Origin of the sequence: Brevibacterium jeotgali, from assembly GCF_900169175.1 — a bacterium.
GTDB lineage: Bacteria > Actinomycetota > Actinomycetes > Actinomycetales > Brevibacteriaceae > Brevibacterium > Brevibacterium jeotgali.
The window spans coordinates 1-57,671 of the sequence record NZ_FXZM01000003.1 but is presented as its reverse complement, the minus strand read 5'-3'; the positions used below and the strand labels follow the sequence as shown (position 1 = coordinate 57,671).

Below are 57,671 nucleotides of genomic sequence, written 5' to 3'. Positions count from 1 at the left end.
ACATCGCAGGCGCGCGGGAGGCCGCCGATGCCGCCGGGGTCGACCTCGTCGTCAACGGCCGCACCGATGCGCTGATCCACGGCACCGCTCTGTTCGAGGATCCGCTGGCCGAGGCCGTCGCCCGCGTCGCGATGCTGGAGAAGGCGGGAGCCCGCAGCGTCTACCCCGTGGGCCTGCCGGACAGTGATGCGGCGAAGGCCGTCGTCGGTGCAGTGGGTGTTCCGGTCAATGTCACCGCCCACCCCGTGAACGGAGCGAAGGCCGGCAGCCTCGAGCAGCTGCGCGCGATCGGCGTGCGTCGGGTGTCGTTCGGCCCGCTGTGGCAGGCCGCCCTTGCGGAGGTCAGCACTCAGCAGCTCAGAGCGTGGAAGGACTGACACCCGGTCACGTGGACACCCGGCCACGCGGATCGGGGAGTCCAGTCTGCGAAACGGCGTGTGCCCCGGATCTGCGGATCCGGGGCACACGCCGTCTGCGAGGAATGGAGCGGACGACGGGGTTCGAACCCGCGACCTTCTGCTTGGGAAGCAGATGCTCTACCAGCTGAGCTACGTCCGCGAACGAGGATCACTATACCCGCTCCCCGCGGGGACGCGCGCCCCGGTCCCGTCGTGTCTGCGCGCGTCAGCTCTGCGGACCGCTCGCACCCGCCTCTCGCGCCTCGCGCGCTGAGGCGACGTCGTCGACCACACGGGCGACGTGGCGCAGGCTGGTGATGAGCGCGCCGTACAGGGGCCACGACTGCGTCGGAAGATCCGCATCGTCGGACAGATCGGCAGACAGCTGCACCAGCCGGGCGTCGATGGGTTCGACCTCGCGATCCGGGTCCGCGATCGCGTGACCGGTGTCCCGCATGATGGTCACCCATCGCTCGCGGAAGCGCGTATCCCACTCACCCGGCGCGTAGGCGGCCTCGCGCAGCGTGCGCACCAGGTGCCGCTGATGCGAGATCCCCTCATCCACGCGTTGGAGGATCTCGGCGTAGTCCGCCTGCTCCTCGGCCCGCTGCGCCCCCATCCTCCGCCGGCGCTGGCGCGGATTGGCGCGACGGCTCTCATGCGCCGTGCGCACAGACTGCCACGCTGAGCGCAGGTCCTCACCCATCGCTTCGATCTCGCGACTCCACTCGTCGACGTGGTCCGTGGTCCAGGACGATTCGAGCTCATCCGCCATGGTGACGAACACCGTGCCCATGCGCCGATTGATGTGGTCGACGTAGCGGGCCGCCTGCTGATCACGCAGGGGCGGGATCAGGATGAGGTTGACGATCAGGCCGACGGCCGCGCCGAGCGCCACCTCGGTGATGCGGTCGATCAGCACCGGCTGCTGCTCCGTGAACCCATCGCTCAGCACGAAGACCGCGGTCGTCGCGATCGCCACGCCCTCGTTCCGAATGCCGGGGATCCGCGAGGCGGCCATGCCGATGAGGATCGCCAGGGCGAAGGTCCACACGTCGACCCCCAGATACTGCCCGATCAGGAATGACACCCCCACACCCGCCCAGGACGCGACAGTCGTCTGCGCGCCGCGCAGCAGCGATTGGTAGACCGTGGGGTAGACGGTCAGCAGCGCGACCCACGGGGCGAGGAACGGCATGGACGTCCCCAGCACGGCCACCGCCAGCCACCAGGCAGCCGTTGCCGCGACAACGGTCTTGACGATCTGCAGCACGTCCGTCGTGAACTCGGGGCGTGCCACCGCGCGTCTGAGCCGCGCGCCGAACTGCCGCGTTCCACTGTCTGCCGTCTCGTCACGGGGTCGCGCGCTCACTCGCGGCTCCTCACCTGGTCACTGGGTCACCAACCTATCGCAAGGCTGCTTGATGAGTGTGCTCCGATCCACGGGCTCCCGCGCACGTGCTCCGGTACTGTGGTCACCGCCATCCGTGCAGCACCACCCCTACGCGCCCCGTGCAGGAGCCTCTCCATGAGCGACCATCGTCCGTCCGACGAGGAGACCGCCTCCGAAGCGGAGACTGCCTCTGAAGCGGAGACTGCCTCAGCTGAGACGTCCCCCTCCGAGGAGGAGAACCCCTGGGCCGCGATCACGCCGTGGGAGGGGAAGGCAGCGCGGCTGGACAAGATCCTCCTCGTGCTCATCATCGGCGTCCCCTTCATCTATCTGGGGCTCATGCCCTTCCGGCCGTGGATGCTCGTCAACGCTCCCGTGCTGCAGGAGTTCATCAACGGCGCGAAGACGGCGATCGTCGCGGGCGCCGCGTACGCGCGCGTGGGCGAGATCCCGCTGTGGCTGGTCGTCTTCGCAGGGTTCGTCGGCATGGCGAAGCTCGACTGGGCGTTCTGGCTGGCCGGCCGCCGGTGGGGTGACGGGATCCTGCGACTCTTCGCGCAGAACGAACGCCAGCGCAAACGCGTCGAGAAGCTCAAGCGGATCCCCGGCTGGGCACTCTTCCTCATGACCGTCATCGCCCGCTGTCCCGGCATTCCCGGCACACTCGTCTACCTGGTCGCCGGGTGGACCCGTATGCGCCTGGCGCCCTTCCTCATCGCAGACCTGCTGGGCTGTCTCCTCTTCACTCTCATCTGGACGGCGCTGGGCTACCAGCTGGGCGAGGCCGCCGTCGACGTGCTCGGAGTCATCGACAAGTACGCGCTCTGGCTGACGCTCGCGATCATCGTCGGCATCTTCGTGTGGACGTTCGCCAAGGAGTGGCGCAGGCAGCAGAAGGCGGGCTGAGAGCGGAAGGACGGGTGAGTTCAGAAGGACGGGTGACGGGTGAGCTCGCGTTCGGCAGAGACGTCACGTCCGGCAGACAGTCTGGGCCACTCGTCGCAGGGCCCCTCACTGACCGGTCGCGCGGGCACACCTGACGCCGGCACACCTGACGCCGGCACAACTGACCGGTCGCGCGGGCACACGAATCTTCGATTTTCTGTGCTCACGTGACCGGTCAGCTCTCGCTTCGGCTCAGCTCTCGCCTCGGGTCACCTCTCGCCCCGGGTGGACCCGTCGGATACCTGAACGGTGCCTGGCCGCCGATTCCCGGCCCCCAACCCCTGACTGCCGGAGGCGACCAGATGGTGGGGCACCGGCCCCCGGCGCCTCAGCGTCGGCGCAGCTTGGCCATCAGACGGCGAGCCTTCTCTTGATTCTGCGGCTTGGAGGCCTCGCGGCGGACGGCGCGTATAGCCGAACCAGCAACTCTGCCCCTGATGAGTCTGCCCAGGATTCCCATGTCCGACCTCATTCGTCGTGGCGTGCGATGTGCGATGTGCGATGTGCGATGCCACTATCGCAGACCGAGCCGAGAGTGAGCTGGATCCACGTCAACCCACCTTGCCTCGTTCTGCCCCGGGCCCTTGCTCCCTGAGAATTCGCCGGTAGCATCCTCCGTATGCACGGTACGGATGCACCCGCAGGACGCCTGTGCAGGACACGGGCACAGCTCCTCGGCAGACGTGCGTCCGCACTCAGCCGGCATTCCGCGATCATCGCGCCTCGCCCGTCCATCGGATACGCGAACGACTCCTGGACGACGGCCGCCATCGGCTGGTGCGGCAGCGAGCCCTGAGAGCTCGCCCGACTCCTCCGCATCCGCTCAGATCACCTCCCGCGCACAACCGACAGGAGCTGCATCAGCCATGGCTGACGATCAGCAGTCGACGAACGACGACACGTCCACCTCCCCCGCACGCAGCACCGCTCCCCGTCGCATCACGGACGATGCCAGGCGCGCCAGTCGTCGTGCGGGCGAACAGCTGGGACGCTTCGACTACCGGCGCCCCCGCTACCCGCACAACGACTATCCGCACGACATACATCCGGCGCTGGTCCCCGGGATCTCGATCGACGAGCAGCGCCGCACCTACACACTCGGCAAGACCGTCTTCGCGATCGCCGGCGCCCTCACCGTCGCGTTCGTCATCTGGGGAGTCACGGACCCTGAGAGCGTGGGCGTGGTGTCCGGCGCCGCCTATACGTGGGCGACGACGAACCTGGGCTGGCTGTTCAACCTCGTCGCGATCATCATCCTCGTCGCGATGATCGGCATCGCGCTGTCCCCGTACGGAAAGATCGTGCTGGGCACGGACGGCGAGAAGCCGGAGTTCTCCACGTTCGCCTGGGTCGCGATGCTCTTCGCCGCCGGAATCGGGATCGGCGTCCTGTTCTTCGGCCCCTCGGAGCCTCTCACGTACTTCGTCTCCCCTCCCCCGCTCACGAACGAGGCGGAGTCGACGCAGGCCCTCCACCACGCGATGGCACAGACGTACCTGCACTGGGGCTTCCACGCGTGGGCGATGTACGCGCTGGTGGGCGGCGCAGTCGCCTACGCCGCGTATCGCCGAGGCCGCGCCCTCCTCATGTCCTCCATCTTCCGCGCGCTGTTCGGCGACCGCCACACGGACGGGTTCGCCGGCAAGCTCGTCGACATCTTCGCGATCATCGCGACACTGTTCGGAACCGCCGCAGCGCTGGGCATCGCCGCGATGCAGATCGGCACCGGCGTGAGCCTGGTGTCCGGCGCCGGTCCGCTCACGAACAACATGACCGTCCTGCTCATCCTGGTCCTCACGATCGGCTTCGTCATCTCCGCGGTCTCCGGCGTCTCCCGCGGCATCCGATACCTCTCCAGCATCAATATCGTGCTGACCGTGGGCATCGTCGGCATCGTGCTGTTCGTCGGCCCCACGCTGTTCCTCCTCAACCTCCTGCCGTCGGGGATCATGGAGTACCTGGGGTCGATGTTCGACATGCTGGGCCGTTCCCTGTCGTGGGGCGAGGAGACCGTCGCCTTCCAGTCGGCCTGGACCGTCTACTACTGGGCGTGGTGGATCTCCTGGTCGCCGTTCGTGGGCATCTTCATCGCCCGCATCTCCCGCGGCCGCACGATCCGCCAGTTCCTGCTGGGCACGATCTTCATCCCGTCGACTCTGCTGTTCGTCGCCTACGGCATCATGGGCGGCACGTCGATCTGGATGTACACGAACGGCGCGGAGGGCTTCGGCAGCGAGATGGCGGCGCCCGAAGTCTTCTTCACCATGCTCGACAACCTCCCCAACATGGGCTGGCTGTCCGTGGTGAGCATCGCCGTGCTGTCGATCTTCTTCATCACGTCCGCGGACTCCGCGTCCGTCGTCATGGGCATGCTCACCTCCCGGGGCGACCAGGCGCCGCGTCGCTGGATCGTGGTCTTCTGGGGACTCGTGATGTCCGGCATCGCCGTCGTCATGCTGCTGCTGGGCGACGCGACCGCACTGCAGGGCCTGCAGCAGCTGGTCATCGTCACAGCGGTGCCCTTCGCGCTCATCATGCTGCTGGCGATCATCGCCTGGCTCCGCGACCTGCGCACGGACCCGCACACCCTCCGCCACACGTACGCGCAGACCGTCATGAGCAATGCGGTGGTCGACGGCGTGGACCGGTACGGCGACGACTTCGCCCTGCAGGTCATCGAGACCGAACCCGGCCTGGGCGCGGGTGCGGCCGTCGATTCGGAGAACGAGGACTACACCGGCTGGTACCAGCGCACCGATGAGGACGGCACGCCGGTCGGCTACGACTACACGACCGGCGAGTGGGCCGACGGCTGGACGCCGCCGGACGAGGGCGCATCGGCGACGAGCTCTTCGGACCCCGCCTCCTCGGACGACCCGGAACCCGCCGAGGACGCGGGGCGGTGAACCGGCGATGCGCGGTCCGCTGCTGCTCGGCTCAGCTCGTCGTCACCGCGAGCCGGAACCCCGTGTGCGCCAGCGAGCTGTCCGCGGTGACCGCGGTGCGGGCCGACGTCCGGTAGCGCCGGCAGTAGGACGCGTGGCACAGGAAGGACCCGCCGCGCACGACCGGCCGCGGGTCGTCCTCGCTGACGGTGCTCACCGTCCACTCCCACACGTTGCCCGTCGTGTTGTGGAGGCCGAAGCCGTTGGCCGCGAACGCGTCGGCAGCCACCGTTCCGACGTGCCCCGTGGGGCCGTCCGGGAACTGCCCCGGGAAGGTGTTCATGCGGATCTGCCCGCCGGGTTCGCGTTCCGCGCCCCACGGGTAGGGCTGCTGGTCGAGGCCGCCCCGGGCCGCGTACTCCCATTCGGTCTCCGTCGGCAGGCGGGCGCCCACCCACCCCGCGTAGGCGAGCGCGTCGCGCTGCGAGACGTGGGTGACAGGGTGGTCGGCACGGGCCGCGCCCGAGGCCCCGTGGGCGAGCACGCTCGAGCCGGGACCCTCCGGCTGGAACCAGGCCGCCCCGAGCACCTCCTGCCACCACGGGGTGGCGGCGACAGTGCGGGAGGCGGCCCGGACCTCGGCGGGCAGGAGGCCGGTGAAGACGAGCGAGGTGCCGTGGACCTCGGCGTCGGTGCGATGGCCGGTGTCCGCCACGAAGGCCGCGAACTGGGCGACGGTCACCGTCGTCGTCGCAAGCGCGAAGGGGGCGACGTGGGCGGTGCGGATCGGACCCTCGCCGTCCTCCGGGTAGGCGAGCGCGTCCTCGGCGCCCATGCGGAAGGCGCCACCGGGGAGTCCGGCGAACCGCAGCTCACTCCCCGCCTCCGCAGTCAGCCGGTCCAGCAGAGCGGCAGGCGGTCCGGCCGTCTCCCCCACAGCGGGCGCGCCGCCGGGCGCAGACCCCGACGCGCTTCGATCCGGCCCGCAGCACGCACCCACAGAACTCACCTCGTCTGTACTCTTCCGAAAGGACGTGACGCATCATGACGCCACCCAACATCGTAGTGATCCAGGCCGACCAGATGGCGGCGCAGGCGCTGGGAGCGTACGGCGATGCGGCCGCGCGCACTCCGCATATGGACGCGCTGGCGGCAGACGGTGCGGTGTTCGACCGTGCGTACTGCACCACTCCCCTGTGTGCGCCGTCGCGGGCATCGATGATGACGGGGAAGCTGCCGTCGGACCTGGGCTGCTTCGACAACGGCGATGACTTCGCGGCCTCGGAGCCGACCTTCGCACACAGGCTGCGGGCCCGGGGGTATCACACGGCGCTCGTGGGGCGGATGCACTTCATCGGGCCGGATCAGCACCACGGGTTCGAGCAGCGTCTCACGACGGACGTGTACCCGGCGGACATGGACATGGTGCCGGACTGGGAGCGGCCGCTGGAGGATCGTCTGCAGTGGTTCCACAACGCGGATCCCGTCTACGAGGCCGGAGTGTCGACGGCGAGCGTCCAGCAGGACTTCGACGACGAGGTGGGCTTCCACTCGCTGCGGCATCTGAACGATCGGGTGCGGGCGAACCAGGCGGCGGGTGAGGACCACCCCTTCCTCATGGTCACGTCGTTCATCCACCCGCATGACCCGTACGAGCCGCCGCGCGAGCACTGGGACCGGTTCTTCGACGGACAGATCCCAGACCCCGCGCATCCGCAGGTGCCGGCACCGGAGCAGGACCCGCACAGCCATCGTCTGCGGACGATGTGCGGGTTCGACGAGCGGGAGCCGACGATCGACGAGGTGCGCCGGGCACGGCACGCGTACTATGCGGCGGTCGCCTACATCGACGACCACGTGGGCCGGATCCGCCAGCGGCTGGAGGAGCTGGGACTCGCGGAGAACACCGTCGTGGTGGTGACCAGTGATCACGGGGACATGCTGGGCGAGAAGGGACTCTGGTACAAGATGTCGCCGTACGAGCAGTCGGCGCGGGTGCCGCTGATCATGTGGGGGCCGGAGGGGCTGGTGCCGCGCGGCCGGTTCGCGAATCCGGTCAGCCTGCTGGATCTGGGGGCGACGCTCGAGGAGCTGGCGGGTGGTGGTCCGGCTGGCAGCAGTCTGACGGGCGACGAACCTGCCCGCGGTTCGGCTCGCCATGGCCGGGCGCGTGACGAGGCCGCGACCGCGCGCGAGGCGGCTGTCGCCGAAGGACGGACCGGACTGTCGCTGTTCGAGTCGATGCGGCGAGAGTCCGCGGGCACGGCCGGGCCGGACGATCGTGACGTGGTCATCGAGTACCTGGCCGAGGGGACTCTCCGACCGCAGGTGACACTGGTGCGCGGCCAGCACAAGTTCGTCCTGTGCCCCGGTGACCCGGATCAGCTCTTCGACCTGGAGTCGGACCCGGACGAGCTGACGAACCGGGCCGCCGACCCGGAGTACGCCGAGGTGGCGGCCCGGATGCGCAGCCAGCTGCAGGGCCGCTACGACCTGGGCGCCCTCGAGTCGGTCGTCCTGGCGAGCCAGGACCGGCGCCGGCTGGTGGCCGAAGCGCTGCAAACCGGGGTGTCGCGACCGTGGGACTTCACGCCGGAGCCCCAGCAGCGCTACGTGCGCGGGGACTTCTGGGGCGCGCTCGAGTACGGGCAGATCAAGGACGGGTCGCGGTGACTGTCAGCTCTGACCGGTCGATGTCCGATTCCGTGCGAATCGCGCCGCTCGCTCCACATACCAGTCGAGGACTGCGGAGTCTTCGGCAGTCGTCCGATTCACACTGTGCGGATCAGCCCCCTGGAAGATCCGCTTGACCGGGACCTCCATGAGCTTTCCCGTCCGAGTGCGCGGGACACCGGGCGCTTCGATGATGTCATCCGGCACATAGCGGGGGGACACGCGCGATCGGATCCGCGCGACGATCGTCTCCTTCTGCTGCTCGGTCACGGCAGCCCCCGGATCCGGAACGACGAACAGCGGCATGTAGTAGTCGCCGCCCTCCAGCTCTGCCCCGATCACCATGGACGCGGCGACTCCCGGCACCGCGTCGACGACCTGGCAGATGTCGGCAGACCCCATGCGGATGCCACCGCGGTTGATGGTCGAATCCGACCTGCCGTGGATGACCCACCCGCCGTCGGTGATCCGGGTGGCCCAGTCCCCCTGCCGCCACAGTCCGTCGAAGGCAGCGAAGTACTCGCCCCGGTATCTGCTTCCGTCGGGGTCGTTCCAGAACTTCACCGGCATCGTGGGAAGCGGGGCGGCGATGACCAGTTCACCGACGTCGTCGCTGATTGCCACGCCCTCGGAATCGACAGTCCGTGCATCAACACCCAGGTACGGACTCTGCAGCTCGCCGCGGTATACGTCGGCCAGGGGATTCGCCCCCAGGATCCCGGAGGCGATGTCCGTCCCTCCTGAGTCGGAGGTCAGGCGCACGTCGGACTTCACCTGCTCGTACACCCAGTCCCAGCCAGAATCCGGCAGTGGCGACCCACTCGAGAAGATGGAGCGCAGGCAGCGCAGCGGGTAGTGCTCCTGCGGAGAGATCCCGGACTTCTCGATGAGTGTGAAGACTGCGGCTCCTGCCCCGAAGAACTCGACGTCCTCCGCGTCGCAGATCTCCAGCTGCCGGGCAGCGGTTCCGAAGACGGGAGAGCCGTCGTAGGTGATGATCGTGGCGCCGCGCATCATGGAATCAACCAGGAGATTCCACATCACCCACGTCGTGGAGGCGGCGAAGTACGTGCGTGTGCCGGGACGGATGTCGTAGTGGAAGGCATTCGCCTTGTTGGCCTCCAGCACGATGCCGCCGTGCGAGTGCACGATCCCCTTCGGCTTGCCGGTCGTCCCCGACGAGTACAGGACCCACAGGGGATGCGAGAACTCCACGGATTCGAAGACGGGTCGCCGCGGCTCGCTCACGATCCGTGAGTACCTCACGGTCGGCACGTCCACACCGGCGATCTCCGCGTCCGGAGCGATATGGGAGTCGATGAGGATGTGGTGTTCGACGGTGGGCAGAAGGTCGAGGAGCTCAGGCAGGCGCTCCAGCTGATCCCTGTACGTGCCGTTGAACTCGTACCCGTCGACCGTGAGCAGGACCGTGGGCTCGATCTGCGCGAAGCGATCCGCCACACCCTGTGGGCCGAAATCGGTGTTGACCACGGACCAGACGGCTCCGACTGAGGCCGTTGCCAGGAGAGCGACGACGGTTTCGGGGAGGCTCGGCAGCACTGCGCACACGGTGTCCCCGGGACGAACGCCCACGGCACGCAGGTGGTGGGCGAGCGCACCGACCCTGCCTTCGAGGTCCTGCCAGGTGACCGACGTGCGCGGTGAGGTCTCATGGAGACCGACGATGGCCTCGGCGTCCGCGAACTCGCCAGCCCAGCGCAGGATGTTCTCCGCGAAGTTCACCCGTGCCCCGGGGAACCAGGTGGTGGACGCGATGCCGTCGCCCTCGCGGACCGGCCCGTCTCCTCGCTCACCGACGATCTGGAAGTACTCCCAGACCGATTCCCAGAACGCGTCGATGTTCTCCACGCTCCAGGTGTGAAGCCCGCTGTACGTCTCAGGGGTGATGCCACGAGTGGCTTCGAGCCATCGCTGGTACCGGCGGAGCTCCGACTGGTCGATGCGGTCGGCGGACGGCTCCCAGAGCTTCACACGATCGGACATGGGCGGTTCCTTTCTTAGGGCTGCGGGGGCACGGTCACCAGCCGAGTACGGGGACGAGCAGGAAGATGGTTCCGCAGATGAGGAACAGCACCACCATGGCGGTCATGCAGTAGCCCCAGATGTCCTTGAGCCCCAGGCCGGACAGCCCCAGAGCCGGAAGGACGAAGAACGGCTGCAGGAGGTTCGTCGTCATGTCACCCACGGAGATCGCGTTGACCACGGTCGCCGGACTGATGTCCATGCCGCCGGTCGCCTCGAGCATCACCGGCCCCTGCACCTGCCACTGGCCGCCGGCGGACGGGACGAAGACATTCACGATCATGGCGGCGACGAAGGCGAAGAACGGGAACGTCGCCTCCGTGGCGAGCGAGCCGAACAGCTCGCCGATCATCACGATGAGACCGGCTCCTCCCATCATGCCGATGATTCCCGCGTAGAAAGGGAACTGCAGCACGATGCCCGACGCCGCGGGGATCCCGTCCGTGATGCACTTCGCATACTTCGCGGGGCTGCCGTGCAGTGCCATCCCGACGATCAGGAAGACGAAGTTGATGATGTTGAGCTCGAGGTTGAAGCCCTGAGCCGCGAAGTACAGGATGATGCCCACGAGACCGACGATCACGATCAGGTAATTGATGATCCGGCTGTTGTTGATCCGCTCGGAGACTGTCGTCTTCTCCGTCGCGACGGTGTTGCCGGTCTCTTCGGCCGCGAGGGCCAGCGAGGCGGGAGCCGGCTGTCCGACCGTCACATCGGAGGCTCGCGAATCGTCTGCATCCGACCCTGTGAAGGCCACGACGTCCTCCATCTTCGGAGCCATGAGGATGAAGGTGATGAGTACACCGAGGAATCCGAAGAGCGCAGCACTGATCATCGTGGGGCTGAAGAGGGTCTCCGTGACGGGGATGAGGCCTATCTGCTCCTCCAGCGAGTGGCCGGGGGTGTTCACCAGGAGTGGCGCGGTGAGTGCCAGGGAGACCGGCTGAGTGGCGATGACCGCGGCGTACGCGGCGGCGACGAGGAGCCTGAAGTCCGCTGCACGGACCCGCCGTGCGATCTCGATCGCCACGAGGGTGCCGCCTACGAATCCCAGACCCCAGCTGACGAAGCCCATGACGGCCGCCACGACCATGGTCATGACGAGTGCTGCCAGCTGGGTCTTCGGGATGCTCGCGAAGTGCGACAGGAGACGATTGACCAAGGGGGCCTTGGCCAAGGCGTAGCCGGTCACGAGGACGACGACCATCTGCATGCCGAACTCGAGGAACGCCCAGAACCCGCCGTACCAGTGGTTCGCCATGTCGGGCAGTGACTGTCCGCCCAGCATCATGCCGAGCGCGACGGTGATGAGGGTGAGGATGAGAGCGAAGAGGAATGCGTTCGGCAAGAACTTCTCAACGAAGATGTTGAGTGAGCGCGAGACTGCGCGCATGGGATTGCTCCTTTGCAAAGTGGAGACCACGGCGCGCCGCTTCGGATGCAGGCTGCGACCGCTCAGTCAGTACCCGGCCATTCTTCTGCATCCGCGCGCACAGGCCCTTGGGCTCGAGACAGAATCTGCCCGCGTGTCGTTTGTAGCCGAGTACAAAGACTACCGGTCGAGTCCTGCCGTCCCGTCCGCCGCAGCGGTGCCGTCGGACCTGGCACGTGCCTCGAACATCCACTCCAGAGACACCACCGTCTCCGTGTCATCGAGTCGCGCACCGGTGATCTCTTCGAAGCGTGCGATCCGGTACCGAAGGGTGTTCTGGTGGCAGTGCAGGGCAGCGGCGGCGGCACGGAAAGAGCGGTTGTGCAGCAGGACCTGCCGGACACTGGTGAGGATCATCGCGGCATTCACGGCAGACGCCTCCAGCGGCTCCACGAACCGCTTCTCGAAGTGCCGGGTGACCGGGCCTTCGGGCTCGACGGATACTCGCCACCCCGATTCGGCGATGTCATGGTTTCCCGATGCCAGCGCGACCGACGTCGCGGCCACCCGCTGGGCAGACGCGAACGAAGCGGAGATGTCCTCCAACGCCGATTCGTGGCCGTAGGAGATGGACAGCGCCGGAAGGACAGTGAACTCCTGTGCACAGACGCCGACGATCGTGCTGCCGCGGATCACGCCCAGCCCCTGGTGACCGATCAGCTGCGACTCCAGCATCACCATCAGCGCGTAGAGGTCGTGGTCCGCCTCCGCGGTGAGCCTCGCGATGAAGGCTCTGTAGGCGGTGCCTTCGCGCAGGTGGAAGCGCAGCCGTGCTTCCGTCAAGGCCGGTTCATCGATGGTCCCCGATCGCAGTCGCTCGATGAAATCCATCTTCAGTTCGTGATTGCGTGTGTCGAACTGGAGGCGATGCTGCCGATACACCTCGGCCAGCTGCGCGGTGTACACGTCCGTCACCGCCCAGATCCTCCGATATGCGTCGACCCCGCCCTGTGGAGAGCCCTGGTGCTCGGCGAGGAGGTCGGTGAGCTGGTCGGCGATGAGGCCGATGCTGAACCTGTAGGAACGGATCAGGTCGTCGATCGGCACCCCTGCCTCGAACCGTCGACGTGCGATCTGGGCGTAGGAGCGAAGCGGACCCTCTGCAGGATTCACCTCGCCCTGGACCGCAGTCACGCACATGTCGATGTTCTGGCGGAATGACCGTGCCAGCAGGTCGTCGGAGACGGATGCATACGTGGGGTACACGGCTCGCACGTGCTCGATGACGCGGGCGAGCAGATCGGGCTCGGCTTCGAACAGATCCCGCACCACGTCCGGCCACGGCTCTGCACTCGTCGCGTCGGTCTCACGTTTCCGCACCATCATGGGATTCTGCCATGAACCGCGGGGCGGTACCGGAAGGTACGTGACGAGCGCTTCGAACGCCTCGGCGGCTGCACGCTGACCCGAGCGGACCGACTCGTCCATGCACTGGGCACTGACTGCTCAACTCACTGACTGCTTCAACGGCCGCTTCTGCTCAACGACTGTTTCTGCCGACCTTCCTCATCGAAGTTCTCCGGCGCCAGCCACGCTTCGAACGCGTCCCGCATCCGCGGCCACTCACCGTCGATGATGGAGAACCACGCAGTGTCCCGACTGCGCCCCTTGTACACGACGGCCTGGCGGAACGTGCCCTCGTACGTGAAACCCAGGCGCCCTGCCGCCCTGCGTGACGGCTCATTGAGACTGTCGCACTTCCACTCATAGCGACGGCAGCCGAGCTCGTCGAAGACGTACTGCATCACGAGGTACTGCGCCTCTGTGGCAATCGGCGTCCGCTGTACCCTGCGCGAGTACATGATGTTGCCGATCTCGACGACGCCGTTCGCCGGGTCCTGCCGCATGAGCGACGCGGTCCCCAGCGCGTCGCCGGACTTACTGTCAATGACGACGTAGAAGCGCGGATCAGTGCTGGCCGCAGCGCCCTCCGCCCATTCCCGGTACGCCTCACGCGTGTCGAACGGACCCACCGACATATACGTCCAGTCACCCGGATCCGTCTTCGCGAACTCGGCGAACAGCTGGTCCGCATGACGTGTGGGATCGAGTGGCTCGATGCGGCAGTACCGCCCTTCCAGGGTCACAGGTCCGGGACGGCGCGCAGGCACCCACTCAGGCAGTGGGGGCCCGATGGGGCGTCCGTACTCGTCTGCGCGAGGCTCCGCTGCCGGCATGGTGCACTCCTTCCTTCGGGTATGCGATCCCGCATACTCCGCCCCCAAATATTCCACGAATCCACCGCGGCGAGGAGACCCGACTGCGCGCAGATCTCTCGCCACACGCACCCGTCATGTCGTCATATGACGTTTCGTGTTCATAGATTGCACGCTGTCGCGTGGGTCACGTTCGCATTCCCTAGCGTGCAGACAAGAGCCGACGTGGCACGATTCGAGACGATTGGACCCATCATGGCTGCAGCGCTGACGCAGACCGCACCGACCCACGGCACACTGACGGACCAGTTCGTCGCCGCCTTCCGAAATCACCCGGCGGGAGTCGCCCTGGTCACTGCCGATCCCGGCGACGGGCCTGTCGCGATGACGGCCACATCGGTGTGCTCAGTCGACGCGAACCCTCCCACCGTCGCGTTCTCCGCCTCCGGCCGCGCCTCGAGCACCCCTGCTCTGCTGCGCTCCTCCGCCGTGGTCGTCCACCTGCTGAGCGCCCATCAGGTCCACCTCGCGAAGCTCGGCGCCACCAGCGGGATCGACCGCTTCGCCGACACCAGCCTCTGGGACCGCCTGCCCACCGGCGAGGTCGTCTTCCGCGACGCCGCGGCCTGGATCCGCGGTCGGGTCATCGGAACGCTGCCGGCCAAGGGCGCGACTCTCTTCATGGTCGAAGGCGACGAGATCGGTGGACAGCACGCGGATCCGCAGAGGGACACCGAGCCCCCGCTCGTCTACCACAGCCGCGCCTGGCACACCCTCGGTTCCACGACGCAGCTTCCCGAGTAGGACGCCGAAGGGAGCCTCTGCACCGACCGAGGCCCCCTTCCACAGACCTGCGCCTACTTCCCCGTCCACTCCATCGGAGTCTTCGACAGGAACGCCTCCACGGCCGCAGCGAAGTCCTCGCTGCCATAGACCGCAGACACGACGTCCGCGTCGTCGACCTCTCCCCCGGCCTGCAGCCTCCGCAGGTTCTCCTTGATCGACCACTGCGTCAGCGGCGCCCCACCGGCGACACGTTCCACGAGCGTCTCCGCAGCCTCATCCAGGTCCTCAGCGACGTCCGTGAGGAATCCGCTCAGCAGCGCCTCCTGCGCATCCACGCGTCGCGCGGTCAGCAGCATCGACGCCGTCCGAGGCTCCCCGAACGCCCGCACCAGCCTCCGCAGGGTGTTCGCCGACAGTGTGTTGCCCAGCGTCTTCGCGATCGGCACGGAGAACGACGCATTCGGCGACGCCACACGGACATCTGCGCAGCTGGCGATCCCCAGTCCCCCGCCCACGCAGTGACCGTCGATCACCGCGATGACCGGCTTGTCCACGGCCGCCAACACGCCCAGCACTTCGTCGATCTTCTTCTCGTACTCGATGCCGTCCTCGCCGGTGAAGCCCCGGAACTGGGCGATGTCTGTCCCGGCGACGAACGCCCGCCCACCGGCCCCGCGCAGGACCAGCACTCGCAGCGCGGCATCAGCATCCACGCGCTCACACGCCTCGGCCAGTCCCTGGTACATCTCGAATGTCATCGCGTTGCGCGCTTCGGGACGGTTGAACGTCACGTGGAGCGCGGCGCCGCGGACCTCCGTGAGCAGGTGGTCGGTCATCCTCAGTCCTCTTTCGAATCGGCAGTCTTCCCAGCGATCTCCGCCAGCACCCGATCGGTGTCCGCGCCCAGTGCGGGACCGGCATTGCCCTGCGTCATCGCGGACCTGGAGAATCGCATCGGGTTCCCCAGCTGCGCCACCTCCCCCAGCTCCGGATGCTGCGACGTCCACACGTAGTCCCGTGCCTTCAGGTGCTCGTCGGTGAAGACCTGCGCGTAGTCGTTGATCGGAGCGACCGGAACGCCCACGCGGTTCATCTCCTCGACGACCTCGTCGACGGTCCGCTCCCGGAACCGGTCTTCGAGGACCGCGATGAGCGCCTCCCGGTTCTCCATCCGTAGTGCGGGCTCCTGAAACTTCGGGCGATCCTGCAGATCAGCCAGATCGAAGGCCTGGCAGAACCGCGTCCACGTCGCCGGCGTGTTCGCGCCGATCGTCACATGGCCATCCTTCGCCATGACCGCCTGGTACGGCGCCTGCGCCTGGTGCGCGGAGCCGTTCGGACGATTCACCGCCCCCGTGCCGAAATAGCTGCCCGCTTCCCACACCGCCAGCGACACCGCCGATTCGAACAGAGACACGTCCAGGTACTGCCCCTGTCCCGATTCCTTCCGCTCGTACAACGCGGACACGATGCCCATCGCCATGTAGAGCGCTGTCGTCAGGTCAGCGATCGGGACGCCCACCTTCGCCGGCGGCTGGTCGGGGAACCCGGTGATGCTCATGAGTCCCGACCGCGCCTGCGCCATGATGTCGAGTCCTGCCAGCGGCGACAGTGGACCGTCCTGGCCCCACCCCGACGCCGAGGCGTACACCAGTGACGGGAACTCCTCCTTGAGGTCGTCGTACCCGAACCCCATCTTCTTCAGCGAACCGGGCCGCAGGTTCTCCACGAAGACGTCGGCCTCCTTGAGCAGAGCACGCAGCGACGCTTGTCCGTCGTCGGACTTGAGGTCGAGGACGATGGATTCCTTGTTCCGATTGAGGCGGATGAATGGACTCGAATGCCCCTCGATGATCGGACCGGAGGCTCGCAGTGAGTCGCCGGTCCCCGGAGTCTCGATCTTGATGACCCGCGCGCCCATGTCCGCCAACTGCATCGTCGCGTACGGGCCGGCGATGAAGACCCCGACTTCCAGAACGGTGATCCCGGACAGCGGGCCGGGCGAGGCCGAGGCTGAGCTGCCCCTTCCCGAGGTCACGGTCGGATCCGGCTCTTCCGTCGGGTTCGCGCTCGTTGCGTTGTCGGGCATCCTCCACCTCACTGTGCGTCACGTCACCGTCGATTGTCGACAATAGATCACACCACGCACGCGCGCACACGCCGGGAAGGACGCCGGGGATGACGACAGCAGATGAGGTCCGCTCGGAGGCCCTCGTCGAGAGTCCCAGCCTGCCCGCGCTTGCGGAGAATCGGACCAGCGAGCTCATCGTCCGCGGGCAACTGGGACCGGGCGCTCCTCCCCGTGGCTCAGACAGAGCAGATAGCCTGCAGCGGCGACAGCCTCCGGCCGCGAGACGTCGCAGTTCCAGCTGACAATGTCACCGCTCTTGTCCCCAGGCGGCCCGAGACGCGAACCCGCATAGTGCAGACCGGCACCCACCATCCACTCCCGCGGCCCCAATTCCGTCTGCATCGGCTGCTCCTGCGGGTGGCCGACCTTGTTCGCTGAGTGCGTCACGACGGACGCGCGCACGCCACCATACCGTGATGTGGACCACACTTGACGGTCGCACGTCGACCACACATCGTTATGGCACTGGCGGTTTCGGCCGCCAGGCGGACGACCAGGCGCTCTTCGGAGCGCTGGGCTCTCCGGGCCTTTCCACCAGCTGATCAGGGGCAATGATGCACTCACGAACTCTCGTCGCACGCACCGTCATCGCAGGCACAGCGGCGCTGGCCGTCAGCCTCACCGGTTGTGCGGGGGCGGCCGGCAGTGGCGGGACCGGGGGCGGCGGCAGTGGCGACGGGTACGAGTACGGCGCCAGCACGGAGGAGATCCGGGCCGCGTTCGAAGACATCGATCCCATCACCATCTCCTATCAGCCGTCGGCACAGTCAGCAGAGGACATCACCTCCTATCGTTCGAAAGCGTTCATCGAAGACGTCGAAGAGCTCTCCGGAGGCGCAGTGACCGTCGAGACGACCTACGGTCAGGGCATCGCCGGATATACAGACCTAGCCGATGCACTCGTCGACGGTCGCGTGGATGTCGCGTACATGCTCCCCGTCTATCAGCCCGACCAGTTCCCGGTCTTCGCCGGCTTCGTCGCTGCGTCCACGTTGACAGGCACCTCGCCACTCGTGGACGAACTGGCGGCCAATGCCGCGCTCGGCGAGATGGCCTGGGGCAGTGAGGATCTGCTCAACGAGTATCGGGACCAGGGACTGCACCCCCTCAATCCGTTCAACGCGGCCGGGGCCATCATGGGACTGTGCTCCGACGAGGTCTCCACCCTCGACGAATGGAGCGGCAAGCAGGTTCGCATCTCGTCCGGCGCCCAGATCACGCAGCTCGAAGGCCTCGGCGGCAGTCCGACCTCCCTCGAGTACACGGAGACGTACGAAGCCCTGCAGCGGGGCACGGTGGACTGCACCCTGTCAGCTACGCTCCCAGCGACCACGTCCGGCTTCCTCGAGGTCGCGCCGAATGTCTCGTACACCGACGAGGTGACCTTCGCACGGGGCCCCGGTGCAACCGTGGCCGGCAGCGCCTTCGAGAGCTACCCGCTCGCCGTCAAACAGCTCCTCTTCGACGCCATGCTTCGGAACTTCAACACGTCCCGACGCGCAGACCTTGAGGGCAACAGCCAAGCGGCGCAGCAGGTGCGCGAGTTCGACGGCTCATTCCAGGCCATGGCTGAAGACGCCGAGGATTCGCTCAAGGAGGCCTCGCAGGGTGTCGTGCAGGCGGAAGTGGAGAAGGGTTCCCTTCCGGAGTCCGCCGAGCAGGACGTTGCCGATCTGATGGAGCGCTGGAGTGGAGTCGCCGAAGAACTCGGCTATGCCGACGACGAGGGCGAATTCGAGGACTATGACGAGTGGTACACCTCAGGCCAGGACTATCTGATGCCATACTCTCAGCGCTACTTCGACGAGGTCATGCTGCCTCACCGGCCCAGCTGATCGGCAGCTGCGCGAGACGATCGGCGCGAAGCCGCGATGGACGCATGTGCTACACATGCAGATATGGCCCGGATCTCAGTCGCAGAGGATAAGAACCCCCCGCGCGGTGCGGTGCGCCTGACCCTCGACCGGCAGTTCGGGGCCCTCTTCTGGGGCAAGCTGATCAGCGGGGTCGGCATCTGGATCCACAGCATCGTGGCTGCCGTCGTGGTCTATGCAGCCACTGGGTCGGCCCTGTGGGTCGGTCTCGTGTCCGTCGTCCAGTTCGCGCCGCAGATCTTCCTGACACCCCTCAGCGGCACCTGGGCCGATCGCGGCAACATCGGCAGGCAGATCGTTCTGGGCCGGGTGCTCTGCTTCCTGGGTTCCGGTGCGCTGGCAGCCTTCTGCTACGCCCGCGGAGACCTTGATGGTCGCCTTGACGCAGTCTTTGTGCTCGCGGCGACTCTGATCACCGGACTCGGATTCGTGGTGGGAGGGCCGGCGCAGCAGTCGATCGTCCCCCTGCTCATTCGCCGCAGCGAGTTCCCGACCGCAATGGCGCTGACTTCCCTTCCCATGACCCTCGCCCGGGTGGCCGGGCCAGCGGGAGGGACCTTCGTCGCCGCCCAGTACAGCCCGGCCCTCGCGTTCGCGCTCGCGGCGCTTTCCCACGCGATGTTCGTTGTCATGGTCCTGTTCGCTGCACTGCCCTCAGGAACCAAGCAGGCAGCCGGCACGGACTTCCGGGTCCGTGCCGCGCTGAGTTATGTACGACGTGATCGCACGATGCTCCTCCTGCTGATCGTGGTGGCTGCAGTCGGGTTCGGCTCCGAGCCCTCGATCACCCTCGCCCCGGTCATCGCCGACGAACTGGGAGGCGGGACACAGGTGGTCGGTCAGCTCACCGGCGCATTCGGACTAGGCGCCGTCGTGGGATTCTTCGGGTACCGACTCCTCAGCTGGCCGGCGCGGCAACCACGAGTCCTTCAGGTGGGCCTTGCAGCGATGATCGTCGGCACGACCCTTGTGGCAGTGGCACCCACTCCGGTGACCGCGATGTGCGCATTCGCTGTCGCAGGTGGCGGATTCATGATTGCCAACACCGCGGCGATGAACCTGGTCCAGCTGCGTGTCCCCCAGGTGATGCGTGGACGAGTGATGGCGCTGTGGATGGTCGGCTTCGTCGGCTCCCGACCACTGGCCTCGATCCTCGAAGGGGTCCTTGCGGATCTGGTGTCCCTTGAGGCCGCCCTCCTCGTGACGGCAGGCGTCATCCTCGCGGTGTTCATCGCCTTCCGCCCCAAGAAGCTGGACTTCACCGCGGACAGTGCGTGAGGTCAAGACCCGGCTTCGTTGCAGCTGAGCGGCTCGTCAGTTCTCGGGCTGCGGCATCTGCTGTCCGCCTTCCCGATATTCAGGCGGTGACAGGTCGATCTTCAGATGCTCCGCGTGAGGGCCCAGGTATCGGATGAGCTCCTCCTGTCGCGGTTGTCCCATGACGTAGCGATACGCACCGACCGTTCGTACAAGCGACGAGTACCGGCGGCTCTCCATGCTCAGCGGCATCGCCGGTACGTAGCGTTCAATAGTTGCGTCGCCGGTCCTGACCCAGTACGGATCCAGGAGTGAATCACCGGCAGGACGATCGGCCTCGGCGGCGTCGAACATCCTCGACCACGGGTCGCCGCACTCCCCCACCGCAGCGGGCCCGTACTCGTCCGCGATGTTCCTCCTCACCGCGTGGCCCTTGAACCGGTGGACGCGACCTTCCCGCTGTTCGAGGTCGACCGGGTTGGACGGCAGATTCCAATGCACGACCGCGTGACTGTACGTGTGGAAGTCGAGGCCTTCCTGCCCCACAGACGTGCTTGCGAGGACGAACGGCCAGAACGGAGAGTTGAACCCCTCACGCACTGTCGCTTCTCGTTCCGACGCTTCATCGCTCGTCGCGGCACGGCCGAATCGGGCCGCGATGTGAGACTTGAGATGGCGGACGTCCACCTGAGCCTTCCCTCGTCCCACGTCGAAGTCGTGGATGGCATTCTGCGACGTGCGGATCGATGCGGAGTCATGGATGTGCTCTCCGAGCGCTTCCGCCTGGACAGCGGGTGACTCGGTCTCCAGACCGGCATCCTTGAGCATGTGACAGTACTCGTCGAGCACAGCCTGGAGATTGCCGTCAAAGCAGTACTGGAGAACCTGTCGCCAGTACGAATCCACATCTGCGCCCGCATCGTCGGTCGCGCCGCGGACAATGGACACGACTGTCGGCCGGTTGAAGAGGTTCCGAAGGCCGGTCGCAGCGTGGAGCGCGTGGGCTCTCACCTCCGAGTCGTAGAGCGCCCCACCATCCTCTGCGGATCGTGTGACTGCGCGAAGGGCGCAGACTCCGGGGCTCGCAGCCGCGATGACCGTCAGCACGAGGGCGAGATCGGATGGTGGAGGACCGAGCGCTTCTTCCAGCTCAGCGATACTCTTCTCTGCCCAGCGTGCGTGGTCCGCGAGCCGAGAGCCCTCGTTCCGGTCGGACCAGGCCCGCATCGGCAATCCGGCGGTCCACCCTTCGTCCTCCGCGGCGAGGCGGTCGAGGAGCATGGGTGCCAGCCCGTACCAGCGCCGGCGGGAGCCGTCGCCGCCGCGCTGAGGTTCTATCCCAGCCCGCGCGAGCATTCCGTCGATGCGTTCATGCACGAGGGCCCCATATTTCTCGGGATCCAGCGGCAGCGATTCGCCGGCTTCCTGCGCGATCCGCAGAGGGTCCCCCGCTCGCGCGAGCGTCGCAGACGGATAGATGACGGACAGATTGGGCAGGTTTCTCGGCGCATCGCGTTCCGAATCCCATCCGAACGCCAACGGTGTCGAAGGCGAGCCGCTCCCGTACGTCTTCTCCCGCGCCGCCGCTGAGGGATCGGACCGCACCGCACGGCGCTCCATGTCGTAGCTCACCAGCGAAGCGATCGTCTTGGGCACGACGTTCCAAGCCGAGAAGATCAGCTTCTTCGTGAACCGACGGGCCCCCTCGCTCGCGTACACACCTGCAGGTTGGAGATACGGCAGTGACGGGCTGACCCAGACCAGCCGCCATCCGTCGTGCGCCGCCAAGTCGTCGATGAGGGCACGGAGCTTGGCATTGGCGGGGTCGACTTCCCCATACTCGTGGATCGTCTGCCACGGCAGCAGCGCTTTCCGATGCAGCCGGAGCGTCCGGGCCAGTTCCCTATCTCCGTGCTCCAGGCGATCGAGCAGCTTCTCCTGCAGCTTGTAGCCCCATGAGTCCATCATGTTGTGCGTGTACGGACCCGCTCGCCAGAACTCGAACGGACTGCCCACACCCAGTTCCTGGGCGATGTCGTCGAGAGCCCTCCACCCGCGGACGTCTGCCGGCGTCAGCGTGAGGGAACCGAGCTCTTTGGTCGTCAGCATCCCGTTCCGGTCCGCAGTGGCCGCCAACCGCTCAGTGCGGGACATCACCGAACGCAGTGCATCCTCCGCCTGCTCGCGGGCGGCGTCGGCACCGGCGACGCTGTCGGGTGTCCCCGTCATGATCCCGCGGCGCATCGTGCTCAGCCATCGGGTGATCTGCTGGGCGGGCTGCTTGCCGGCGAGGAATGCGATCGTGCTCGTGAAGTCGCGATAGTGGTCTTCGCCGTCGGCGTCGTCGGACAGCGTGTACATCTTGTACGGCGTAGCCGACAGCACCAGAGTCTTCGCACCGTCTCTGCTGATGACCTGCTGGGCGAGCTTCTGCGCGTCGGTGAGGGTGATCGTGCTGTCATCGGCGAAGAGGTCTTTGAATCGCTGGAACTCATCGAGGATCACGAGGTCCGGTCTCAGCAGATCGATGGACGCGTGGGCCATGGCGATCCGCATCCGGGAGATGAGCATCTTCCGCAGTGCTACAGCCTCGTCGTCCGGCACCGAGCCCTCAGCCCATGCCCGCTGGTTCTGCAGCAGCTCCGCGAGGAGCCCCTCACCTCCGGGACCAGACTGCGCGAGCAGGTGCTCCCGGAACTGCCGAACGAGGCCTTCGGGCAGATCGCGCTCTTTCTCGAACTCGGCCACCCTCGCGGCGAAGCGCTCTTCCGAAGCCCCCACCGCCAGATAGCTGATCCACGACGGATCCGTGAAGTCATCGGCGGGGAACGCCTGTGTGAGCATCCGCTTGAGGAGCGCCCGCTCTTCCAGCTTCCCCGTCGCACGGCCCAGCTCCAGCGACGTCCCGGGGGTGAAGGCGATGACCTGCACCCTCCGGCCCTCGACCTCGCGCAGGGACAGCGGAAGAAGCGTGAGGCGGTCGGCATTGGACTGGACGACACCGTCGGTCAGCTGCGAGAGGCGGGCGAGGTTCTGTCGCGCGATCTGGTGGTTCGAGCAGATGTAGACGATCGTGATCGGTCGGCCGGCGTCCTCAGCGCTTTTCCACAGGTGATCGATGGCCTTCGCCGCGACGCCTTTAGCCACGAGCGTCTTCCCCAGCCCGACCTCGTCTGCGACGAGGAAGCGGTCGACGGTGTCACCGTCGCCCCAGAGCCGCGCGAAGACGTGCTCGACGGTCGCCAGCTGGAAGGGCTTCAGTCCGCTGAGGATCTGCCCGAGGTCGGGACGTTCGTCTGTCATGGCGCACCTTTCGGGCGGACTGTTGCGAGGACGACGTCCCACATATCGAGGAACTCCTGCGGAATCCGCTCTTCCGCACCGGGCATGGCACGCAGTTCGTCGATCTGACCTGCAACCGTCGCCAGCTGCTTCGGATCCCTCGTCGCGTGCATGAGGGGTTCGAAGAGGACGATGGGAGGAAGCCCCGCACCTGGCGACTCCCCGCTTGCCGCGGTCAGGGAGGCGTCTGCTGAACCGTCCCCCTGAGCGTCTGCGGCGAGGACTGCATCGTTCGGATCGAGCCCCAGAAGCATCGCGAGATAGAGCAGGACGCTTCGAGGACTGGACAGGATCGCTGCCAGAGCAGCACGACGCCGATCGATCGGGTCTCCTGAGAGCGCGCAGGTGAGGATGCAGCGCCGCGTCACCGCAGTCCCGTCGACGTCTGCGGTCGTCTCCACAGCGAGGAACCTCGTGACGTTTACCGGTGCGACCGTCCACACTCCCTCGCTCTCCAGTCCTCGCGCCGTGGCTGCCACGGACTGCAGCCAGACGGTGGTGTTCGCACTGAGTGCGTCGTCCGGCACGTCGAGGTCCAACCTGACCGAGATCGTGCTGTCACCGAGGATCGCCACATCGAGGACCGGCCGTCGGCGCGCCAGCTGACGGTGGAAGTGCTCGATCCGATAGCGCACGGCACGTTCGGCGTCCGTCTCCGGCTCCTCGTGCTCTGGTGTGAATGGCTCGGTGATGGAGCGGAGACCGATGGGGGCGCCCCCTCCGTCCAGGACTGCGTCGACTCCGGTCGTCGCCGTCGGTCCCCAGAGGATCACGTCGAACTCGACATTCCGAGTCCATGCTGACTGCGTGATGTTCGCGCTGCCGGTCACGGTGATGGATTCTCCGTCCGCGCCGTCCAGAACGACGGTCTTCGCGTGCAGACCGGTCTCCATAAGTGCTGGGGACGTTCCATCGCTGTCCATCTCTGCGTCGTCGTCGGTCCCTTCCGCCGCGGCGTGGAGAACTCGGGTGTCCCATGCGCTCAGTGCATGCCCACCGAGCGCATTCATCGAGTCCGCCCGTGAGATGAGTGTCGCGTCCTCCGCACTTGATCGGACTGCGTCCAGCTGACCCGCCGCGAGGAATGGGCTGACGACGAGCGCCTTCTCCGCACTCTGGGGAAAGGGCCACTCAACCTCGCCCAGCCCCATCGGCAGCAAGGAGCCATCCGTATACGGAGCGGGCAAGGCGAACCTGGCGGTCGCAAGCGAATCCGCGAGGCCTTCCACCCGCCGGGCTCGTTCCCCGCCGTTCTCATCCGTGGGCCGGGTCGCCAGATCGGGCAACCTCCGGACGAAGTCAGCGGCGGGTCGCCCGTCGATCGGTCCGTCCGCAGATTCGTCGAGGACGAGGATCGTGTCCCAGGACGAGTCCTGTGTGAGGTTCCGGCTCGTGATGATCAGGCGGTGGTGCGGCGGGTGGTCATCGGCTCCGTAGCGGACTGCCCACACCTTGGGGTGGAAGGATCCCGTCCGGTCCGGTGGCTCCACTTCGACGATGCTGTCTTCGAGGAACGTCAGGATGCGACTGTGGGACGCGGGGATATGGATGCCACCGGACTGGACGAACACCGTCGTGAGGTCGATATACCTCTGGACGGCATCCAGCACTTCGACGGTGTCTCCCTCAGATCCCTGAGGAAGAACGTCGCCGTGGGACATCGCGAACGACATCGGTGCCACGAGAACAGACTCGACGGTGAGTGAGTACGTGGTCGCGACCGCGCACTCGACGTCGAAGCCGACCGGTGGACGCAGTGCGTCGGTGAGGAGCAGCTGGTCGTCGGGGCTGAGCATCAGGAGGCGGCCTCCGCGTCGTAGAGGTCCTGCAGGTGATCTCGGACGATGCCCCAGCGGAACGTGTTGCGGCCGGTGCCGGCGGCGCCGGTCCATGCGTCCAGCGCTTGGCGGTTGCTCGGGTTGAGCCGCGCCCGAGGTCCCTTCTTCTCCTGCTCCCGGTTCGCCACGCGCGTCGCAAGACTCTGGCTGTGGATGAGGTCCTCTGCCGAGGTCGCGTCCACGACGGCCGCGCACCAACCTTCGACGAAGCTCCTTGTCGACGGGGACAGCGCGCGCCCTGTCGAGGTGACCATCATCCAGATTCGGCGGAGGTCTTCCGCATCCGGTAACCCGACGGATCTGGCCTCGTCGAACCATTCGCGTATCCACGCCTCATAGTGCTCGCCGTACGTGCTCCCGTCGTCACGCTTGCGGTGTGTCCGGCTGGCCAGGACGAGGTTGTAGAGCAGGTTCGCCCCGTGGATGGCGACGGAGTATCTGTACGCGCGATCGACCTCGCTGTGGAGCTCGAGCGGCAGATCGCGCATGACCTCTGGGGAGGCGAACGACTCTGGGGCCGAGTCCCGATCCGTCCATCCGTCCGGTTTGTTCTGCACCAGGTGCGCCAGCAGCGAATCAGGGGCGCTGTAGGTGATCGACTCACGCAGGAACCGCGCGTCCTCCGGCCGCAGAGTGAAGTCCGTCGACGTGAGCAGGTCAGGAGGAGCAGACGGCAGTCCTTCGTGGAGACCGGTCGGAGTCAGCTCCCACACGGCTTCTGGGTCGTCCGCCCGAGGCTGTGTACGCGCTTGCATCCGGCGCAGGAGGACCCGCTCGAAGTACTGACGAAGAGTGAATCCTCGCGAGATCACACCCCAGGACGAGAGCATGCCCCAATAGACGACGGAAGCGGTCCGCTTGAGATCGGCACCGGCGACTCTGCCGATCACTCCTGTGACTTCGCGTCCCTCCAGTAATGCCGTCGTCAGCTGGAATTCGCTGCGCGCGAAGGCTGCGGACATCTCAGAGACGCTCGACCGACGATCAGCCGCCAGCTGCATGAGCCACGGGACGAAGAGGGCGTAGCGGATGCGGGTGTGCAGTGTGGACGTGCCGGGGAAGAGGGTGTCTGCGAACGCATCGCGTATTCCGCCGAGGCCCAGGTCGTCGATGGTCGTCGAGTCCCGGAACTGATCGACGAGCCCCGTCATCCGCCGACGCTGCTCCGCGTCCGTCGCTACCCATCCGAAAACCGAGGTCATGGAACCATCCTCGCTGATGAGAACTCCTCTCGTCATTCAGACGCGCGGACGACACATATTTCGCTTGTATCGCGTGAGACCTTTGCGAGAGACGACCGTTTCAGCGGCATATGCGAGACTCACCGAGATAGAAAGATGGAACGGCCACGTTGCGAATCGAAGACAGCAACGCTGGAGCAGACGCGAAGGTCCTCCAGTTGAAGTCGTTGTTGGCCAGAAACGCACTAAATGTTGAGCAACTAGATGTTGTGGGTCATGACGTTGTAGTCACCGATCGGGGATGAAGGAACGGGTCCCTGGACTGCACGATGGGTGGTGTCGAAGCAACCATCCAGCAGAAAGAGACCCGTTCCAATGACCCACGCTAACGCGCCGCTGACGCCTGCCGGAAGACAGCGTCTCGTTGACCGCGTCCTCGACTACGGCCGACCGCTGTCCCACGTCGCAGCCGAAGCCGGCATCGCCAGAGCAACACTGACGAAATGGGTCGCCCGCTACCACGCTGATGGCCCCGATGCGCTCGAGGATCGCTCCAGCGCACCAGCCCGGCGTCCGCACCGGCTTGCACTCGAGGCGATCGAACTGATCGATCGGTGGCGGCGTGACTACAAATGGTCCGCCCGACGCATCACCCTCGAACTCGTCGAGCAGGGGCACCACTGCTGCGTACGAACAGTCTCTCGCTGGTTGAAGCGCCTCGGGATCGCCCGCCGTCGCGATCTGGACCCGACCGGGGAGAACAACCGGCAGCCCGGGCGGATCACGGCGAGGTTTCCGGGACACATGATCCACCTCGACGTGAAGAAGGTCGGCAAGATCCCCGATGGCGGCGGCTGGTGGGCTCACGGCCGCGGCAGCAAGCCAGCGCTGGCCAGCAAGCGGGCGCACAAGCAGAAAGTCGGCTACACCTACCTGCACTCCGCGATCGATGACTTCTCACGGCTGGCGTACACCGAGTCTCTTGAGGACGAGACCGCGGCGACTACAGTCGGGTTCTTCGCTCGCGCTCGTGCCTACTTCGCTGTCCACGGCATCACCCGCTGCGTGCGCGTAGTCACGGACAACGGAACCAACTACCGAGCCGCAGCTTTCGCCCGCTCCGCTAAGTCACTGGCGTCGCGGCACCAGCGCACTCGCGCGTACACGCCCAGGCATAACGGCAAGGTCGAGCGCTACCAGCGACTGCTGACCGAGGAATGCCTCTACGCCCGTGTCTACGCCTCTGAACAGGCCCGCCGGAACGCGATTGGCGTATGGGTCCATCACTACAACTACCATCGGCCTCACACCGCTTGTGCAGACCTGCCTCCCGCTAGCCGAGTCCACGACCGTGTCGACAACGTCGTGACCTCATACACCTAGAAGCTCGAGAAGCTCCTGCCACTCGTAGGGCAAGTAGGCGAAGTCGTCGAATAGCTCGATCGAGGCGACACCGAGTGGCCAGGTATCGGAATCGGACACCGCGGCGAGTTCACGGAGCACGGTGAGAATCTCACGGAGGTCGTCGACGGATCCGGGCGCGAGAGTGGCGCGCGGGTCCGAGCAGGTCCGACGGTGATGCGGGATTCGATAGCGCTGAGGGCTGAGGGCTGAGAGCCGGGAGGGTGTGGCGTCTGCCGCTGCGCGTCCTGCGCTGATCGCGGCGTCGCGCAGCGCGAGCACTTGTCGTGCGGTGTTCCACGGATCCTTTGCGAAGGACTCCCGGTACCACGGGTGGTCGGCCCGCTCCATGAGTGCAGGGACTGCGCAACGCGAGCCGGGAGGGTGCCTCTTGGACGTGTGAGCCCCAGCCGTGTTTGCAGAAGGGAAAGCAACTGAAGTGGGCCGAGGACGGCACGGTTCCAGCCGTCGTCGTCCCCCGCAGCATCGCCACTCGCACCCTAACCAAAACGAATATCCATGGAGTCCTCACACTCTGTCGACGACCGTCTTCAGGTTCTTGCACACGCGCCTGCTCGATCATTCTCCGAGATGCGTGCTTCTACACTCGGATCTCAAGAAACGGTTGCGCCGCAGAGCCCATCTTGCCAACAGGCTGTCAGCGCTCCTCTAGACGAAAGTCGTCCACTGTGGCCTACGAGTCTCGCCACAATACATCACGAAGGGTCGTTTCTCGCCAATACTTCCGCCTGTTCAAGAACCAGCTCAATAGCTGTCTTCTCCGCGTCTGGCGGATAGTCGTACTTCGCAAGAAGCCGCCGTACCTTCGATCGCATCTCTGCGCGAACACTTTCCTTCTGATCCCAGTCGATGACGACACTTGTTCGCACGGCCGAAACAAGATCAACTGCGATCTTTTTCAGCGTTTCGTCACCGAGCTCAAGCACAGCAGCATCATTCTGTGCAATTGCGTCGTACAGAGCGATCTCGGCAACCGAGAGACCGAGCTCCTCATGACGCTGCTGAGCATCGCGCATCTGCTTGGCGAGCTTGACGAGTTCAGCGATGATCTCGGCGGTTGTCAACGAGCGGTTCGTGTACCGGTTCACTGCCTCGTCGAGCATCTCCGAGAACTTCCGGCACTGCACAAGGTTCGTGCGCTGCACAGTGCGGATCTGATCGTTCAGGAGACGGCGCAGCAGACCCATCTGGAGGTTGGGCTTCTCCCTATCGGCAAGCGAATCGAGGAACTCATCGCTGAGGATCGAGATCTCAGGCGTCTCCACGCCAGCGAGCTTGAACACGTCGACGACCTGGTCCGCGGCAACGGCCTCGTTGAGCAGCTGGCCGAGGGCCGTGTCGATCTCCACGGCGCCGGATCCGCCTTTCCCGGAGTCCGGGTTCTGGATCTTCAGAATTGCCGCGCGGACATCCGTGAACAGCCGCACGTCGTTCCTGATCGCCGCGGCCTCATCGCGAGCGCCCGCCAGGGCAAATGCTTTCGCCAACGCGAGTACCTGGTCGTTGAATCGCGAGGTGCGGTCGGGATCGGCCATGACGAAGTCGAGGACCTTGGCGTACTCGTTCAGCCGCTGCGACGCCGTCAGCTCCGGTGAGGAGTCGTACTTGACGCCGTGCAGGAGCCCGCGGACGATATCGTGCTTCTCCAGCATGACCTGGACCATCTCGTCTATCGGCACGCCTGCCTGATCGCGGTCCGATGGCGAGTACTCGGCCAGCGCCGACTGAAGGTTGGCGAATACGCCGATGTAGTCGACGATCAGCCCACCAGGCTTGTCCCGGAAGGTCCTGTTCACGCGTGCGATCGCCTGCATGAGCCCCGCACCCTGCATGGTCTTGTCGACGTACATGGTGTGCATCGACGGCGCATCGAACCCGGTCAGCCACATATCGCGGACGATCACTAGCTCCAGCGGATCGTCTGCGTTCTTCGCCCGCAGCTTGAGGTCCTTGCGTACATCCTTCGGGTGGATGTGCGGCTGGAACTCCGTGGGATCAGCTGCGGACCCTGTCATGACGACCTTGATCTTGCCCTCGGCAGGATCGTCCGAGTGCCAGTCTGGCCGCAATGCGACAATCTTCTCGTAGAGCCGGACAGCGATGCGCCGGCTCATGGTCACGATCATGCCCTTTCCGAACAGCGACTCGCGACGCTTCTCCCAGTGCTCGACGATGTCCTGCGCAACGAGATCCAGCCGAGACTCGGCACCGACGATCGCTTCCAGCCTCGACCATCGAGACTTGGCCGCCGTGGCCGTGTCTTCTTCGACGGTCTCGGTAATCTCGTCAGCGAGATCGTCCAACGTTGCGAGGTCAGACTCAGACAGGTCGATCTTAGCCAGGCGGGATTCGTAGAAGATCCGCACCGTCGCGCCGTCCTCGACCGCCCTGGTGAGGTCGTACACGTCGACGTAGTCGCCGAACACGGACCGGGTGGACTTGTCATTCGACTCAATCGGCGTGCCAGTGAAGCCGAGGTACGTTGCGCCGGGCAGCGAGTCGCGCATGTGCTTGGCAAGGCCGGCCTTCAGCCGTCCATGCCGGTCAAGCTTCTCCCCAAACCCGTACTGGCTGCGATGCGCCTCGTCCGCAATGACGACGACGTTCCGCCGATCCGTGAGCACGGGGTTGGTGTCGCCGTCCTCGCCGGGCGCGAACTTCTGCAAGGTCGTGAACACGATGCCGCCGGACACCCGCTTGAGCTTCGCGCGGAGGTCAGAGCGCGTCGAAGCCTGCACGGGCGTCTCGGGCAAGATCTGGGCCGGGGCAAAGGTCTCGCCGAAAAGCTGGTCGTCGAGGTCGTTGCGGTCGGTGATGAACACCAGCGTCGGGTTGGCCATGCGAGGGTCGCGCATGACCTTCGCGGCGTAGAACACCATCTCGAAGCTCTTGCCCGAGCCCTGCGTGTGCCACACGACGCCACCACGACGGTCGCCCTGGGGGCTGGACGCCTGCACCGTGGACTCGACGGCAGCATTAACCGCCCAGTACTGGTGATACTTCGCCACGCGCTTCACGAGAGACCTCGTCGGCTGCCCGGTCGCTTTGTCGGTGACTGTCTCGTCGCTGAACACGATGAAGTTCTTCAGCAGGTCGAGGAAGCGACTCTTCTCGAACACGCCCTTGATCAGGACCTCAAGCGCAGGACGGTCGCTGATGACCTCGCGCCCGTCGATCGTCTTCCAGGGCGCAAAGTGCTCGAAGGAGCCCGAGTAGCTGCTCATCGCAGCCGAGGTGCCGTCAGAGATCACCGTGAGCGCATTCGGCACGAACACCGACGGAGTGTCGTGCCGGTACGTCTGCACCTGGTTCCACGCCGACTTCAGCGTCGCGTGCTCAGCACCAGGGTTCTTGAGCTCCAGCAACGCGAGAGGAAGTCCGTTGACCATCACGAGCACATCGGGACGACGGTTCTTGCCGTTCTCAACGATGGTGAACTGGTTGACCGCCACCCAGTCGTTGTTGTCTGGGTTCTTGAAGTCCACCAGCCACAGGCGGGTCGTCCGCAGCAGACCGTCATCGCCACGATGCTCGACCGGCACTCCCTCGGTGATGAGCTGGTGCAGGCGAGCATTCTCATCGATCGGACTCTGCGACTCGGCACGCTGAACGGTCTTCACAGCCTCCCCGACCAACGAAGCGTCCGTGCCCGGGTTGATCCGCCGGAACGCCCCACGTAGCCGCTCCCACAAAACGACGTCCACGTACGATTCCCGCTCCGCGCTGGGCTCTCCTGGTGCGATGTCGGGGCCGTGCACGCGTCGGTAGCCCAGCTCCGCGAAGTATTCCAGAGCGGCCTGCTCGACGATGTTCTCGTTGAACGTAGTCATGCCGCAGCTTCTTCGGCAGGGACACGGATTCGACCGGAGAGCAGTTCAGGGAGGAGCGAGTCGCGCAGAGCAATAAGCGTCTGCGTCTCGAACAACTGGTCGCGGATTTGTTCAATCAAGGCGAACGTGAGTTCCTCGAAAGCTCCCAATGCCGATGGATCCGGTATCAGGACCGGCATCTCGGCCAGTGCCCCGTCCCAAACCGCATACGGCATGGTTGAGCCTTTTGAAGTGGCCTCCGCGTATGCGATAGTATCATCGCTGTCACAGGTGAGCAGACAGTAAGCAAGACTCTGCGCCAACCTCGGTCGCAAGACGAACGTGGTATTGCGAGTGATGCCTGGAAACGGAGCAAGCGCAACTCGATGAAAATAGACTCTCATGGCGCCTACCAGAATGTCATTCTTCTCGAATGCGAAAAGGCTGCTACGTGCTTCGTCGTTAGGGCGGGCCCCATCAAGGCCGACAGAGTTCATCGGGATCGCATCAATGGGTATGTACGGACGATCTGCATACACTCCAGGCTTAATAGATTCTCGGACGGCGTCGACAACGTCCCGTAGCTTGCCTTCTTGCCAGCTTTTCGGAGCTCTTCCGCCCCAAGGTGAGTATTTGGAGAACCAGGATCGGTATTGCGCTCTGAGGAGTTCCTGCGCCAATTGCGTCTTACGCCGGTTCGACTCGATCTTGTCGTCGAGTGCGCCGAGCGTCGCGGCGATCGCACGCTGTTCAGAAACCGGAGGCACGTTGACTTCGATGTTGGCAAGGTAGTTGCGGTTCAGAGATGGCTGAGCGCTTCCGGAGTTGAATGCGGTGAAGTCAATTGAATCGAGCAGGTAAAAGGCCCATCTTGGATCACTACTTTTGAAGTCTTTGACGAAGAGCGCTGTGTTCAGTGGCCAGTAGTCATCTTCTACGTATGTTGCGACTCCGATGGAGGCCCCACTTCGTCCAATCGCGACTCCTGGGCCCTTGTACTTGGGAACGTCGTGAAAACCGGTCACGCCGAACGAGCCGATCACCGGTACTTGCCCTTTCCCGCGGCTTGCCGCGGGCAAGTCGTGCCCGCGCTGGAGGGTGACAACGTCGGCGAGAGTGCTTCGAGTCCAGCCGCTCATGATCCCAAGCCCCCGAGTCGCTGCCGAATCTCGTCTTCCAACCCACGTCCGCGCGCGAACTCCGCGAACAGTTCCTTCGTGAGACGCTCGATCTTCTCGTCGATCGGTTCGTCGTCGACCTCTGCCTCAGCGGCGCCGACGTAACGGCCTGGAGTGAGGACGAAGTCATGCTTATCGACCTCGTCGATCGTCGCAGACTTCGCGAAGCCGGGTACGTCCTTGTAGCCGCCGTCGTGGTTGCGCCATGCGTGGTACGTGCCCGCGATCTCTTCGATGTCCCCGTCTGAAAGCACGCGCAGCCGGCGTGACTCCATCGTGCCGAGCTTGCGGGCGTCGATGAACAGCACCTCGTCGCGCCGCTGGCGATGCCCGTTGCCCGCGCGTCCTTTCGAGACGAACCACAGTGCCACAGGGATTCCGGTATTGAAGAAGAGTTTGTCGGGCATCGCGACGACGCAGTCGACGAGACCAGCCTCGACCAGCTTGCGTCGGATCTCGCCCTCGCCACCGGTCTTCGAGGACAGTGACCCGTTAGCGAGCACGAAACCTGCGGTGCCGTTTGGTGCGAGGTGGTAGATGAAGTGCTGCACCCAACCGAAGTTCGCGTTCCCCTTCGGCGGCGTGCCGTACTTCCATCGGGGGTCATCGCCGAGCTTCGCGTCCCACCAGTCAGAGACGTTGAACGGCGGGTTCGCAATCACGTAGTCAGCACGAAGGTCCGGGTGGAGATCCTCGGTGAACGAGTCCGCAGAGTGCGACCCCATATCCGCCTCGATGCCTCGCAGCGCGAGGTTCATCTTCGCGAGCTTCCACGTCGTATCGGTGTACTCCTGGCCGTAGACGGAAATGTCCGTGCGCTTGCCCCCGTGCGCCTTCACGAACTCCGCCGACTGCACGAACATGCCGCCAGAACCTGCGGCGGGGTCGTACACGCGACCCTTGTAGGGCTCCAACATCTCGACGAGGGTCTTGACCACGGATCGGGGCGTGTAGAACGCCCCGGCGTCCTTGCCCGTCTCCTTGCCCGCGAACTGGCCGAGGAAGTACTCGTACACCCGACCGAGGACGTCGTCCGCACCGTGGTCGTCGGTCTCGGTGAAGCCGATGGAGCCGATCAAGTCGACAAGCTCGCCGAGGCGCCTCTTGTCGAGGCCGTCGCGGCCGTAGTTGCGAGGCAGCACGCCGCTCAGGGAAGGATTCTCCTTCTCGATGAGGTCCATCGCGTTGTCGATGATCTCGCCGACCTGAGGGTGCTTCGCGGAGTCCTGGACCGAGCTCCAGCGAGCCTTCGCCGGCACCCAGAAAACGTTATGACTGGTGTACTCGTCGCGCTCTTCGAGGAACGAGTCGATCCGCTCAGGTTTGATGCCTTCGACAGCGAGTTCGCCCTTGAGCTGCTCCCGCCGCTCCACGAACTGATCGGACACGTACTTCAGGAAGACTAGTCCAAGCACGACGTGCTTGTACTCGCTGGGCTCCTGGTTGCCGCGCAGCTTGTCGGCGGTCTCCCACAGCGTTTGCTCCAGGGTCTTCGCTGGCTTCGGCTTCGCTACACGTCTGGCCATTTGCTGTCGCTCCTCCGCGCGGGAAACGCGCCTCAATGTGTATCCACCTGCGTTTTTGATACTACCTACGTGTGCCTACATAACTAGTCGACCGACGTTCGCGGGCTTGCCGCGCCGCGGAACGACACCGGTGACGAGCTGATGGGATGCTCCTGTGGGAAGCAAGCACAGAGGCAACGATGACAGATCGCGATCCAGAGTGTTCAAGCTAACTCGCCCCCATACCTACCTACAACGGTTTCCGCGTACGGGCCCCGTTGGCGGCGACTTCGGAATACTCCAGCGCGAGATGCTCTTCGTCCCAGGCCCCGCAGCCAGACAGTTGAACTCCGCCTACAAGGGCGGGTTGATCGGCCGTCAGGACTGGGACGGTCTTGTCGACGACGTGCCTGGACTTCGTGCTGGGTCGGATAGTCCGTCTCGCGTCGGCTGGATTTCGGGCTCGGCTACCGACCACGGGTGGCAGATCGCGGGATATGCTCGGTCTGGTGACAGCCCTAAATCCTCCCAACGACGAGCACCCGCCAAGCCGAGCAGCAGTGGGCGTCCCGAAGCAAGAAGTAGTCTTGCACAGAGCTATGCAACGTGATGCGTTGCGCCTGATGCGCCCAGGACTGGGACGTAGTACGTTCCTGCTACTTGAGCCGAGCCTCGAGTTTGGAAGACCGGACGGAGTACTAATTACCGCGTCCTCATCTGCACTACGATCGTTCAAGCGCAAAGGCTTACGCCTACCTAGTTTGACTGCCGCAAAGAGCCTAATGGGCGCGCCCACGAATGTGACAAGTCGGCGAGAGCGCTCGCTTGCGAATGAACTCCGGCGCCAAGGATGGAACGAACATTACATGACGAGTTCCGCGAGGATCGTGCATGACTCGATTGCGCTCGAAGCGAAGATGGCCGATTGGAGAAAAGCTGTAAGGCAGGCAACCCAGTACCGACTCGGCACCGCACGAACCGCGATCATCGTCCCGAACCGCGTGAGCAGAAGTATTCCGGATCATATCATGGAAATCAATTGTGTCGGACTAATCGCAGAACGCCAGGGAAGGCTAGAATGGCGGCTTCCTGCGCCAGGGAGGGAAACCAGTCCCAGCCACGACGCATGGCTAATAGAGTTACTGATCCGCGGATTAGCCAACAACTCAGCTCACAGGGCCACCTGAGCAACGAACGAATTCAGGCCATCACGCAACGAAACCACGCGATTACGATAGCTTGGGTCAACTATCAGCCCGCTCCCACTCACCTGATCCCATAGTTCTATTGCGCGTTCAAGACTCCCTTGCACAACGCGCACCCTCTCCGAAATTGAAGGCTCGCTACTCAGGAGATTCGACCTAACAGCGAGACCTTCAAGAAAGTCAACCTGAGCAGCACTCCGAGTCAACGCGTCAAATGAAGTGTTATCGAAACGTGCAACTTCTGCGGGCGTAAAAACGACGCCCTTAAACTCCGAATTGAACAGTATAGCTGATTCCGACTCCGCCTTCGGAAGAGACCACATTCGACTCAAATGAGTGCGCACAGTGGCGGGCCGCCCTCCAGTGGCTGGATTCATCCATTTTGCAGAACTAAATTGTCTAAGCGTGTAAGACCAACCCGACGCTGCCACCGACCCCCCGACGGCAATCGACAGGATGCCCTCGAACTCCGTGAACCCAAGAATCACCTTAAAATCATTTAACGTGCCTAGAGCGTGCACTAGACGTAGAAGGTTGGACAATTTCGCGGGTGCCCATGGAAGCGGGGGGTAGTTCGTACTGGGTCGACTGACCAGTATGTAGAAGCCGCTGACGGGAAGTGTAGTTACTACATCGAGCCACCGCTCAACAGATCCCCAATCCGCCAAAGCCGATTCGTCAATGGCAACTGTTGCGATCGTCCTATCCGCTCCCCATTGATGCCCTGCGGTCCGTGCAAACTGGACAGCGAGAGGCGTCCATACGTCTGCAAGGGTATCTTGCAACGGAGCCGGAGCAATCCATTCGCCATTTGAATTGAGCCGACTATTTAACCGGCCGACCGCTGCAATGAATCTCGAAACTGAGTCCGCATCTTCCGCCCATGTGAGTCCGCCGAAATCAAGGCCGTGAACATCGTGCTTCCGACCGGCGCCAGGCGGTCTAGTGGAATAGCGATACGTCTGTGGATCTATGAACACTTTAAGATCATTCTCTGAACACCATTTTGCAGTTTCACTCAAGGCGTCCTCGTCCTCATCACCTGGACTGAGGATGACTCCCGCCACGCGAGTACGATTATGGAGGTCACTAATCTTTTGAGCTTTCCCGTAACCATGCTGAACCATGAAAGACATTATGCAGCTCCAAGCAATTCGAGAGGAATATTTGGGCTCCGATACCTGCCGTATGAACGACGGGATAACATGCGGCCGATAACTTCACGAACGTCCGAGTCTAGTTGGAAACTTTCGAGGATTGATGGGTCGAAATTTTCCAATGCGCGAAAGTACTCAGCCTCTCGCATGCCAGTTTGATAAATTGGGTGCGCGCCGATCGCTGCTTCAAGGACCGTGAGGGCGATCGAGTATTGGTCCGTCCTGAAATCTATCTGGACGTTCCGCCGCAGTTCGAATTGCTCGGGTGCTGCATACAACGGCGTTCTCGGCGACTCATGATCAGTCGCAGTGATAGCCGACATCCCTCCAAATAACGCGATGCCGAGATCGAGGAGAACTGGCTCACCTGCTTCGTCAAACGCAACGTTACTCGGCTTAATATCGCGATGGACGATCTCGCCAGAGTCCCACAAAGCTTTGGAAGCACGCAAGAGCCCCACCATTAACCGCCGCACTTCCTTTCGATCCATCACGTCACCAGCCAACCTCTGGTCTAACGTACTGCCGCCGTAAAACGGCTCTTCATACGCTAGATAGCGCGCGCTACCGATTTGCCGGAGAACTGGCTTAGATTTCAAACGCACAACATTTGGACAATCGATAGAGCTCATGCCTGCGATTTCTCGCGCGATTCGTTCCGGCGCATGCTCCAAGTCGAACTCGCCAATCTCCCTTTCCAGAGGATGTGCATATATTATCTTCAAGACCAGAGGTTCGTCGCAGTCGAATGCTTTAAATGCAACCTTAAAAGCACCCTGCCCCAAATGTGGAACGACGACGCACAGTTCTGGAAACGCAGCTTCGACATCTCCACTGTTGAACGGAATAGCAGGTAACATCACTGACTACACCAGCCTTCTTGGGGCTGGGTCAAGGAACGACTCCGACCATAATCTGCTCCGTTGACATATGCTTCGGTCATGAGCCTAGGTTACCCCTTCTTTAGATTCTTGTTTCTCCACTTCGCCTCGCATCTGAGTGAGGGGACACGCCTCATAATGGCATAGTTTCAGGTGGAAGCGCACCACGCTGAGTCACCCGACTCTGACAACCTCAACGCCCAAACACGGTGCAACACCGGTTGCGACGTCGCGGTCGTCTCGTATGCGAGCAACCACGTAACCAGCGTTTCACGACCGTCCAGGGCGCAGTCGAGCTCACACGCTTCACAGAGTCATCGTTGTCTAGTAGCCGCAACTGAATTAGTGGATGGCTCGCCGAAATCTCGCGCGCTTCTTCAGAGCGGGTGAATCATCTGGGGCATCCGAATGCAATGCGTATCTCGGGTCGTCCGAAAGCGCGGATCACTTGCGAGCATGCGACGAGACGGAGGTATGACGGGCTGTCCGACCAATCCACGGTACGTTTTTCAGCGGCAAGTTCTCGGAAGACAGTGCGTCGGAGAGCGACGAGGCGGTCGTGCACCGAGCATAAGGCAAGAACCTCGTATGACGCTTGCGCTCCTAGCCAATTGCACACACGGTGAGTATCCGCGGAGACCCACCTCGCATGCTTCTACCCACATGCGTCGTTGTTCCGACACCTAGGTGTTGCGGGCGATGGCGGCGGGATCCCGCCGTACCCCGCGATGAATGGCAGACATGGGCGCAATCGTGATCGACCAGTTCAAGACCTTCGCGTCCCTCAAGGACGTCGAGAAACCCGAGCCGGGATCACGCCCACATTCAGCTCCGGCGCCGTCTCCGGCCGTTCCTCCTCCGGGAACTCGTGCACGATCTGATCGACCATCGGCTGTAGGAACAGCTGCCCCAGCTGCCGGACCATGACCGCGACCACCTGCTCGACGCGGTGTCGTTCCGTCGACGCCTGGCCGGCCTCGCGCATCGTGTCCACGCTCTCCCGCGTCAGCAGCACCAGCCGTGAGATGAGCGCGCCGTCACCGTCCAGCTGCAGGATCTCCCGGCGCAGATAGTCGACGACCAGCGGGTTCTCCTGCAGCATCCGCGCGACCGCTGCGTTGCGCTCGCGCGTGCCCGCCACCTGTTCATCGGACTCCGCATCCGCGTCCTCGATGGCAGAGGCGAATAGGCTGACGATCCATCGCTCCACCCCGTCCCGCATCCCATCCTTCGACCCGAAGTAGTGCGGGATCAGCCCCACAGTCACACCGGCATCCTCCGCGATCGCCCGCAGCGTCGTACCCGCGAACCCGTGCGCCGCGAATCGGCTGAGCGCCGAGTTGCGGATGCGCGCTCGGCGCGTGAGATCGCCATCCCGATCATGCTCGGTGTCCTGGTCATCTTTCACCGCTGCCCCCTGTGCCACAGCACTCCCTCCCTGGACGCTCTTCGATCCATCGGCCTCTGCCAGATCCTGCCACCCACCCTATTGAACAACTCTTCAAAGTTCTATACATTCGTTCAAGACGGTGACGACGCCGTAGCCCGACCGCAAGGAGACAGCGTGGACGACTCAGCAGCACTGACAGGCATCACGGTCATCACGCTTGCCGTCAACCTGCCGGGGCCACTCGCCGCAGCCCGCCTGACCGCGATGGGTGCGCGTGTCATCAAAGTCGAACCACCGTCCGGCGATCCGCTGCAGCACGCGGCGCCCCAGTACTACCGCGAGCTGGCCGCCCACCAAGAGGTCATGGTGCTCGACCTCAAGACGGACTCAGACAGAGCGACACTCGACAGCCTTGCGGCCGGTGCCCACGTCCTCCTCACCTCGATGCGCCCGCGTGCAGCAGAATCCCTCGGTCTCCCCTCGCTCGTCGAACGCCACGGCCTGGTCCACGTCGAGATCGTCGGCTTCAACGGCGACCGCGCAGACGTCCCCGGCCACGACCTCACCTACCAGGCCGCCCACGGCTCCCTGGTGCCCGGCACGATGCCGACAGTCCCGATCGCAGACATCCTGGGAGGCGAGCGCGCGGTCACCGCAGGCCTGGCAGGACTGCGTCAACGAGAGCAGGACCCGGCGGGCACCTCGGGCGGCATCGTTCAGCGCGTGGCACTCGACGATGCCGCGCACTGGGCAGCTGGGATGGCACGACACGGCCTCACCTCCCCCGGCGCGCACCTGGGCGGCGGCTCACCCTTCTACCAGACCTATGCGACTGCCGACGGGCACATCGCGATCGGCGCCGTCGAACCGCACTTCGCATCGACAGTCGGCCAGATGATCGGCTCCGACCACGACACTCTGACCCGGGCCTTCGCAGCCCGCCCCACGCAGACGTGGATGGAGCTGGCACACACCCACGACCTCCCCATCGAACCCATCCTCAATCCCTCCGCCCCCCGCCTAGATCACCCGGGCGCGACCAGCTGAACAAGCCCTCGACGAAGGAGTCGACATGCCCACCCTCCCCGGAATCCTCCGCACCACCGCCCACACCTACCCCGACCGCCCCGCGCTCACCTTCGAGGGCCGCACCACCACGTACCGCGAGCTCGACTCCCGCGTGGACCGGCTCGCCGCTGAACTCGCCTCACGTGGTCTGCGACCCGGCGACCGCCTCGTCGTCCTGTCCGGCAACTCCGACAGCTTCGGGGTCGGCGTCTACGGCGGTCTGCGAGCCAGCGCGATCGTCGCACCGGTCAACCCCAAGTCCGCCGCCGCAGAGGTCGAGCACTTCATCACGGACACCGGCGCGAACATCCTCCTCGTGGGGCCCGAATGCGCGGACGCCGTCGCCGCCTGGATCGCCGCACACCCGGAGACCGCCGCGACGACCACCGTGCTGTCGCTGGGGCCTGCTGGTGACCTCGAAGACGTCCTCGCGGCTGCCGATGCCCGTCCGGACAACGAGTTCACCCTGGAGATCCGGGAGGACGACGACGCGCTCATCATCTATACCTCCGGCACGACGGGGAAGCCCAAGGGCGCCCTCTTCGACCACCACCGCGTCATCTGGGTGGGAGTGAACGCGGGCATCGCGTTCGGTCTGCGCCTGCACGACCGGATCCTCCAGGTCGCACCCCTCTACCATTCGGCCGCGCTGAACCTGCTGTTCTTCCCCGGAGTGATGATCGGCGCGCACCAAGTGATCCACTCCGCGTTCCACCCGGTGACCACCGTCGACGCGATCCAGGAGCACCGCATCCAGGTCTTCTTCGGCGTCCCCACGATGTACGCGTTCATGCTGCGCGTCCCGGATCTGGCCGACCGCGACCTCTCCAGCCTCCGCATCGCCTTCTACGGCGCAGCCCCCATGCCCGGATCGATGGCGGAGAAGCTCTTCGCCGCGTTCCCGGACACGGAGATCAATCAGGCGTGCGGCCAGACGGAGGGCGGCCCCGGCGGCATCATCCTCACCCACGAGGACGTGAAGAGGAAGCCCACCACCTCCGGTCGCTTCCCCATCCCCAACACGGAGATCCGCGTCGTCGACGCGAACGGCGACGATGTGGCCCCCGGCGAGGTGGGCGAGATGATCATGCGCGGCGAGACGATGATGAAGGGCTACTGGAACCGCCCGGACGCCACCGCCCAGACCGTCGTCGACGGCTGGGTGCACACCGGCGACCTCACCCACGTCGATGACGAGGGCTTCATGACGATCGTCGACCGCCTCAAGGACATGATCATCACCGGCGGCAAGAACGTGTACTCCGCAGAGGTCGAGAACGCACTGGCCGCCTACCCGGAGATCGCCGACCTCGCGATCATCTCCCGCCCTCACGAGGAGTTCGGCGAGACCGTCGTCGCCGTCGTCACCCCCGCTGAGGGCGGCAACCCCACGCTCGAGGGCCTGCGGGAGTTCGCCGCACCGCTGCTGTCCGAGTACAAGATCCCGCGGGAGCTCCTCATCAACGAGATCCCGCGCAACCCGTCCGGCAAGATCCAGAAGCACAAGCTGAGGGAGACGATCTCCGCATGAACGCACCCGCACCCCAGGCCGTCATCGTCGACGCGGTCCGCACGCCCGTCGGCAAGCGCGGTGGAGCGCTGCGCGAGCACCACCCGGTAGATCTCATGGCCACGACGATCGGCCACCTCGTCGAGCGCTCCGGAGTGGACCAGGAGCTGCTGGACGACGCGATCGTGGGGGTCGGCCTGCAGCGCGGCGAGCAGACCGGCAACGTCGCCCGCAACGCCGTCCTGGGCGCGGGTCTGCCCGTCGCACTGCCGGGCACCACTATCGACCGCCAATGCGGATCCGGCCAGCAGGCCGTGCAGTTCGCCGCCCAGGCCGTGCGCGCCGGCGACTACCGGTTCGCGCTGGCAGGCGGCGTCGAATCGATGAGCCGCACGGACCTCGGGCCGCTCTTCGACCCGGCCGGCCCGCAGGGAGAGTGGTACGGCACGCAGGCGCTGGCCCGCTTCGACGGCGACCTGCCCTCGCAAGGCCGCTCGATCGACCTCGTCGTGAAGGAGTACGGCTTCACTCGCGAGGAGATGGACGCCTTCGCGATCCGCAGCCACCACCGCGCGGCCGCCGCGACGGAGGCCGGGCGGTTCACGCACGACCTCGTCCCGCTGAACGGGCTCACGAAGGACGGCGCCGAGGTCGCACTCACCGCTGATGAAGGCATCCGTCCCAGTGTGGACCCGGCCAAGGTCGCCTCGCTGGCCCCGGTCTTCTCCCCCGACGGGAAGGTGACCGCCGGCAACTCCTCGCAGATCTCCGACGGGGCAGCGGCGCTGCTCATCGCGGATCGGGATGCGGCGGAGTCAGCGGGGCTGCGGCCTCGGGCGCGGATCGTCGCGAGCGTCGCCCGTGCGGCGGATCCGGTCCTGCAGTTCACCGCGATCCTGCCTGCCTCCCATCTGGCGCTTGCCAAGGCGGGGCTGACGATCGGCGACATGGACCTCATCGAGGTCAACGAGGCGTTCGCGCCCGTGCCCCTGCTGTTCCAGCGGGAGTTCGGGGTCTCCGACGACATCCTCAACGTCAACGGCGGCTCGATCGCGATCGGCCACCCGATCGGTTCCACCGGCGCCCGTCTGCTGACGGGACTCGTGTCCGAACTGGAGCGCCGCGACGCACGCTACGGCCTGCTGACCATCTGCGAGGGCGGCGGCATGGCCAACGCCACCATCATCGAAAGGCTCTGAGCAATGACGCACACGACCTCCTCCGTATCCCCCACCCAGCGACCGCGTCGGGTCACGGGCGCACCGTCGACGATGGGCGACGACGTCCAGCTCAACACGACGACCATGATCCGGCACGCGGCCCGCACCTACCCGGAGCAGCCGATCGTCTACCGCACCCCGGACGACGGCTGGACCGAGTATTCATACGCGGACGCCTACGCGCGCATCCAGCGCGGCGCGAACATGCTGACCGACCTCGGTGTGGTGCCCGGCGGCAAGGTGGGTGTCCTCGACTGGAACTCCCGCCGCCACTTCGAGCTCTACTGGTCCATCCCCGGCATCGGCGCGGTCATGGTGCAGCTGAACCTGCGCCTGGGGCCGGAGGACATGGCCTACGTCCTCAAGGACTCGGGCACTACCGTGGTGTGCGTCGACGAGACCCTCCTGCCGATCGCCGAGGCCGTCGCCCCGCACGTCCCCCACGTCCGCACGTGGGTCGTCATGACGGACAAGCCTTTGGCGGAGGTTTCCACGACGCTGGAGAACGCCGTCCACTTCGAGGACCTGCTCGCCGCTGCGGACGAGAAGTTCGACTGGCCGGAGATCGACGAGTCCAGTGCCTTCGCCGCCTGCTACACCACCGGCACGACGGGCAAGCCCAAGGGCGTCTTCTACTCCCACCGCTCGATCTACCTGCACACGACGGCGATCACCCAGGGCGTGGGCATGGGCGTCGACGACTGCGTCATGCTCATCACCCCGATGTTCCACGGCTCCGGCTGGGGACTTCCGCAGGGTGCGGTCTACAACGCGGCGAAGATCGTCCTGCCGGGCCGCTACCGCGCGGAGGACACCGAACCGCTGGTCGACGCGATGATCCGCGAGGGCGTCACCGTCGCGAACGGGGCGCCTGCGATCTTCAATCCCATGCTCGACTACATCCGCACGATGGAGGAGAAGCCGGACTTCAGCCGGGCGCGATTCATGTCCGGGGCGACGGAGCCGTCGCTCACCCTCATGCAGGGGCTGCGGGAGCTCACCGGCGCCGAGGTCGTCCACGCCTACGGAGCCACGGAGACCAGCCCGCTGGTCACACTGAACCGGTTCAAGCCCAGCGTCCGCGCGGCTCTGGACGACGAGGAGCTGTTCGCGCTCAAGCGCAAGCAGGGCCTGCCCGTGTCAGGCGTGGACATCGTGCTGCTGGACGGGATCGGCAACGCGGTCCCCCACGACGGGACGACTCAGGGTGAGATCTGCGTGCGCGGCCCCTGGATCACCGCGACCTACAACGGGATGGACGAGCACGACCTGGAGGGCCGGTTCGTCGACGGGTACTGGCGCTCCGGCGACGTCGGCACGATCGATGCGAACGGCTACCTGAAGGTCACCGACCGCATCAAGGACGTCATCAAGTCCGGAGGCGAATGGATCTCCTCCATCGACATGGAGAACCTGCTGCTGAGCCACGAGGCGATCGCGGACGCTGTCGTCGTGGGGCTCTCCCATCCGAAGTGGCAGGAGCGGCCCTTCGTGCTGGCCGTGCCGAAGCCGGGACGGACGATCGAGCGGGAGTCGGTGCACGCCCACCTGTCGCAGGCATTCGCGAACTGGCAGATGCCCGAAGCGGTCGAAGTCGTTGCGGAGATCCCGCGGACCACCGTCGGCAAGTTCGACAAGAAGCGCATCCGTTCCGAGTACGCGGACTTCTACGAGAGGACCACCCACAGTGAGTGAACAGACCAATCCGACGCCGGCCTCGGCGGCTGCCGCAGGTGACGAGGTATTCGTCCAAGTGGAGGATCGCGGCGGAGTCCGTGTGCTGACCCTCGACCGGCCGAAGGCCCTCAACGCGCTGTCCGTCGACCTCGTCGCCCAGCTGACAGCGGCGCTGACGGATGCGGAGTCGACCGATTCCGTCCGGGCGATCGTGCTGACCGGTTCGGACAAGGCGTTCTGCGCCGGTGCGGACATCACGCAGATCCCGCAGATGCAGAAGGCCGCGCCGCTGGACAAGCTCGCGTTCGACGGGCTCTTCAGCACGATCGCCCGTCTCAACAAGCCGACGATCGCTGCAGTCCGCGGCATGGCCTTCGGCGGCGGCTGCGAGATCGCGCTGGCCTGCGACATGGCTATCGCCGGGGAATCCGCGCAGTTCGGTGTGCCCGAGGTGAAGCTGGGCGTCCTGCCCGGCGCCGGCGGCACCCAGCGGCTCGTCCACGCCCTCGGCAAGGCGAAGGCGATGCGGATGCTGCTCACGGGTGAGCCGGTCACGGCTACGTGGGCGGAATCGGCAGGGCTGGTCGCCGAGGTCGTCGCGGACGTGGACGTGCTCGATACCGCAGTCGGCATCGGGGAGACGATCGCGGGCAACGCACCGTTGGCTGTGCGCCTCACCGCCGACGCGGCCAGGCACGCGGAGGAACTGGGGCTGAGCCGGGGTCTGGATCTGGAACGACGGAACTTCCTTCTGCTCCTGGGCACGGAGGACGCGGCGGAAGGCATCTCCGCCTTCGCAGAGCGCCGTACAGCTGACTTCAAGGGAGCGTGAGACATGATTCTCGACGGATACAGGGCTGCGTGGGAGACGGAGGAGACGGACGACCTGCGGGCGTTGGCTCGCGAGTTCATCGCCAACGAGGTGACGCCCCACCAGGATCGGTGGGCGGCCGAGCACCAGGTCGACCGCGACCTGTGGAACAAGGCCGGCGATACGGGTCTTCTGTGCGTCTCCATCCCGGAGGAGTACGGCGGGGGCGGCGGCACGTTCGCCCATGAGGCGATCATCCTGCAGGAGCAGGGATTCGCCGGGGACACCTCGTGGGCCAACAGCGTCCACTCGACGATCATCGCCCACTACATCAACGCCGTGGGCACGGAGGAGCAGAAGAAGCGATGGCTGCCGGGCATGGCCTCGGGCGACATCGTCGCAGCGATCGCGATGACGGAGCCCGGCACCGGATCGGACCTGCAGGCGGTGAAGACGAAGGCCGTGCGCGACGGGGACGACTATGTCATCAACGGGGCGAAGACGTTCATCTCGAACGGCACGCACTGCGACATCGTCGTCATCGTCGCCCGCACCAGTAACGCACCGGGCGCGAAGGGTCTGTCGCTGATCGTCGCAGAGGTGAACGATCTTCCCGGGTTCTCCCGTGGTCGCGTGCTCGACAAGGTGGGGCTGCACGGCCAGGACACGCGTGAGCTGTTCTTCGAGGAGATGCGCGTGCCCGTCGCCAACCTGCTAGGCGCTGTGGAGGGCAAGGGCTTCATCCAGCTCATGCAGCAGCTGCCGCAGGAGCGGCTCACCATCGCCGTGGGCGGTGCGGCGACAGCGGAGACCGCAGTGCGGGAGACGATCGCGTACGCGAAGGAGCGCGAGGCGTTCGGGCAGCCGATTCTGGGCTTCCAGAACACGAAGTTCGTGCTGGCGGAATGTGCGACGGAGGCGTTCGCCGCACGTACGTTCGCAGATCATCTGACCAGCCTGCACATCGACGGGAGGCTGACGACGGAGCAGGCATCGGCCGGCAAGTACTGGGCGACGGATGCGCAGAACCGCGTGGTCGACCGCTGCCTGCAGGTGTTCGGCGGTTACGGCTACATGAACGAGTACCCGATCGCCCGCATGTTCGCGGACGCCCGCGTGCAGAAGATCTACGGCGGGACGAACGAGATCATGAAGGAGCTGATCTCGCGGGGTTTGTGACAAGAGCGCAGTTACCGCGCGCCCCGTCGCCGCTTCAACGCGTTGAACCGAACTTTCGCCACTGGAACAATGTCCGGCGTTCGACCCGATAGCAGAAGTTCGAGTCACTGCGATACGCAGAGTAGTCCCATTTCGTTGACTAATCGTACAGACCACTTTCCGCTCGGCATCACCTCGCGGTTTGGCAGTGAAGCTCGCTTCAGACACCGCGCGGAGTGATCTCAAGCACACAAGCCTGCACGTTTATCACGAAAGACGTACGGTAGACTGAGAACCGCCCTTCCTGCCGTAATGAGCCCCGGGATGCCCCCGGACTCAAAAGACGTGCCAGGTAGCCCCGTTATGGAATGAGGCTCGTTGAACAAGTTGCTTATTGCTCCGATTGCTGCGGTCGCGCTCGCAATCAGCGGCTGTGGCGCCGCCCCCGCATCCGACCAAACGACAAACACCAGCGAGTCAAAGAACCCGGTCGCGGAGGCACAGGCACCCGCTCCCTCCAGTGCGGTAGATGAATACTTCGAAGCCTTCTCTGTTGACACCCCGAGTCAGTTCGAATACGCAGCGAGCCTCGCCGCTCCTGGTTCGATCGCAGAAGAATATGCTTCATATAGCGCACTCGTTAGCTCTGCACTGTCGGACAACGGATACTCCTCAAGCCCCTCGAACTTCAGCCCTCGTGAAAGCGACGTAGAACTATGCGACCAAGACGACGTATGCACCATCTTCGCTGACTTTGAGTTCGACGACGAAAAGCTGGCAAGTTATACAGTGAACGGACTTTCCATCGACGATCGCCTGCTACCCGGACGGGGCGAAACCACAAAGTTCGAAGACGTCGCGGGGTTTGAAATCTTAGGCTCGTACCAAGCGACATCGAACGACGCCCTGCAAGCGGTGATTCGCTTTGAAGCCTACGAACGACCAATTAGCGCGAGTTACGTTATTACATATCGCGACCCTACCGGCCGACAGGTCGACGAGGAGTTCTCGCTTAAACCATCGTTGGTTGCCAGCGATTCCAACCAGCTCGGGTATGCAATCATCCCCAACGCAGAAGTCGGCGGAGAGTTTCTACTGAAGTTTGCTACTGACGACGACGAGCCTCTGGTGGTAGAAACGGTCACAGTCCCAACGAAATGATCGGGTTGCACGTACGCCCGTGAGACCGACTTCGCTAGAGCTTTCAGCTACATGAACAAGCACCCAATCGTCCGCATGTTCGCAGACTCCCGCGTGCAGAAGATCTACGGCGGCGCGAATGAGATCATGAAGGAGCTAATCTCGCGGGGCTGGCCACAACGCGCCGCTAAGTCTCAATGCGTTGACCCGAACTTCCGCTACTGGGGCGAGCGCAGGACGTTGCACCAGTGACGCAAGTTCGGGTCAACGCCATTCAGCCTTGGCCCTTCATCTATTCACCAGACGGTGGCGTGTCCGTCACTCCGTTGTCAGGCTTTCGAGCCCCTCCCGGAGAGTTCGCTCACATGCTCTTATAAACGATCGCGCATGTTCCTAGAGTGGGGAGTGCACGGAGGGTTCTCGCCGGCTCTCTGTTCGAAAGGCAGTGATCATGCGCGCAATCGTGTTCGAGAACTTCAAGACTTTCCCCTCGCTGAAGGACGTCGACAAGCCCACCCCCGGACCCGGCGAGGTCCTCCTCAAGGTCGCGGGCGCAGGTGCCTGCCACTCCGACGTCGCCATCTACGACACGTTCGAAGAAGGCAGCCCCGGTGCGCAGAAGCCGCCGTTCGTGCTGGGCCACGAGAACTCCGGCTGGGTCGAGGAAGTCGGTGAGGGAGTCGAGGGCTTCACGAAGGGCGACGCCTACCTCGTCTACGGGCCCATCGGCTGCCAGCGCTGCCGAGCCTGCTCCCGCGGCCAGGACACCTACTGCGAGAACGCAGCAACGAATCCCTACATGGGCATCGGCCTGGGACGGGACGGCGGTATGGCGGAGTACGTCTCCGTGCCCGCCCGCAACCTCGTGCCGCTCGGCGACGCAGACCCCATCGCAGCCGCACCGCTGTCTGACGCCGGTCTCACCCCGTATCACGCGATCAAGCTGGCGCTTCCCCAGCTGGCAGGCGGCGGCAAGTACGCACTCGTCATCGGCCTCGGCGGACTGGGCCAGCTGGGCGTCCAGATCCTCACAGCCCTCACCGGTGCCACGATCATCGCAACGGATATGAAAGAGGACGCGATGGCCACGGCAGAAGCGGCCGGCGCCATCACCGTCCCGGGCGGCCCCGATCAGGTCGAGCAGATCCGCGAGATCACCGGCGGCAAGGGCGTCGACGCCGCCTTCGACTTCGTCGGCGTCAGCGGCACCATCGACGCCGCGATGCGCTCGATGGCGCTGCAGGGCCGGTGCACCATCGTCGGCATCGCCGGCGGTACCTTCGAATGGTCGTTCTTCACAAACCCCTACGAGGCGACGCTGACGAACACCTATTGGGGCACGATCGAGGAGCTCCACGAAGTCGTCGACCTCTACCGCGCCGGCCAGATCGAGCCGGAGGTCGAGCGCTTCAGCCTGGAGAACGGCCTCGACGCGTATCGCAAGATGGAGGCCGGCGAGCTGACCGGCCGCGCGGTGGTCGTGCCCCACGAGGCCTGACCCCACCCGAGGCACTGCGTGGGTTCTGTCTGCCGGGTACAAAGCGTGCAGCGTCGCTGGTCGCGCGTGCACCTTCGTAGTCGGCCGCCGGGCCCTGGGCACCTCAGTCGACTGACTCATCGTCGCGACACGACTGCGCGACTGCGTCGAGGTCTCGCGCAACTCCCTTTCGGTGCCCGGCCTATTCGCGAACCAACTGCGCGGTAGTTGTCAGCCTCACGACGCATCAGCGAGACGAGGAGATCGCAAAGCTGTTCGCCTCGGTCGCAGCAAGGTTCACTGCACGGTAACTGTGCGGACTCGCAGGCCCGCGCTTTTCAATCTTATTGAACGTTCGTATTGTGGCGATGGGCAGATTGATCTACCGTGAAAAGCGACCCTCGGCCATTCCTGCGACGCGGCAGGGTCCGGGGCACCACCGTCGGCATACATCACAGGAGATCACCATGCTCAGAACGCGCTTCACCGAACTGCTCGGTATCGACCACCCCGTCGTCCAGGGCGGCATGCAGTGGGTCGGCCGTGCTCCCCTCGCCGCAGCCGTCTCGAACGCCGGCGGGCTGGGCATCCTCACGGCACTCACCCAGCCCACGCCGGAAGACCTCCGCACGGAGATCCGCAAGACGCGGGAACTGACGAGCAAGCCGATCGGCGTGAACCTCACGATCCTCCCCACCATCAACCCGGTCCCCTATGACGAGTACGTCAAGGTCGCCGTGGAAGAGGGGATCACCGTCATCGAGACTGCCGGCGCCAACCCGGAGCCGTACATGCCACTGTTCAAGGAGCACGGCGTCAAGGTGGTCCACAAGTGCACGGCCGTGCGTCACGCGCTGAAGGCCGAAAAGGTCGGAGTCGATGCGGTGAGCATCGACGGCTTCGAATGCGCCGGCCACCCCGGCGAGGACGACATTCCCGGACTGGTGCTGATCCCGGCAGCGGCAGACAAGCTGTCGATCCCCTTCATCGCGTCCGGCGGGTTCGGCGACGGCCGCGGACTCGCTGCAGCACTGGCGCTGGGCGCGGATGGCATCAACATGGGATCTCGCTTCATGGCGACAGAGGAAGCACCCATCCACGACAACGTGAAGCAGGCGATCGTCGACGGAACCGAACTCGAAACGATCCTGAACTTCCGTCCGCTGCGCAACACCGTGCGCGTCCGCAAGAACGGCGTCTCCACCGAATCGGTCGAGATCCTGAACAAGGGCGGGAAGTTCGAAGACGTGCAGCACCTGGTCGCAGGGGCCCGTGGCCGCAAGGTCTTCGAAGACGGTGACATCGAAGCAGGCCAGTGGACGGTCGGCATGGTGCAGGGCATCATCGACGACGTGCCCTCGGCAGCAGACCTCGTCAACCGCATCGTCGCAGACGCAGAGGAGATCATCACCGGACGGCTGGCCGGGCTGGTGAACCAGCCAGTCAACGCGTAACACCCTGGAGTGCGTCGGCGCCCTGAGCCGCGCCGAACCGCACGTCACCGGATCGCCGGTGGATGAGACAGGTGGGGCCCGGACATCGTCCGGGCCCCACCTGTCTTCGGCTCAGCCGCGCTGAGCCGCGCCGTCCGGTCTCAGTGCTTGCGACCGGAGCGCTTCTTCAGCCGCGCCTCCATCTGCCGGCCGTCCGTGCGGTGGTCGAGGTACGGCTGCTCAGAGACGAGGTCGCTGAGCTTGCTGTGGCCGAAGTCGCGCGGGTCGAAGTCCGCGTGCGTGCGGCTCAGGTGCTGACCCAGCAGGCTGAGGTTCGCCCACCCGTCGTCTCCGCTGGTGGCGTTGATCGCCTTGGTGAGGGCGCTCTGCAGGTTGATGCGGGACGCAGGCTCGTTCGAGACGGCATCCGAGAACGTCACGGAGGTCTGCACGGTGGCGGCAGGGGCCGGTTCTGACGCGGGCTTAGGCGACTCGGGAGCGGGGGCCGCGCTCTCAGCGGGAGCCTCGACCTCCTTGGACGTCTCGCCGTCGCTGTCGTCACCGCCGAGCAGTTCGAGGTAGATGAACTGATCGACGGCATTGCGCAGCGAGATCGGTGTCTTGCGCCGGCCCAGACCGATGACCTTCTTCCCCGACTCGCGCAGGCGCGTAGCCAGACGGGTGAAGTCGGAGTCCGAGGAGACGATCGCGAAGGACTCCACGTTGCCCATCCACATCAGGTCCATCGCATCGATGATGAGTGCGGAATCTGTGGAGTTCTTCCCCACGGTGTAGGCGAACTGCTGCACCGGCTGGATCGCCCACCGGTTGAGCTCCTTCTTCCACCCATTCAGCTGTGACGTCGTCCAGTCGCCGTAGGCGCGCTTGATCGTCGGGGTGCCGTAGGAGGCGAGCTCCTCGAGCACTGCTCCCGCGTGAGTGGGCGAGACGTTGTCGCAGTCGATGAGGACCGCGATGCGCGTGTCGTCGTGAGAGGGAGTGGAGTGGGGCGTCATGTGCCCAGCGTACTGGCGCTGCGCGGAACGACGCGTGTTGAACGATCGTTCAAATTGCGCTAGACATGTGTGCGGAACCACTTTCGACGGCGCAAGCCGGAAACGAGGCACAACGCATGCAGTTCCAGGACAAGACCTTCATCGTCACCGGCGGGGCCTCCGGGCTGGGCGCCGCGACGACCACAGCGCTCCTCGAGCGCGGCGCTCAGGTGATCGTCGCGGACGTCAAGGGGGAGGCACCCGCGGGCGCGACCTTCGTCCAGACCGACGTCACGGACGAGGACAGCGTCGCCGCGATGGTCGAGCAGGCGAACGCGAACGGCACGCTGGCGGGCGTCGTCAACTGCGCCGGCATCGGTGTCGCGCAGAAGACGGCCGGCAAGCAGGGCCCGCACGACCTCGGCGACTTCAGCAAGGTCGTCGGTGTGAACCTCATCGGCACGTTCAACGTCATCCGCCTTGCGGCAGCCGCGATGCAGAAGAACGAGCCGGGCGAGGACGGCGAGCGCGGAGTCGTCATCAACACGGCGTCCGTCGCCGCGTACGACGGTCAGATCGGTCAGGCCGCGTATTCCGCCTCCAAGGGCGGCATCGTGGGCATGACCCTGCCGATCGCCCGTGACCTGGCGAGCTCCGGCATCCGCGTCGTGACGATCGCGCCGGGCCTGTTCCTCACACCGATGATGGCCGGACTACCGGAGAAGGCCCAGGATTCGCTGGGCCAGCAGGTGCCGTTCCCGTCCCGTCTGGGCCAGCCGTCGGAGTACGCGGAGCTCGTCGGCTCGATCGTGTCGAACCGCATGCTCAACGGCGAGGTCATCCGCCTGGACGGCGCGATCCGCATGGCGCCGCGCTGATCGCGGAACCCTTCCCGCACGCCGACAGCACGTGAGCGTGAGACCGCCCCGGTGCTTCTTGTTCGTCAGAAGGAAGCGCCGGGGCGGTTCGCTGTTCTCAGCCCTGCTCAGTGGCTCTTCGGCCGACGCATGTCCACGACGAGTTCGGGCGCGCTCGCAGGTCGGCTTTCGCGCGGGAGGGCGTCGATGACCTGATCGACCATCGGCTGCAGGAACAGCGCGCCCAGCTGCCGCACCATGGCAGCCACGACTTGATCGGTGCGATCGCGGCTGGACGACGCGAAGCCGCGCTCCCGCATATCGTCCACACTGGCGGCGATGAGGTCGGTCAGCTGATTCAGCAGCGTGCCACCGGGGTATGGGTGCAGGAACTCGCGGCGCATGTAGTCCTTGATGTGCGGATTCTTCTCCAGCATGGCATCGACATGCACCTGCCGGTCGCGCGCATCGGCGCCCTTCTCCCCCGCCGCTGCGTTCGCCTGCGCAAGAGCGTCGGCGAACTGGAGGACGATCCAGCGTTCAAGGTCATCGCGCAGCCCGTTCTTGGACCCGAAGTGGTGAGGTATGAGGCCAACGGTGACCTGGGACTCGGCGGCGATGGCGCGCAGGGGCGTCGATGACACGCCCTGTGTCGCGAACAGGCGGAGTGCCGCCTGGCGGATCCGTCCCACACTGGCCAGGTCACCGTCGTGCGACACATCCTCGCGCGAAATCTCGACCACCGTGCACCCCTTCCTCTGCCACGCAATGCTCCGAGCGATTCTGCCACGTGTCACACGTGCCAGCGGTCGCGTACTGCACAGATGTTCAGCATACCCCTGCGAAGGGTCCGGCGGTCGGACTGCACAGCAGTCCGTGCTGAGACCCCCTCCACCGCGCGCAGGGCACGCGATGGAAGGGGCACAGGGATCACATCAGGATGGCGATGAGAGCCACGATGATGATCAGTCCGACGATGCCGCCTGGAATCCACAGCTTCATGGTTGCCCCCTTCAGAGGATCTTGCGCGCCCACGGGAGTGGCCACGTGCGCCAATGGTACGCAAACCCAGGGTGCCTTGCTCGAACTTGCCGATGTGGGGATTCCGGGCGTGTCCTCAGTTCGCCCGCCGCCTCCCCGTCGACAGCCACACCAGCACCATGCACGCCAGTGCTGCGATGGCGCCGAACGCGAAGGTGGTGAGGAAGCCTGCGAGGACCGGGACCTCGGCGCCGTCGACGACGACCACCTGGGAGGCGAGCACCATCCCGGTCACCGTCGCCCCGGAGCTCGTGCCGACGCTGCGCATGAGCGCGTTCACGCCGACCGCGGAACCCGTCGCGGTGCGCGGCACCTCCGCCATGATGAGTGTGGGGATCGCGGCGTAGGCGATCGCCACCCCCACACTGGAGATCGTGCTGGCGAGGATGAAGTGCCACACCGCGTCATACCAGAACAGTGTGACGACGTAGCCCGCCGCGCCGATGAACGCGCCCAGGCAAGCGGAGATGCGTGCTCCGTAGCGGTTCGTGATGCGCGCTCCCACGGGCGCCGCGGCCATCATCGCGAGCGAGGCGGGGACCAGCGCCATGCTCGCGTCGATCATGGAGAGCCCGAGGCCCGCCTCCGTGTGCGCGGGCAGCTCGAGGATCTGGAGGTAGGCGACCTCCATGACGAAGAAGGAGAAACCCAGTGCCGTGGCGCCCAGATTGGTGAACAGGACCGGGCGCAGCGCGAACTGCCGCAGGTCGACGATGGGCTCGTCGACTCGCAGCTCGAAGACCACCCACACGCCGAGCACGAGCACCCCGCCCAGCACCACGAGGAGTGTCGTCGGCGAGTCCCAGCCCCAGACGGGCCCCTGGGAGATCGCGATGAGGATTCCGGACAGCCCGACACCGAGGCCCAGGGCACCGATGACGTCGACGTGCCGTCCCGTGCCGGGCGAGTGGGGAACCGTCAGCCACACGACGACGAGGTTGAGGACACCCAGGACTGCCGTCGACCAGAACAGGGTCTTCCAGTCCCCCACCTGCACGATCCATGCCGCCAGCGGCAGGCCCAGGGCACCGCCGAATCCCAGGCTCGCGCTCACGATCGCGATACCCATGACGCTGAGCCTGCGATCGGGCAGATCGCCCAGCACGGAGATCCCCACGGCGATGACACCCATGCTCACGCCCTGGAGAGCACGGCCGACCAGCATCCACCACAGTCCCTGCGAGAGCGCGGCGATGAGAGAGCCGACGATGAGGAGGATGACGAGGACGAGCAGGACCCGGCGCTTGCCCCACAGATCCGCGAGCCTGCCGGAGATGGGCGTGGTGACGGCTGCGGCGACGAGCGAGATCGTCAGCACCCAGGCGGTGGCGCTGCGGGTGGAGTCGAGCAGCTCCGGCAGGTGGTTCTGGATGGGGACGACCAGCGTCTGCATGAAGGAGACGCTGGTCGCGGCGAGGCTGAGCGCGACGACGACAGCCCAGGGGCTGGGGGTGCTGGGAGCGCCGGGGATGATTCGGGGTTCACGCACGAAGCATCGTCACCTGCGCGTCTTCGACTCCCATACGAGGAGCCTATAGGGGTTGGCTCCCGAACGTGATCGACCCTCCGTGCCGGTATGACATGGAGGGCCGGGGCACGGAGGGTCGGGGGCTCGCGACAGTCAGCTCATGTGCTTGCTGAGGTCGGGGTAGCCGGTGATCTCCCAGCCGCCGTCGACCACGAGCGAGGTGCCGGTGATGTAGGCGGCTCAAGGGAGTGGTCACCAGGCCCGGGAGGATCGCATTGACGCGGATCCCCTTGCCACCCAGCTCGAGGGCCGCGTTCTTGGTGAAGCCCTCTGCTCCCGCCTTGCCCGCCACATAGGCTGCGCCCAACCACATCGGCACGTGCGCGTTCAGGCTTGCGACGTTCACGATGGCGCCGCCACCGGACATGGCCCGCGCCTCGTGCTTGACGGACAGGAAGATGCCCTTGAGCACGAGGTCGACCGTGAAGTCCCAGTCACCCTCGGACATCTCCTCGATGGGTGCCGACTTGGACGCGCCGGCGACGTTGAACGGTGGTGGGGCGTTCACTCAGCATGACGGGTGGAAGTCGAAATGCACTACCAGTGAGGCGGCACGTCCGCCGTCATGAGCGCAGGACGTGCAGTCGTCGCCTGCAGCGCGGCTCACCTGCTGGTCCGACCCTTGTAGCCTGAACGAACGGTCGTTAGAGTCCAGATATGACTACGGACACAGACGTTGCGCCGCACAGTGCGCCGGAGGCCACTCGCTACGATGCGAACTACGACCAGGTGGTCCTGGGACGTCGCACCATCCGCGGCTACACCCCGGACCCGGTACCGCGAGAGACCATCACGGAGATCATTGAGCTCGCGCTGCAGTCCCCGTCGTCGCTCAACAGCCAGCCCTGGAACTTCTACGTGGTCACCGGCGACGCACTGGAGCGGATCCGGCACGGCAATGTCGAGCGCAACCTGTCCGGGGTCCCCGAATCGCGCGAATTCAGGGCGGGCCACAAGTACGAGGGCGTGCACAGGGACCGCCAGGTCGCAGTGGCCAAGCAGCTGTTCGCCGCCATGGGCATCGCTCGCGAAGACAAGGCCGCGCGCCAGGACTGGGTGCTGCGCGGCTTCCGACAGTTCGACGCACCGGTGGCCGTCGTCGTCACCTACGACAAAGAGCTGCACGGCGGCGATATCCCAGTCTTCGACTGCGGTGCGGTCACCACGGCGCTGGTGAATGCCGCGTGGTCCCGCGGGCTGGGCTGCTGCATCAACTCGCAGGGGATCATGCAGTCGCCCGTGGTCCGCGAGCATGCCGGGATCGCTGATGAGCACGTCATCATGATCTGTGTGGCCATGGGCTATCCCGACGAGAGCTTCCCCGCCAACCACGTCGTGTCAGCCCGCAAGCCGGTCGACGAGGCGGCACGCTTCGTCGGTTTCGACTAGAGTCGCGCGCCGTTCGTTCGCGGCAGCAGTCGTCCGAGTGACCCGGCGGTCCGGCCGACGCGGCCCGGGTGCCGCCAGGCTCTCCGGCCCCGATCCACACCTCGGGTCGCGGCTCTTCACCCCGTCGGACGGAGCCCCCGCCGAGGCCATTGCAGCGTTGCCGCCTGGTCGGTGAGGTGAACACGAACATTCTCCGCCCCGCACAGAACCCGGACGCCCCCAACCCATAGAACGAGTGACCACTATGTCTGCACCCACTGACGCGACTCCCCTGCCTCATCGGGTCGAGCTCGAACGCCACGACCACGTCCTGGTCATCCACCTGGACCGCACGGACAAGCGCAACGCAATCGACTCGCACATGACGAGCGCCCTGGACGCCGCCCTCAATGAGGCGGATGACGATCCCGAGGTCCGGTGCATCATCCTCACAGGCGGCGAGCGCGCGTTCTCCGCCGGCACGGACCTGGCCGATGGTGCGGGCACACCGACCGAACGCGGCGGCCCCTACGGAGTCATCCGACGCAGTCGCCGGACCCCGCTGATCGCCGCTGTCGAGGGAATCGCCTACGGAGGCGGGTTCGAAGTCGTGCTGGCCTGCGACATGGTCGTCGCGCACAGGACGGCGCGCTTCGGTCTGCCCGAAGTCGCCCGCGGCGTGATCCCCACCTGCGGCGGTCTGTTCCGCGGGTGGCACAGTCTCCCCGTGACCGTCGCGAAGCAGATGGTTCTGACCGGCAGGCCGCTGAGCGCGCAGCGAGCGTACGAACTGGGCATCGTCAACGAGCTCGCCGACGACGGCGAGGTGCTCACCACAGCCCTGGACCTGGCCGCGCAGGTCAGTGAGAACTCGCCTCTGTCCGTGGCGGAGAGCCTCACCGTCATGAACGACGTGCTCGGAATGCCCGAGGAGCTCGGCTGGTCCCGCACGGACGAGGCCACCACGACGGTGAAGTCGTCGGAGGACTACCGGGAAGGCGTCGCCGCGTTCCTGGAGAAGCGCTCCCCGCAGTGGAAGGGACGCTGAGGCACACTGCGCCGGCGCACACAGCACTGCTCACCACTGCACGGCATGACCACCGACCGACGCGACAGCTCGTCGGCACCACGTAGGGAGCGCCCGTGGTACTGAGCATCGTCGCGGAGGCAGCAAGGTTATCGTCCTTGGTGCGGGTGGATGAATCGACGTGGCGGCCATTGCCATGGCGCGAAGTCAGGTCTCCGTCGTCGCTGTCGCACCGCCCGGTGGGAAGCGGGCCCTCGCGAGACCGACCGGAACCGCAGTGGCGGTTGAATACGAGGACGTCAATAGAACCGGATCCGCGAGGAGACGGGCGGCGAAGCGGACATCATTTTCGCGGCTCTTCACGAACGAGGGTGTAGTCGAGGTCTGAAGCCGCCGGCTTCGAGCAGACTCCTGGCGATGTAGTGCCTCAGGTTCCGGAACCCAAGCGCGATCCCGCGCAGATGCTCGAGTCGGCCATTG

42 protein-coding genes, 1 tRNA gene and 1 pseudogene (1 of these 44 running past the window's edge) are annotated in these 57,671 nt (G+C 65.2%); 22 read left to right on the top strand and 22 right to left on the bottom strand.

Annotation, left to right across the window (positions count from 1 at the left end):
• Nucleotides 1-377 carry the 3' end of an isocitrate lyase/PEP mutase family protein gene (locus BJEO58_RS03730; protein WP_101587879.1) on the top strand. The gene continues 391 nt to the left of window position 1, outside the view, so the window shows 377 of its 768 coding nt (coding positions 392-768); its start codon lies beyond the left edge, outside the window; its stop codon occupies nucleotides 375-377.
• 105 nt (nucleotides 378-482) lie between these two features.
• Here BJEO58_RS03730 and BJEO58_RS03725 read toward each other — a convergent pair.
• A tRNA-Gly gene (locus BJEO58_RS03725) sits at nucleotides 483-558 on the bottom strand.
• Between the two features lie 66 nt (nucleotides 559-624).
• Nucleotides 625-1,770, bottom strand: a complete 1,146-nt coding sequence (locus tag BJEO58_RS03720; protein ID WP_101587877.1) for an FUSC family protein — start codon at nucleotides 1,768-1,770, stop codon at nucleotides 625-627.
• 156 nt (nucleotides 1,771-1,926) lie between these two features.
• Here BJEO58_RS03720 and BJEO58_RS03715 point away from each other — a divergent pair, with 156 nt between their 5' ends.
• The 3 genes from BJEO58_RS03715 (at nucleotide 1,927) to BJEO58_RS03710 (ending at nucleotide 5,642) form a co-directional block, all read left to right on the top strand.
• On the top strand, nucleotides 1,927-2,697 hold the full coding sequence (locus tag BJEO58_RS03715; protein WP_101587875.1) for a DedA family protein: 771 nt from the start codon (nucleotides 1,927-1,929) through the stop codon (nucleotides 2,695-2,697).
• A 658-nt stretch (nucleotides 2,698-3,355) separates the two neighbouring features.
• Nucleotides 3,356-3,532: a hypothetical protein gene (locus tag BJEO58_RS14910; protein WP_180951817.1), complete on the top strand. Its 177-nt coding sequence runs from the start codon at nucleotides 3,356-3,358 to the stop codon at nucleotides 3,530-3,532.
• A gap of 70 nt (nucleotides 3,533-3,602) precedes the next feature.
• Nucleotides 3,603-5,642, top strand: coding sequence for a BCCT family transporter (locus BJEO58_RS03710; protein ID WP_101587873.1), 2,040 nt, complete (start codon nucleotides 3,603-3,605; stop codon nucleotides 5,640-5,642).
• Nucleotides 5,643-5,673: 31 nt separating this feature from the next.
• Here the strand turns inward: BJEO58_RS03710 and BJEO58_RS03705 are convergent, their stop codons facing one another.
• Nucleotides 5,674-6,558 (bottom strand): formylglycine-generating enzyme family protein, encoded by an 885-nt coding sequence (locus BJEO58_RS03705; RefSeq protein ID WP_246075955.1) that lies wholly within the window; start codon nucleotides 6,556-6,558, stop codon nucleotides 5,674-5,676.
• Between the two features lie 107 nt (nucleotides 6,559-6,665).
• Between BJEO58_RS03705 and betC the strand changes: the two genes are divergently transcribed.
• Complete coding sequence (gene betC / locus BJEO58_RS03700) at nucleotides 6,666-8,294, top strand: choline-sulfatase (protein WP_180951816.1); 1,629 nt, start codon at nucleotides 6,666-6,668, stop codon at nucleotides 8,292-8,294.
• Nucleotides 8,295-8,297: 3 nt separating this feature from the next.
• Here betC and BJEO58_RS03695 read toward each other — a convergent pair whose 3' ends face one another.
• From BJEO58_RS03695 to BJEO58_RS03680, 4 genes are all read right to left on the bottom strand, one after another.
• Complete coding sequence (locus tag BJEO58_RS03695) at nucleotides 8,298-10,298, bottom strand: acetoacetate--CoA ligase (protein ID WP_101587870.1); 2,001 nt, start codon at nucleotides 10,296-10,298, stop codon at nucleotides 8,298-8,300.
• A gap of 34 nt (nucleotides 10,299-10,332) precedes the next feature.
• Nucleotides 10,333-11,730, bottom strand: a complete 1,398-nt coding sequence (locus tag BJEO58_RS03690; RefSeq protein ID WP_101587868.1) for a short-chain fatty acid transporter — start codon at nucleotides 11,728-11,730, stop codon at nucleotides 10,333-10,335.
• Nucleotides 11,731-11,889: 159 nt separating this feature from the next.
• A complete protein-coding gene (locus BJEO58_RS03685) occupies nucleotides 11,890-13,197 on the bottom strand; it encodes a helix-turn-helix domain-containing protein (RefSeq protein WP_101587867.1) in 1,308 nt (435 codons plus the stop codon).
• A 35-nt stretch (nucleotides 13,198-13,232) separates the two neighbouring features.
• On the bottom strand, nucleotides 13,233-13,946 hold the full coding sequence (locus tag BJEO58_RS03680) for a GNAT family N-acetyltransferase (RefSeq protein WP_101587865.1): 714 nt from the start codon (nucleotides 13,944-13,946) through the stop codon (nucleotides 13,233-13,235).
• 234 nt (nucleotides 13,947-14,180) lie between these two features.
• Between BJEO58_RS03680 and BJEO58_RS03675 the strand changes: the two genes are divergently transcribed.
• Entirely contained in the window at nucleotides 14,181-14,729 is a 549-nt protein-coding gene (locus BJEO58_RS03675; RefSeq protein ID WP_101587863.1) for a flavin reductase family protein, read from the top strand.
• A gap of 53 nt (nucleotides 14,730-14,782) precedes the next feature.
• On the opposite strand, the gene BJEO58_RS03670 is transcribed toward BJEO58_RS03675, so the two are convergent.
• Entirely contained in the window at nucleotides 14,783-15,547 is a 765-nt protein-coding gene (locus BJEO58_RS03670; protein ID WP_101587861.1) for an enoyl-CoA hydratase, read from the bottom strand.
• 2 nt (nucleotides 15,548-15,549) lie between these two features.
• Nucleotides 15,550-16,800 carry a CaiB/BaiF CoA transferase family protein gene (locus BJEO58_RS03665; RefSeq protein ID WP_101587860.1) on the bottom strand — a complete coding sequence of 417 codons (1,251 nt, stop codon included), beginning with the start codon at nucleotides 16,798-16,800 and terminating at the stop codon, nucleotides 15,550-15,552.
• A 596-nt stretch (nucleotides 16,801-17,396) separates the two neighbouring features.
• Here BJEO58_RS03665 and BJEO58_RS03660 point away from each other — a divergent pair.
• Nucleotides 17,397-18,677 (top strand): type 2 periplasmic-binding domain-containing protein, encoded by a 1,281-nt coding sequence (locus BJEO58_RS03660; RefSeq protein WP_180951815.1) that lies wholly within the window; start codon nucleotides 17,397-17,399, stop codon nucleotides 18,675-18,677.
• A gap of 63 nt (nucleotides 18,678-18,740) precedes the next feature.
• A complete protein-coding gene (locus BJEO58_RS03655) occupies nucleotides 18,741-19,994 on the top strand; it encodes an MFS transporter (protein WP_101587857.1) in 1,254 nt (417 codons plus the stop codon).
• Nucleotides 19,995-20,030: 36 nt separating this feature from the next.
• On the opposite strand, the gene BJEO58_RS03650 is transcribed toward BJEO58_RS03655, so the two are convergent.
• Genes BJEO58_RS03650 through BJEO58_RS03640 form a run of 3 tightly spaced genes read right to left on the bottom strand, consistent with a single transcriptional unit; the run spans nucleotide 20,031 to nucleotide 26,355 of the window.
• A complete protein-coding gene (locus tag BJEO58_RS03650; protein ID WP_101587855.1) occupies nucleotides 20,031-23,276 on the bottom strand; it encodes a DEAD/DEAH box helicase in 3,246 nt (1,081 codons plus the stop codon).
• The gene (locus tag BJEO58_RS03645) at nucleotides 23,273-25,111 is read right to left on the bottom strand and encodes a phospholipase D family protein (RefSeq protein ID WP_101587853.1); all 1,839 of its coding nucleotides are present in this window, start codon (nucleotides 25,109-25,111) and stop codon (nucleotides 23,273-23,275) included. The genes BJEO58_RS03650 and BJEO58_RS03645 overlap by 4 nt, the downstream gene beginning before the upstream one ends.
• The gene (locus BJEO58_RS03640) at nucleotides 25,111-26,355 is read right to left on the bottom strand and encodes a DUF6361 family protein (RefSeq protein ID WP_101587851.1); all 1,245 of its coding nucleotides are present in this window, start codon (nucleotides 26,353-26,355) and stop codon (nucleotides 25,111-25,113) included. The genes BJEO58_RS03645 and BJEO58_RS03640 overlap by 1 nt, the downstream gene beginning before the upstream one ends.
• Nucleotides 26,356-26,709: 354 nt before the next feature.
• On the opposite strand from BJEO58_RS03640, the gene BJEO58_RS03635 reads away from it, so the two are divergent.
• Nucleotides 26,710-27,717, top strand: a complete 1,008-nt coding sequence (locus BJEO58_RS03635) for an IS481 family transposase (RefSeq protein ID WP_101587849.1) — start codon at nucleotides 26,710-26,712, stop codon at nucleotides 27,715-27,717.
• On the opposite strand, the gene BJEO58_RS03630 is transcribed toward BJEO58_RS03635, so the two are convergent.
• The 6 genes from BJEO58_RS03630 to BJEO58_RS03605 form a co-directional block, all read right to left on the bottom strand.
• Nucleotides 27,706-28,086: a hypothetical protein gene (locus BJEO58_RS03630; protein WP_144573811.1), complete on the bottom strand. Its 381-nt coding sequence runs from the start codon at nucleotides 28,084-28,086 to the stop codon at nucleotides 27,706-27,708. The two genes, BJEO58_RS03635 and BJEO58_RS03630, sit on opposite strands and share 12 nt — an antisense overlap.
• Before the next feature lie 365 nt (nucleotides 28,087-28,451).
• Complete coding sequence (locus tag BJEO58_RS03625) at nucleotides 28,452-31,586, bottom strand: type I restriction endonuclease subunit R (protein ID WP_101587845.1); 3,135 nt, start codon at nucleotides 31,584-31,586, stop codon at nucleotides 28,452-28,454.
• Entirely contained in the window at nucleotides 31,583-32,704 is a 1,122-nt protein-coding gene (locus BJEO58_RS03620) for a restriction endonuclease subunit S (protein ID WP_101587844.1), read from the bottom strand. The genes BJEO58_RS03625 and BJEO58_RS03620 overlap by 4 nt, the downstream gene beginning before the upstream one ends.
• Nucleotides 32,701-34,269 (bottom strand): class I SAM-dependent DNA methyltransferase, encoded by a 1,569-nt coding sequence (locus tag BJEO58_RS03615; protein WP_101587842.1) that lies wholly within the window; start codon nucleotides 34,267-34,269, stop codon nucleotides 32,701-32,703. Before BJEO58_RS03615 ends, BJEO58_RS03620 begins: the two co-directional genes overlap by 4 nt.
• Nucleotides 34,270-36,588: 2,319 nt before the next feature.
• Nucleotides 36,589-37,470: a serine/threonine protein kinase gene (locus tag BJEO58_RS03610; RefSeq protein WP_101587840.1), complete on the bottom strand. Its 882-nt coding sequence runs from the start codon at nucleotides 37,468-37,470 to the stop codon at nucleotides 36,589-36,591.
• Between the two features lie 805 nt (nucleotides 37,471-38,275).
• Nucleotides 38,276-38,899, bottom strand: coding sequence for a TetR/AcrR family transcriptional regulator (locus BJEO58_RS03605; RefSeq protein ID WP_101588184.1), 624 nt, complete (start codon nucleotides 38,897-38,899; stop codon nucleotides 38,276-38,278).
• Between the two features lie 156 nt (nucleotides 38,900-39,055).
• On the opposite strand from BJEO58_RS03605, the gene BJEO58_RS03600 reads away from it, so the two are divergent.
• The 10 genes and pseudogenes from BJEO58_RS03600 to BJEO58_RS03560 all read left to right on the top strand — a co-directional run bounded on the left by BJEO58_RS03600 (nucleotide 39,056) and on the right by BJEO58_RS03560 (nucleotide 50,396).
• Nucleotides 39,056-39,928 carry a CoA transferase gene (locus BJEO58_RS03600; RefSeq protein ID WP_246075954.1) on the top strand — a complete coding sequence of 291 codons (873 nt, stop codon included), beginning with the start codon at nucleotides 39,056-39,058 and terminating at the stop codon, nucleotides 39,926-39,928.
• Nucleotides 39,929-39,953: 25 nt separating this feature from the next.
• Nucleotides 39,954-41,480: a class I adenylate-forming enzyme family protein gene (locus BJEO58_RS03595; RefSeq protein WP_101587839.1), complete on the top strand. Its 1,527-nt coding sequence runs from the start codon at nucleotides 39,954-39,956 to the stop codon at nucleotides 41,478-41,480.
• Nucleotides 41,477-42,658, top strand: a complete 1,182-nt coding sequence (locus tag BJEO58_RS03590) for a thiolase family protein (protein ID WP_101587838.1) — start codon at nucleotides 41,477-41,479, stop codon at nucleotides 42,656-42,658. Before BJEO58_RS03595 ends, BJEO58_RS03590 begins: the two co-directional genes overlap by 4 nt.
• A 3-nt stretch (nucleotides 42,659-42,661) precedes the next feature.
• Nucleotides 42,662-44,374, top strand: coding sequence for a long-chain-fatty-acid--CoA ligase (locus BJEO58_RS03585; RefSeq protein WP_101587836.1), 1,713 nt, complete (start codon nucleotides 42,662-42,664; stop codon nucleotides 44,372-44,374).
• Nucleotides 44,367-45,188, top strand: coding sequence for an enoyl-CoA hydratase/isomerase family protein (locus tag BJEO58_RS03580; protein WP_219617060.1), 822 nt, complete (start codon nucleotides 44,367-44,369; stop codon nucleotides 45,186-45,188). Before BJEO58_RS03585 ends, BJEO58_RS03580 begins: the two co-directional genes overlap by 8 nt.
• Before the next feature lie 3 nt (nucleotides 45,189-45,191).
• Nucleotides 45,192-46,346, top strand: a complete 1,155-nt coding sequence (locus BJEO58_RS03575) for an acyl-CoA dehydrogenase family protein (protein ID WP_101587835.1) — start codon at nucleotides 45,192-45,194, stop codon at nucleotides 46,344-46,346.
• A gap of 357 nt (nucleotides 46,347-46,703) precedes the next feature.
• Nucleotides 46,704-47,486 (top strand): hypothetical protein, encoded by a 783-nt coding sequence (locus BJEO58_RS14775; protein WP_144573809.1) that lies wholly within the window; start codon nucleotides 46,704-46,706, stop codon nucleotides 47,484-47,486.
• 48 nt (nucleotides 47,487-47,534) lie between these two features.
• Nucleotides 47,535-47,717, top strand: a pseudogene (locus BJEO58_RS03570) (acyl-CoA dehydrogenase family protein); the annotation flags it as partial.
• Between the two features lie 199 nt (nucleotides 47,718-47,916).
• Nucleotides 47,917-48,963, top strand: coding sequence for an alcohol dehydrogenase catalytic domain-containing protein (locus tag BJEO58_RS03565; RefSeq protein WP_101588179.1), 1,047 nt, complete (start codon nucleotides 47,917-47,919; stop codon nucleotides 48,961-48,963).
• A gap of 446 nt (nucleotides 48,964-49,409) precedes the next feature.
• A complete protein-coding gene (locus BJEO58_RS03560) occupies nucleotides 49,410-50,396 on the top strand; it encodes an NAD(P)H-dependent flavin oxidoreductase (RefSeq protein WP_101587832.1) in 987 nt (328 codons plus the stop codon).
• A 140-nt stretch (nucleotides 50,397-50,536) separates the two neighbouring features.
• Here BJEO58_RS03560 and BJEO58_RS03555 read toward each other — a convergent pair whose 3' ends face one another.
• Nucleotides 50,537-51,391: an NYN domain-containing protein gene (locus BJEO58_RS03555; protein WP_101587830.1), complete on the bottom strand. Its 855-nt coding sequence runs from the start codon at nucleotides 51,389-51,391 to the stop codon at nucleotides 50,537-50,539.
• A 116-nt stretch (nucleotides 51,392-51,507) separates the two neighbouring features.
• Between BJEO58_RS03555 and BJEO58_RS03550 the strand changes: the two genes are divergently transcribed.
• Entirely contained in the window at nucleotides 51,508-52,248 is a 741-nt protein-coding gene (locus tag BJEO58_RS03550) for a 3-hydroxyacyl-CoA dehydrogenase (RefSeq protein WP_101587828.1), read from the top strand.
• Between the two features lie 107 nt (nucleotides 52,249-52,355).
• On the opposite strand, the gene BJEO58_RS03545 is transcribed toward BJEO58_RS03550, so the two are convergent.
• The 3 genes from BJEO58_RS03545 to BJEO58_RS03535 form a co-directional block, all read right to left on the bottom strand.
• On the bottom strand, nucleotides 52,356-52,970 hold the full coding sequence (locus tag BJEO58_RS03545) for a TetR/AcrR family transcriptional regulator (RefSeq protein ID WP_246075953.1): 615 nt from the start codon (nucleotides 52,968-52,970) through the stop codon (nucleotides 52,356-52,358).
• Between the two features lie 374 nt (nucleotides 52,971-53,344).
• Nucleotides 53,345-54,757, bottom strand: a complete 1,413-nt coding sequence (locus tag BJEO58_RS03540) for an MFS transporter (RefSeq protein ID WP_101587826.1) — start codon at nucleotides 54,755-54,757, stop codon at nucleotides 53,345-53,347.
• A 43-nt stretch (nucleotides 54,758-54,800) separates the two neighbouring features.
• Nucleotides 54,801-55,304, bottom strand: a complete 504-nt coding sequence (locus BJEO58_RS03535; protein ID WP_219617059.1) for an SDR family NAD(P)-dependent oxidoreductase — start codon at nucleotides 55,302-55,304, stop codon at nucleotides 54,801-54,803.
• 149 nt (nucleotides 55,305-55,453) lie between these two features.
• Here BJEO58_RS03535 and BJEO58_RS03530 point away from each other — a divergent pair, with 149 nt between their 5' ends.
• Together BJEO58_RS03530 and BJEO58_RS03525 are read left to right on the top strand one after the other, a co-directional pair.
• Nucleotides 55,454-56,185 carry a nitroreductase gene (locus BJEO58_RS03530; protein ID WP_101587824.1) on the top strand — a complete coding sequence of 244 codons (732 nt, stop codon included), beginning with the start codon at nucleotides 55,454-55,456 and terminating at the stop codon, nucleotides 56,183-56,185.
• Nucleotides 56,186-56,429: 244 nt separating this feature from the next.
• Nucleotides 56,430-57,212 (top strand): enoyl-CoA hydratase-related protein, encoded by a 783-nt coding sequence (locus BJEO58_RS03525; protein WP_101587823.1) that lies wholly within the window; start codon nucleotides 56,430-56,432, stop codon nucleotides 57,210-57,212.
• Nucleotides 57,213-57,671: the final 459 nt, after the last annotated feature.

What these genes read in the sequence shown, in the direction of transcription:
- BJEO58_RS03595 (WP_101587839.1), top strand. Translation starts at nt 39,954, where the DNA reads ATGCCCACCCTCCCCGGAATCCTCCGCACCACCGCCCACACCTACCCC.
- BJEO58_RS03665 (WP_101587860.1), bottom strand. Translation starts at nt 16,800, where the DNA reads ATGCCCGACAACGCAACGAGCGCGAACCCGACGGAAGAGCCGGATCCG.
- BJEO58_RS03715 (WP_101587875.1), top strand. Translation starts at nt 1,927, where the DNA reads ATGAGCGACCATCGTCCGTCCGACGAGGAGACCGCCTCCGAAGCGGAG.
- BJEO58_RS03690 (WP_101587868.1), bottom strand. Translation starts at nt 11,730, where the DNA reads ATGCGCGCAGTCTCGCGCTCACTCAACATCTTCGTTGAGAAGTTCTTG.
- BJEO58_RS03650 (WP_101587855.1), bottom strand. Translation starts at nt 23,276, where the DNA reads ATGACAGACGAACGTCCCGACCTCGGGCAGATCCTCAGCGGACTGAAG.
- BJEO58_RS03615 (WP_101587842.1), bottom strand. Translation starts at nt 34,269, where the DNA reads ATGGCCAGACGTGTAGCGAAGCCGAAGCCAGCGAAGACCCTGGAGCAA.
- BJEO58_RS14910 (WP_180951817.1), top strand. Translation starts at nt 3,356, where the DNA reads ATGCACGGTACGGATGCACCCGCAGGACGCCTGTGCAGGACACGGGCA.
- BJEO58_RS03585 (WP_101587836.1), top strand. Translation starts at nt 42,662, where the DNA reads ATGACGCACACGACCTCCTCCGTATCCCCCACCCAGCGACCGCGTCGG.
- BJEO58_RS03565 (WP_101588179.1), top strand. Translation starts at nt 47,917, where the DNA reads ATGCGCGCAATCGTGTTCGAGAACTTCAAGACTTTCCCCTCGCTGAAG.
- BJEO58_RS03610 (WP_101587840.1), bottom strand. Translation starts at nt 37,470, where the DNA reads ATGTTACCTGCTATTCCGTTCAACAGTGGAGATGTCGAAGCTGCGTTT.
- BJEO58_RS03530 (WP_101587824.1), top strand. Translation starts at nt 55,454, where the DNA reads ATGACTACGGACACAGACGTTGCGCCGCACAGTGCGCCGGAGGCCACT.
- BJEO58_RS03675 (WP_101587863.1), top strand. Translation starts at nt 14,181, where the DNA reads ATGGCTGCAGCGCTGACGCAGACCGCACCGACCCACGGCACACTGACG.
- BJEO58_RS03550 (WP_101587828.1), top strand. Translation starts at nt 51,508, where the DNA reads ATGCAGTTCCAGGACAAGACCTTCATCGTCACCGGCGGGGCCTCCGGG.
- BJEO58_RS03620 (WP_101587844.1), bottom strand. Translation starts at nt 32,704, where the DNA reads ATGAGCGGCTGGACTCGAAGCACTCTCGCCGACGTTGTCACCCTCCAG.
- BJEO58_RS03590 (WP_101587838.1), top strand. Translation starts at nt 41,477, where the DNA reads ATGAACGCACCCGCACCCCAGGCCGTCATCGTCGACGCGGTCCGCACG.
- BJEO58_RS03695 (WP_101587870.1), bottom strand. Translation starts at nt 10,298, where the DNA reads ATGTCCGATCGTGTGAAGCTCTGGGAGCCGTCCGCCGACCGCATCGAC.
- BJEO58_RS03685 (WP_101587867.1), bottom strand. Translation starts at nt 13,197, where the DNA reads ATGGACGAGTCGGTCCGCTCGGGTCAGCGTGCAGCCGCCGAGGCGTTC.
- BJEO58_RS03655 (WP_101587857.1), top strand. Translation starts at nt 18,741, where the DNA reads ATGGCCCGGATCTCAGTCGCAGAGGATAAGAACCCCCCGCGCGGTGCG.
- BJEO58_RS03625 (WP_101587845.1), bottom strand. Translation starts at nt 31,586, where the DNA reads ATGACTACGTTCAACGAGAACATCGTCGAGCAGGCCGCTCTGGAATAC.
- BJEO58_RS03710 (WP_101587873.1), top strand. Translation starts at nt 3,603, where the DNA reads ATGGCTGACGATCAGCAGTCGACGAACGACGACACGTCCACCTCCCCC.
- BJEO58_RS03670 (WP_101587861.1), bottom strand. Translation starts at nt 15,547, where the DNA reads ATGACCGACCACCTGCTCACGGAGGTCCGCGGCGCCGCGCTCCACGTG.
- BJEO58_RS03635 (WP_101587849.1), top strand. Translation starts at nt 26,710, where the DNA reads ATGACCCACGCTAACGCGCCGCTGACGCCTGCCGGAAGACAGCGTCTC.
- BJEO58_RS03640 (WP_101587851.1), bottom strand. Translation starts at nt 26,355, where the DNA reads ATGACCTCGGTTTTCGGATGGGTAGCGACGGACGCGGAGCAGCGTCGG.
- BJEO58_RS03680 (WP_101587865.1), bottom strand. Translation starts at nt 13,946, where the DNA reads ATGCCGGCAGCGGAGCCTCGCGCAGACGAGTACGGACGCCCCATCGGG.
- BJEO58_RS03630 (WP_144573811.1), bottom strand. Translation starts at nt 28,086, where the DNA reads ATGGAGCGGGCCGACCACCCGTGGTACCGGGAGTCCTTCGCAAAGGAT.
- BJEO58_RS03525 (WP_101587823.1), top strand. Translation starts at nt 56,430, where the DNA reads ATGTCTGCACCCACTGACGCGACTCCCCTGCCTCATCGGGTCGAGCTC.
- BJEO58_RS03560 (WP_101587832.1), top strand. Translation starts at nt 49,410, where the DNA reads ATGCTCAGAACGCGCTTCACCGAACTGCTCGGTATCGACCACCCCGTC.
- BJEO58_RS03645 (WP_101587853.1), bottom strand. Translation starts at nt 25,111, where the DNA reads ATGCTCAGCCCCGACGACCAGCTGCTCCTCACCGACGCACTGCGTCCA.
- BJEO58_RS03555 (WP_101587830.1), bottom strand. Translation starts at nt 51,391, where the DNA reads ATGACGCCCCACTCCACTCCCTCTCACGACGACACGCGCATCGCGGTC.
- BJEO58_RS03575 (WP_101587835.1), top strand. Translation starts at nt 45,192, where the DNA reads ATGATTCTCGACGGATACAGGGCTGCGTGGGAGACGGAGGAGACGGAC.
- betC (WP_180951816.1), top strand. Translation starts at nt 6,666, where the DNA reads ATGACGCCACCCAACATCGTAGTGATCCAGGCCGACCAGATGGCGGCG.
- BJEO58_RS03660 (WP_180951815.1), top strand. Translation starts at nt 17,397, where the DNA reads ATGCACTCACGAACTCTCGTCGCACGCACCGTCATCGCAGGCACAGCG.